Origin of the sequence: Jannaschia seosinensis (genome assembly GCF_001408515.1) — a bacterium.
In the GTDB taxonomy this organism is placed as follows: domain Bacteria; phylum Pseudomonadota; class Alphaproteobacteria; order Rhodobacterales; family Rhodobacteraceae; genus Jannaschia; species Jannaschia seosinensis.
The window spans coordinates 1-51014 of sequence record NZ_CYPR01000106.1 but is presented as its reverse complement, the minus strand read 5'-3'; the positions used below and the strand labels follow the sequence as shown (position 1 = coordinate 51014).

The window sequence follows — 51014 nt, the reverse complement described above, 5'->3', positions numbered from 1 at the left end:
TGATGCTGCATGGCTGCGCCTACTGGGTCTGGTGGAAGCTTCGCGCGGCTTGCCCAAAACGTTCACCATGGCGCCGCGCCCAGTTCGACACGCTGCGGCTGCATCTCGTCAANCTGGCCGCCACCATCGTCGAAAAGAAGACCCGGATCATCGTGACCCTGCCGGCTTCGTGTCCCCGAAAGGGACTTCTCCTCCTTCTCTTCGACGCCCTCGCCCCACCGAAAACAGCCTGACGCATGCGCCCCGACAAACCCAGAAACATCAACCCGTATCGCCCAAGACCCAAGTCACCGGCCGGCCTGCCAACCGGACGCAAACACCGGGTGCGCGCAAGAAAACCGAGACCGGGGAAACCATCCCACGGAGCACAAGTCCGCAGCTTTATGAATTATGCGGGTTAACGCCCCGGTCGCACCAGAACTGCATGATCTGCGCCGGCTCCTCCTGCATACCGGGACAGTGCAGGTTGAGCGGTGGCTGCGCGGCGGTGAAGTTATGAAGATAATCATGCTGGCGCTTGTGGTTCTAGGTCGAGGCCGTGTCATCAGGCTTCGGATCGGCGCAGACGTAGTAATCGTCGCAATCGGGATGACCGGCGACGGACAACTTGAGCCAGAGCGCCTCGACCGAGATGTGGTTGAAGATCTGGTTGATCATCACGAGCAGGTCCAGATCCTGCGCTTTTTCCACCACCGCATCGAGATTCGTCAGCGTGCCGCAGCGGGAATTGACGTCCATACAGTCGCCGATGTCGTACCCGCCATGGGCGAAAGGTGACGGAAAGAAGGACGGTAGCGACACCGCATCGACCGTCATGCGGGCGACGTGTTCGAACTTTCCGTGCACGCCCGGCAGGTCGCCGATGCCGTTGTCTGCAGAAAAAGCAGCCCGGCCAGTAACCGGACTGCCCAAAACCCTCATAGGCATGACTTCGAGGTGCAAAGCACCTGAAGATCAAGCCCCGACGATCATTCCGCCGTTCGGGTGCAGCGTCTGGCCGGTAAAGTAACTGCCGTCCGACGAGGCGAGGAACAAAAAGGCCGTGGCCACTTCCCATGGCTGACCCGCGCGGTTCATCGGAACGGCCTTCCCGAAATCCTCGACCATCTCGGGTGGCATGGAACCGGGAATGAAGGGCGTCCAGATCGGGCCCGGCGCGACGGCGTTGACGCGGATGCCCTTGTCGGCCAGCAGTGAGGCCATGGACCGCGAAAAGGCTAGGCTCGCGCCGCGCGTCGTGGAATAGGTGATCAAAGAGTTGTTGCCCTTGAAGGCATTGACCGAGGTGGTGTTGACGATCGCCGCGCCTTCCTTGAGGTGGGGCAGGGCGGCTTGGGTCATGAACATGTAGGCCATGACGTTCGAGTCGATCATCCGCCGCATCATCTCTTCGCTCAGATTGGCGAAATCCTCGTCAATCCATTGCTGGGCGGCGTTGTTGATCAGCACGTCGATCTGACCGAACTGCTCCCTGGTCCTGCCGACGGCGGCTTCGCAGTTCTCCTTGGAGCCGAGATCGCCTTCGATGAGCAGACATTCGGAGCCTTCGGCCTCGATCAGCTTCCGGGTTTCCTCGGCATCCCTGCTCTCCTCGAGATAGGCGATGGCGATCTTGGCCCCTTCGCGCGCGAACAGGACCGAGGTCGCGCGACCGATGCCGCTGTCGCCACCGGTGATCAAGGCGACCTTGCCCTTGAGCTTGCCCGAGCCTGGATGGCGCGGCGTATAATCCGGCGCCGGCTCCATCTTGTATTCGTCGGCGGGCATTGAGTCTTGGGACTGGGGGGGAATCTTCGGCGCGTCGCCCATGGGTTCGGCTCCTTGCGTGTTTGCAGGTTCGCGCTGTCAACAAGAGCCGGATAGAGGCGGTTCCCGCCGACTCTCCTGAACTGCCCGGAAGCCACAAGGCGGGCGCAACTTCGGCAACCGGCAGATATTCGGGCCGCCCCCATGTTTCGAAGGGGCCAAGCCAGCCGCCGGGGGGCAACGGGAAATCCGCGATTGGTCAGGTCGATTGGTCGTAGGGGCGCGGATCGGCCTTTTGTGTGCCCCCGGGCGCCATCAAGCAGGTCGAACTCACAGCGGCTAAGCCTTCCGACCACACCGACGCCGGCCGCGTCAGCCGAATACCGCTTGAACCCGTGGCCGGCCGCCGCGCAACGGAGCCATGGGAAGTTGTTTAGACCGCCCGCGTGGACCCCCGCACCACCAGCCGCGACGGCAGAATCTGCCGTCCGGCGGGCGGTGGCTCTCCGCTCTCCAGCGCCGCGATCAGTTGTTCGGCCGCTCGCCGTCCCAAAGCGGCGCGCGGCTGGTGAACCGTCGTCAGCGGCGGAATGAACCGCTCGGAGAAGTCGATATCGTCGAACCCCGCCACGCTTACATCGCGCGGACAGGCCAGTCCCATCCGGTCACATTCCGAGATGAAGCCGAGCGCGCTCTCATCCGAGGCGCAGGCGATGGCGGTGGCCCGCTCGGGCGTGGCCGCCCAGAGATGCGCCGCGCATGCACCGCTCGCCATGGTGAAGTCACCCGTCAATCGGTCTCGGTCGCGCAAGGGCAGGCCACGCCGTGTCATCGCGGCGGTGAAGCCCTCGGCACGCGCGGCACTCAGCACATTGCCCGGCGGCCCGCCGATCCAGGCGATCCGCCGGTGCCCCAGATCTGCCAGATGATCGACCGCAAGACCCATGGCCGCCACGTTGTCCGTTCCCACGCAAGGCAGGCCCAGCGCGTCCATCCACTCGCAGACCATCACCACCGGCACCGTCCATCCCCGCACGATCTCCGGGTCGAGACCCCCGTCGAGCAGGAGGATTCCGTCGGTTCGCCCGTCGCTGCCCACCGGGCCGAGCCGGTCGCTCTCCACCTGCGAATCGAGGAGCTGCACGCGCAGGCCGGCCGCGCCCGCCACCTCCTGCACGGCGGCGACGATGCGGCTGAAATAGGTGTTGGCGAGGTTCGGCGCGAGGAGCGTGATCGCCCGGGCCCGCCGCTGCCGCAGGTCGCGCGCGGCGGCGTTGAGGCGATATCCCGTCGCGGCGACCGCCTGCATCACGCGGGCGCGCGTTGCGGCGCCCACCTTTTCAGGACGGCTCAGCGTCCGGCTGACCGTGGCCGTCGAGACCCCGGCCAGTCGGGCCACGTCGGAAATGCGCGTCTTGGCAGTGATGGTGGAGCCCTCCGGTCGCGGCGTCCCAGAAACCGTTTGCCGACCGAAGGCAACTATGTAAACGATTGCACATCGCGGCGCTCTGGGAGGATTCAGCCGCGGCAAGGGAGGACGACATGAAGACGATCAAGGGCCCTGCCCTGTTTCTGGCGCAGTTCGCCGGCGATGCGGCGCCGTTCGACACGTGGGACGGCATCACGAAATGGGCGGCCGATTGCGGTTATGCCGGGGTGCAGGTCCCGTCATGGGATGCGCGGCTCTTTGATCTTGGGAAGGCCGCCGAATCGCGCGATTACTGCGATGCGTGGAAGGGGCAGGCCGCGGCCAACGGGATCGAGGTGACCGAGCTCTCCACCCACCTCCAGGGTCAGCTCGTCGCCGTGCATCCGGCCTATGACACCGCGTTCGACGGCTTCGCCGATCCGTCCGTCCACAGCGACCCCAAGGCGCGGCAGGAATGGGCCGTCGATCAGGTTTGCAAAGCCATCACCGCCTCGCGCAATCTCGGGATCGACAAGCTCTGTACCTTTTCGGGGGCACTTGCCTGGCCGTATGTCTATCCGTGGCCGCAACGGCCCGCCGGATTGATCGACGCGGCCTTCGACGAACTGGCCGCCCGTTGGCGCCCGATCCTCGATCATGCCGAGGAGATGGGCGTCGACATCTGCTACGAGATCCATCCCGGCGAAGACCTGCATGACGGCGTGACCTTCGAGATGTTCCTCGACCGCGTCGGCGGCCATCCGCGCGCGAACATGCTCTACGACCCGAGCCACTACGTCCTGCAATGCCTCGATTATCTCGACAACATCGACATCTACCGCGACCGCATAAAAATGTTTCACGTGAAGGATGCGGAGTTCAATCCGTCCGGCAGGCAGGGTGTCTATGGCGGCTACCAGTCCTGGGTCGACCGGGCCGGGCGGTTCCGCAGCCTCGGCGATGGGCAAGTCGATTTCGGCGCGATCTTCTCAAAGATGGCGGCCAACGATTTCGACGGCTGGGCCGTGGTCGAATGGGAATGCGCGCTCAAACACCCCGAGGACGGCGCGCGCGAGGGCGCGGCTTTTGTCAAGGACCACATCATCCGCGTGACGCCGCAGGCCTTCGACGACTTCGCCGCCGGCGGGGCCGACGATGCGGCCAATCGCGCGATGCTGGGGCTCGACCGATGAGCCGCATTCGTCTCGGCATGGTCGGCGGCGGCTCCGGCGCCTTCATCGGCGGGATCCACCGCATCGCCGCGCGCATCGACGACCGCTATGAGCTGGTGGCGGGGGCATTCAGTTCGACGCCCGAGAAGTCTCTGTCGTCCGGGGCGGAACTCGGGATCGATCCGAAACGCTGCTACGGCGATTTTGCCGAAATGGCCAAGCGCGAGGCGCGGCTGAAGGACGGGATCGAGGCGGTCTCCATCGTCACGCCCAACCACGTCCATTTCGCCGCCGCGCGGGAGTTCCTCAAGCGCGGCATCCACGTGATCTGCGACAAGCCACTGACCTCCACGTTGGCGGATGCCCGCAAGTTCGTGAAAGCGGTGGAATCGTCGGACGCGCTCTTCGTGCTGACCCACAATTACACGGGCTATCCGATGGTGCGGCAGGCCCGCCGGATGGTCGCCGAGGGTGCGATTGGAACGCTCCGCGTCGTGCAGATGGAGTATCCGCAGGATTGGCTGACCGAGGCCGTCGAGGAGGCCGGCTCGAAGCAGGCCGAGTGGCGCACCGACCCCGAACGGTCCGGTGCGGGGGGCTGCGTGGGCGATATCGGCACCCATGCCTTCAACCTTGCGGGATTCGTCACGGGAGAGCAGCCCGAGAGCCTCGCCGCCGATCTGCACACCTTCGTGGCGGGCCGCAGGCTCGACGACAACGTTCACGTGATGCTGCGTTATGCCAGCGGCGCGCGCGGGATGCTGTGGTCCAGTCAGGTTGCGCCGGGCCACGAGAACGGCCTGCGCCTGCGTGTATTCGGGGCGCGCGGTGGCCTTGAGTGGGCGCAGGAGGATCCCAACAACCTCTGGTTCACGCCGTTCGGCGAGCCAAAGCGCCTGATCACCCGCGGCGGCGCCGGGTTCACAGAGACGATCGGTCACCGAACGCCGCCGGGCCATCCCGAAGGCTACCTCGAGGGGTTCGCCAACATCTACGCCCAGGCCGCCGACCTGATCGAGGCGCATCGCCGGGGGCAGGTCCCCGACCACCTGCTGCCAGATGTGCAGGATGGATTGCGGGGCGTTCGGTTCGTGGAGGCCTGCGTCCGGTCCTCCGGGCGCAACGCGGCATGGGTCGATCTATGAAGCTGTCGCTGCGGAATATCGACCGCAGCTTCGGCGCCGTGCAGGTGCTCCATGACGTCACGCTCGACCTGCATCCCGGCGAGGTCCACGCCCTGATCGGTGAGAACGGCGCGGGGAAGTCCACGACGATGAAGATCATGTCGGGCTATCTCGCGCCGACATCCGGCGAGGTCCTGCTGGATGACAGGCCCGTCGCCTTCGCCTCGTCCGAGGCGGCCGAGGCGCATGGTGTCGTCCTGATCCATCAGGAGTTCAATCTCGCCGAGCTTCTGACCGTGGAGCAGAACATCTTCCTCGGGCACGAACTCAAACGCGGTCCGTTCCTCGATATCCGGGCGATGCGGGAGAGGACACGGCACCTGCTCGACCGGCTCGACTGCCATGTCGCGCCCGACGCCGTGGTGCGCGACATCTCCAATCCCGACAAGCAGATGGTCGAGATCGCCAAGGCGCTGAGCCGGGATGCGCGCGTGCTGATCATGGACGAGCCGACCGCCGTCCTGACCGAGCGGGAGGCCGAGGTCCTGTTTTCGCAGATAAGCCGGCTGCGGGCGGAGGGTGTGGCGATCCTGTTCACCTCGCACAAGCTTGACGAGGTCAAGCGCATCTCCGACCGCGTGACGGTGCTGCGCGATGGCCATGTGGTCGCGCAGGCGATGACGCAGGCGATGACCGAGGACGAGATGGCCACCGCGATGGTCGGCCGCGACGTCTCCAGCCTCTATCCGGAACGTGCCGCGCCCGTGGGCGGCGAAATCGTGTTGACGGTCGAGGGCCTGACCGTTCCCGGCCATGCGCGCGACGTGTCCTTCGATCTGCACCGGGGCGAGATTCTCGGGATCGCGGGACTCATCGGGTCGGGCCGGACGGAGACGATGGAGGGTCTCGTCGGGCTGCGGGCCGCGACCGGCACCGTGCGCGTCGAGGGCCGGGCGATCCGCCGCGACCGCCCGCGCGCCGCGCTCGATGCCGGAATCGCCTACCTGACCGAGGATCGGAAGGAGCGCGGCCTGCTGCTCGACAAGAGCATGCGCGAGAACCTGACGCTGCAATCCCTGCGCGATTTCACGCGCGTGCTGATAGACGAGGCGGCTGAGGATCGGGCGCTCGACCAGGCCATTGCGGATTTCGACATCCGTGCGCCGCATCGCGCCGTCGAGGTGGGCAACCTGTCCGGCGGCAACCAGCAGAAGTTGCTCCTCGCCAAGACCATGCTTGCCGACCCCCAGATCGTCATCATCGACGAGCCGACCCGCGGCATCGATATCGGCACCAAGAAGCAGATCTATGAATTCATCCACGGCCTCGTCGCGCGCGGCAAGTCGGTCATCGTCATCTCCTCGGAGATGCAGGAGGTGATCGGCCTCGCCGACCGCGTTCTCGTCATGCGGCAGGGCCGGCTCGCGGGAGAGCTTTCGCGCCCGGACATCAACGAAGACAGGATCGTCCGTCTGGCCATGGGCCTCGACGGCGTAAGGGGGGCGGCATGACGGCCACGGATGCGAAGGGGGCGGGGGCGCAGGGCCGGGCCCGGCACCTCGATCTCAAGGTGCTGGGCCCGATCCTGGCGCTGCTGGCGCTGATCCTGGTCGGCGCGCTTCTGAACGCGAACTTCCTGAGCATGGGCAACATCACCAATGTGCTCAGCCGGTCGGCGTTCATCGGCATCATCGCGGTCGGCATGACCTTCGTGATCACCGCCGGCGGGCTCGACCTGTCGGTGGGGTCGATGGCAGCCTTCATTGCGGGGTTGATGATCCTCGTGATGAACGGATTGCTGCCGACGATGGGGCCGGGCTGGCCGCTCGTCTTCGTGGGCATGACGACGGCGCTGGTCGCGGGCGTGGCGGCGGGGTTTATCAACGGCTTTCTCGTCACGACGATGCGGATCGAGGCCTTCATCGTCACGCTGGGCACGATGGGAATCTACCGCTCGCTCGTGACGTGGCTGGCCGATGGCGGAACGTTGTCGCTGGATTTCGGAATGCGCAGCGTGATCCGGCCGATCTATTACGACGGCATCCTCGGCATCTCGTGGCCGATCATCGTCTTCGCGTTGGTCGCCATCGCGGGCGAGGTGGTGATGCGCCGCGCCGCGTTCGGGCGCCACGCCGCCGCGATCGGCTCCAACGATCAGGTCGCGCGCTATTCATCGGTGAACGTGAACCGCGTGCGGTTGCTGACCTTCGTGTTTCTGGGCCTGCTCGTGGGGGTGGCCACGATCATGTACGTCCCGCGCCTCGGATCCGCCTCCAGCAGCACCGGCCTTTTATGGGAACTTGAGGCCATCGCCGCCGTGATCATCGGCGGCACGATGCTCAAGGGCGGGTTCGGCCGGGTCTGGGGCACGGTGATCGGCGTGCTGATCCTGTCGTTGATCGACAACATCCTGAACCTGACCGACGGCGTGTCGCCCTATCTCAACGGCGCGATCCAGGGCGTCATCATCATCCTCGCTGTCATCTTGCAGCGGGATCGAAAGGCCGGGGCCTGACCCCGGAAAACCAGGGAGGAAAGACATGAGACATCTCGCATATGCGGCCCTCGCCGCGACACTGGCCATGCCGGCCGCCGCGCAGGAGACGCAGGTCATCGGCATCTCGATCCCCGCGGCCACGCATGGCTGGGCCGGGGGCATGAACTATCATGCGCAGGAGGCGGTGGACCGGCTGGAGGGCGTCTACCCGCAGCTCGACTTCGTGCTCGCCACCGCGTCGGATCCCGCCAAGCAGGTCAACGATATCGAGGACATGCTCGCCACCCGCGACATCGACGCGCTGGTCGTGCTGCCCTTCGAGTCCGAGCCGCTGACCGGTCCGGTCGCCGCCGTCGCCGATGCGGGCAAGTGGGTCACGGTGGTCGATCGCGGCCTCGCGCAGGAGGGAATCGAGGATCTCTACGTGGCCGGAGACAATCCCGGCTTCGGCCGCGTTGCGGGTGAATACATGGTTTCGGCCATGCCCGACGGTGGCCAGATCGTCGCGCTGCGCGGCATTCCCACCACCATCGACAACGAGCGGGTCGAAGGGTTCCAGCAGGCCATCGAGGGGTCCGGCATCGAGATCCTCGGGATGGAGCATGGCAACTGGAACCGTGACGACAGCTTCACCGTGATGCAGGATTTCCTGTCGAAATACCCGCAGATCGATGCGGTCTGGGCCTCCGACGACGACATGGCGATCGGCGTTCTGGCCGCCATCGAGGCGGCGGGGCGCGACGATGTCCAGTTCGTGCTTGGTGGCGCCGGGATGAAGGAAATGATCCAGCGCACGGCCGAGAACGATCCGATGGTGCCTGCCAACGTCACCTACCCCCCGTCGATGATCGCCACCGCGATCGAGCTGACGGCCGTGGGACTGACCTCGAACGCACCGGTTTCGGGCGAATTCGTCATTGGATCGGTCCTCGTGACGCCTGAGAACGCGGCGGATTACTACTTCCCCGACTCGCCGTTCTGAACCTCGACCGGGTCGCGCTCCGGCGCGGCCCCCTCCGGGCGGGGCAGTTCGGTCAGAAGCTCGTGGAACACGCCCCGCGCCGCCGCGCCCGGCCACGCGGCGGCAAAGGCCCGGTCGGGCAAATCCGGCAGGCGCAGGATCGCTCGCCGCCATTCATGAACCAGCACAATGCGCAGCGCGACCGGATCCGGCGTGCATGCGGGATCGACCGCCCGCATCCGTTGGAGGAGGTCGGCCATTGCCGCAACCTGCTCCGGCGGGCAGATCTTGGCGCGGATCCAGTTCGGCACGTGGTCGAGGGGAATCCGCTCCGTCCCGCCCCGACAGGCCAGCCCGATCTGCGCCGTGACCGGCGTCACATCGTTGTGCAGCGCCGTCCCTGGCTCGGCCAGGACGAGGAACAGACTTTTCGACGCCTCGGCCGCGTAGATCCGTCGTGCCGCCATACGACTTTCGGCCAAGGCACGCGGTGTCAGGGCGTGCGACGTCTCACGGCCCTGCCGTTCCGCCTCCAGCCAGCCATCGCCGCGCAGCCGGTGCAGCGCGACGCGCAACGCCTCGGGGCGTATTCCCATGGGCGCGACCAGCGCGCGCAGCTCCGCCCCCGACAGACGCCTGCCGGGGGCGGTCGCGAGATCGCCGAAGATCGTGACCAGCACGGACCAGACGCGCGGCACCTGTCCGCCGGTGAGAAGTTGGATCGGATCGTCCATCCGCTCCCGTCTAGCCGCGCGCCACCATGGTCAGCAAATCGTATTCCGCGACGGCTTCGCCATTGTCCTTCGTTACGCGAACATCCCAACGGATTTCCCCGTATTCGTCGGTGCGCGGCGTCTTGTGCTTGACCGTCAGCCGCACCGTGATCGCCTCGCCGGGGCTCAGCGGCGCGAGGAAGCGCAGGTTGTCGAGGCCGGTATTGGCCAGGACGGGCCCTTCCTCGGGCGACACGAACAGTCCCGCCGCGAAGCTCAGGATCAGGTAGCCATGCGCCACCCGGCCGGGGAAGAACGGATTCCGGGCCGCCGCGTCCTCGTCCATGTGGGCATAGAACGTGTCGCCGGTGAAACCGGCGAAGGTCTCGATATCCTCCAGCGTCACGACGCGGGGCTCGGTGGTCAGGCTCTCGCCGATTTCCAGCGCGTCGAAGGTCCGGCGGAACGGATGCCCGGGCCCGTCATGCACGGTCGCGCCGGGCACGTATTTGCCGGTGATTGCCGTCAGAAGATCCGGGCTGCCCTGAATCGCGGTCCGCTGCATGTAGTGGAGAACGCCGCGCACGCCGCCCAACTCCTCGCCTCCGCCCGCACGGCCGGGCCCGCCATGCACCATGTGCGGCAGGGGGCTCCCATGGCCCGTCGCCTCGGCGGCGCTGTCGCGGTTGTTGAAATAGATGCGCCCGTGGAACGCCGCGGAGGTCAGCACCATCTCCCGCGCCACGCCCGGATCATGCGTGAAGACGGAGGCCACGAGGCTGCCTTCGCCACGATTTGCCAGTTCGGCGGCATGGGCCGTGTCGCGGTAGGGCATGAGCGTCGCGACCGGGCCGAACGCTTCGGTATCGTGCGGCCGTGCCGCCCCGTCGGGATCGTCGCAGCGCAGGAGCATCGGCGTCAGGAACGCCCCCGGTCCCTTGAGCGCCTCCGGATCGCCATGCAGGCGGACAGCCTCTCCCTCCAGCAAGGCGAGCTTTTCAAGGACATCCCGCTTCTGTGCGTTCGAGACCAGCGCGCCCATCCGCGTCGCCTCGTCCCGAGGGTCGCCGATGACGACCTTCGCCAGCCGCGCCGACAGCGCCTTCGCCACAGGATCGATCAGCGCCTCGGGCACGATCAGGCGCCGCGTGGCGGTGCATTTCTGTCCGGCCTTCGCCGTGATCTCCCGCTGTGCCTCCTTCACGAACAGATCGAATTCCGGGCTGTCGGGGGCGGCGTCGATGCCGAGGACCGACGCGTTCAGGCTGTCCTGCTCGGCGGTGAACCGGACCGAATTGCGCTGGATGTTGTCGTTGCCGCGCAGTTTCAGCGCCGTCGCCGCCGAGCCGGTGAAGGCCACCGCGTCCTGAGGGCCCAGCCGGTCGAGCATGTCGCCGAGACCGCCGCTCACGAGCTGAACCGCGCCTTCGGGCAGGATCCCGCTTTCGAGCATGATCCGCATGCAGGCTTCGGCGATGTAGGAGGTCGCCGTCGCGGGCTTCACGATTGCCGGCACCCCGGCCAGCAGGGTCGGGGCGAGCTTTTCCAGCATGCCCCAGACGGGGAAGTTAAACGCGTTGATATGGACCGCCACACCTTGCAGCGGCACGCAGACATGCTTTCCCAGGAATTGTCCCTCGCGGCCCAGCATCTCGGGCGCGCCGTCGATATAGACCTTGCCGTCGGGCATCTCGCGCCGGCCCTTGGACGCGATCACCAGCATCGTGCCGATGCCGCCATCCACGTCGATCTTGTGATCGGCCAGCGTGCCGCCCGAGTGATAGCTGAGGTCGTAGAGGGCGGGGCGGTGATTGCGCAGGTGCAGCGCCAGCGCCTTCAGCATCCGGGCGCGGTCGTGGAACGTCATTGCGCGCAGGGCCGGGCCGCCCCTTGTCGTGGCGTGGGCAATCAGCTCCGCAGGGTCGAGCGGTCCGCCCGCGCGGGCGAAATCGGCCCCCGTGACGGCATCTTCGATCATACGGGCATCGGCATCGGGGCCGACCCAGCGGCCGGCGATGTAGCTTTGAACGTCGAGCATGTTGGGGCCTCCTTTGCGACTATTGTTGACCGACCGGTCGGGTTTGTGCAACCGTCTCGTCGGGGAGGAGACGCAATGAGCAATACGATCCTGACGGCGGATCACGGGCCTTGGGTCGAGATCACGCTGAATCGGCCCGAGCGGATGAACGCCTTCAATGCAGAGATGCACGGGGAATTGCGCACGGCGCTCGACGCCGCGGCGGACAAGGGGGCGGTCCTTCTGACCGGGGCGGGGCGCGGCTTCTGCGCGGGTCAGGATTTGGGCGATCGCGATCCGGCCAAGATGGACGGCCCTCCCGATCTGGGCATGACACTCGCGACCTTCTACAACCCTCTGATCCGCACGATCCGCGACTTGCCGGCGCCGGTCGTCTGCGCGGTCAACGGCGTCGCCGCGGGGGCGGGGGCGAACCTCGCGCTGGCCTGCGACATCGTTCTGGCGGCCGAGGGCGCGCGGTTCATCCAGTCGTTTTCCAAGGTCGGTCTGATCCCCGATGCGGGCGGGTCGTGGACCCTGACGCGGCGTCTGGGCGAGGCGCGGGCCAAGGCTCTGGCGCTGACGGCGGAGCCGCTTTCGGCCGCGAAGGCCGCCGAATGGGGGCTGATCTGGCGCATGCTGCCTGACGAGGCGCTGATGGAGGAAGCGCGCGGCCTGACGGCGCGGCTGGCCCACGGCGCGCGCTTCGGAATGGCCCAGACCAAGCGGGCGATCCATGCGGCGGGCGAACACGGGCTCGACGAGCATCTCGATCTCGAGGCGGATCTGCAACGCGAGTGCGGCCGCCATCCCGATTATGCCGAAGGCGTTGCGGCCTTTCTCGCCAAGCGTGCCCCGAGATTCGCGCAATGACGCCCGAAGCGCGTGCCGCCCGCGCGGCGGAAACGATGTGGGCCGACGACGCAGCCTCGAAATGGTTCGGCTTTGAGTTGATCGAGGTGACGGAGGGCCGGGCAATCGTCGCGCTGACGATCGCGCCGCATCATTGTAACGGTCACGGCACCTGCCATGGCGGCGTCACCTTCGCGCTGGCCGATACCGCCTTCGCCTTCGCCTGCAACAGCCGCAATCAGTCGACCGTGGCGCAGCATTGCGTCGTGTCGTTCACCGCCCCGGGCCGGCCCGGCGATCGTCTTCTGGCAGAGGCGCACGAGGTCTCTCTCACGGGGCGCAGCGGCATCTACGACGTCACCGTCACGCGCGACGGCACGCCCATAGCGCAATTCCGCGGCATGTCCCGCGCCATTTCCGGCCAATTGTTCGATGAGGAAGAGGACGAATGAAGGATCTCACCCCCGCCCGTGACAGCCTCGATCCGATTGAGACCGCTTCGCGCGACGAGATCGCGGCGCTGCAACTTGATCGCCTGCGCTGGTCGCTGCGGCATGCCTACGATAACGTTCCGCTCTACCGTGAGAAATTCGACGCCGCCGGCGTTTCGCCGGACGATCTGACGACGCTGGCCGATCTGGCGAAGTTTCCCTTCACCGTGAAGGACGATTTGCGCCGCTCCTACCCGTTCAACATGTTCGCCGTCCCGCGCGAGAAGATCGCCCGCATCCACGCCTCGTCCGGCACGACCGGCAAGCCGACGGTGGTGGGATATACCGCGCGCGACCTCGACACTTGGGCCGACATGGTGGCGCGGTCCCTGCGGGCATCGGGGGTGCGGCCGGGCGACATGGTGCACGTGGCCTACGGCTACGGCCTCTTCACCGGCGGTCTCGGCGCGCATTACGGGGTGGAGCGGCTGGGGGCGACGGTCGTTCCCATGTCGGGCGGCCAGACCGCGCGGCAGGTCCAGCTCCTCGAGGATTTCCGGCCCAAGGCGATCTGCGTCACGCCCTCCTACATGCTCAACCTGCTCGAGGAATATCACCGCCAGGGCCTCGACCCGCGCAACTCGTCGCTGGAGGTCGGCATCTTCGGAGCCGAGCCCTGGACCCCGTCGATGCGTGCCGAGATCGAAGCGGCTTTCGACATGCATGCCGTCGACATCTACGGCCTGTCGGAGGTGATGGGCCCCGGCGTCGCCAACGAATGCGTCGAGACCAAGGACGGGCTGCATATCTGGGAAGACCATTTCCTGCCCGAGGTCATCGACCCCGAGACCGGCGAGGTCCTGCCCGATGGCGAGGAGGGGGAGCTTGTCTTCACCACCCTCACCAAGGAGGGGATGCCCGTCATCCGCTACCGCACGCGCGACCTGACCCGGTTGATGCCCGGAACGGCCCGCAGCATGCGGCGCATGGCCAAGGTCACCGGCCGGTCGGACGACATGATCATCCTGCGCGGCGTCAACGTCTTCCCCACGCAGGTGGAGGAGCGGGTTCTGGCGACAAAGGGCCTCGCGCCGTATTTCCAGATCGAACTCGTGCGCAAGGGGCAGATGGACGCGATGCGGATCCATGTCGAATGCCTGCCCGGCGGCGACGGAGAGGCTTGCCGCAAAGTGCTCGCCAAGGGGATCAAGGACATGATCGGCATCACCGCCGAGATCGTGCTTGCCGCCGCGGGCGGGGTGGAGCGGTCCCAGGGCAAGGCCCGGAGGGTTGTCGACAACCGTGAGGTCCAGAATGGGGCGTAGCGTCGCCCGCGATCACGAAGCCAAACGCGCGGCCATCCTCAAGAGCGCGGCGCAGGTCTTCGCGCGCGACGGGATCGCGGGCGCGTCCATGGCCGCGGTCGCCGCCGAGGCGGGCATGTCCAAGGGCGTGCTCTACCATTACTGGGACGGGAAAGAGGCGCTTCTCTTCGAAATCCTCGACACCTATCTCGCCGCGTTGCGTGACGTTGTCTGCGCGGATCACGAAAGCCTCGGCGCACTCTGCGAAGAGGTGCTGTTTGCCTATCACGGCATGGATGCCGAACACCGGATCCAGGCCGAGGGCATGGGCATCCTGCCGCCCGAGCGCGCCGAGGTTCTGCGCGGCCATCAGCGCGCGATGGTCGCCGCGCTGGCCGACCGGCTGCGCGCCATCGCTCCCGACCTCAAGGGCCGGTCCCTTCGCGCGGCAACGATGAGCGTCTTCGGGATGCTCAACTGGTTCTACATGTGGAATCCCGGCGCCGACCGCGACGCGCGGCGCGATTACGCCGCCACGGTCGCACAGATTACCACCGGGGGCGTGGGAGCGCTGCGCGCCCCCCCCACCATGCCGGGGGACGCCAACCCGGCCGTGTGACTTTGGCCGCGCTCAATGCGCGCTGTCATATTCCACGACGACCTTGTCGGTCAGGGGGTAGGACTGGCACGACAGGACGTAGCCCCGTTCCACCTCGTAATCCTCGAGCGCATGGTTCTGGACCATCTCCACCTCGCCCTCGACCACGCGGCACATGCAGGTCGAGCAGACACCGGCCTTGCAGGCGTAAGGCGCGTCGATTCCGTCGGCCAACGCGGCCTCAAGAAGGCTCTGGTCGCGATCCATCGTCAGAACATGGCTCGCCCCGTCCAGACGCAGCGTCGCCTCCGTGGGCTTGGCCTCGGCCACCGGGCGTTGCGATTGCGGCAGGCGCCCGGCCTGCGCACTCGCGAACAACTCGAAATGGATCCGCTCCTTCGCCATGCCATGTTCGCGAAGCGATCCCGACACCGTCTCCATCAGCCCCTCGGGACCGCAGATGAACGCCTCGTCGATGCCGTCCACCGGCACCCAGTCGCGGAACAGGGCGGCGCATTTTCCGGCGTCGATGCGGCCTTGGAACAGGTCGATGTCCTGCGCGTCCTGCTTGAGGATGTGGACGATCTGCAACCGGGTCAGGTGCTCGGATTTGAGATCGTCGAGCTCGGTCTGGAACATGATCGAGTTGACCGCGCGGTTGGCATAGATCAGCGTCGCGCGCGACTTCGGCTCCCGGGTCAGGACGGTCTTGAGTAGCGACAGGATCGGCGTGATGCCCGATCCGGCGGCGACGAACAGGAAGTTGCGTTCCGCTTCCGGATCCATCTCCGTGTGGAAGCGCCCCATCGGCGGCATCGCTTCCAGCGTGTCGCCCACGCGCAGATCCGCGTTCGCCCAGGTCGAGAAGGCGCCGCCCTCGACCTTTTTGATCCCCACGCGCAGCGGCTCGCCGGGGGCGGAGCAGATGGAATAGCTGCGCCGAATTTCGGTCCCGCCGAAATCCCGCCGGAAGGTCAGGTACTGGCCCGCGAGCCAGTCGAACGGCGCATCGAACGTGACCACGACGGCATTGCGCGTCGTGTGCTGCAGATCGGTGACGGTGAGAGGCTGGAACTTCATCAGTGACACTTGAAATAATTGAAGGGTTCTTGGCAGGCGTCGCAGCGCCACTGCGCCTTGCAGGGGGTGGAGCCATGATTGCTGATCCGCGTGAGGTCGGACGCGCCGCATTGCGGACAGGCTTCGGGGCCTCCCGCCGGCGAAGGCGGCGCGATCCCGTAGGCCAGAAGCTTGGCGCGGCCGGTTTCCGTGAGCCAGTCGGTCGTCCAAGGCGGGTCGATCCGCGTCTCGATCACCGGCTCCAGCCCCGCATCGCGCAGCGCCGCCTCGATCGCAAAGGATATGACCGAGGTCGCGGGGCAGCCGGAATAGGTGGGTGTGATTGCGACGCGGCAGGTTCCGTCGCGCAGCGCCACATCGCGCACGATGCCGAGGTCAGTGACGGAGATGACGGGAATTTCCGGATCCGGCACGCCCGACAGGATCGCGCGAACCTCCTCTTCGGTCGCGGGGGGCGGGCCGTCATGGCGCGGGCGGCCGCTCAGGTCGGACATGCTGCCCGGAACGGGGGCGGGGGCGGGCCTCACCATGTCGCGTCCGGATAGGCGCGCTGCAGCCACTGCATCTGGGTGAGAAGGTGGCCCAGATGCTCCGAATGGCGCGCGCCGCTCCGTCCGCCCCGATGCGCGAAATCACTGTCGGGAACAGACAGCGTCGCGTCGGCGAGAAAAGTGCGAACCGCCTCTTCCCATCCGTCGCGCAGGCTCTCGGGCGCGGGCGCGATGCCTTCGCTCGCCAGCTCCGCATCGATGTCGTCGCCGATGAACATCTCGCCGGTATAGGGCCAGAGCGCGTCGAGCGCGGCCTGCATCCGGTCATGACTCTCCGCGGTTCCGTCGCCCAAGGCCACGACCAACTCCGCGCTGCGCTCCGCATGATAGGTCGCTTCCTTCACGGCCTTGGCGGCGATGGCGGCGACGCGAGGCTCGGACGACCGGCTCAAGGCGTCGAGCATGGGCAGGTGCCAGCGATCGAACAGGAATTGCCGCGTCGTCGTATATGCGAAATCCACGTTCGGCCGTTCGACCAGCAGCAGGTTGCGGAAGTCCCAGACGTCGCGACGCATGGCAAGGTCGTCCGCGGTCTTGCCCTCACCCGCAATCTCGGCGGCGAGGCCCAGCCACATCTGCGTCTGCCCGATCAGGTCCAGCGCCGTATTGGCCAGCGCGATATCCTCCTCCAGCGCGGGCGCCTGCCCGCACCATTCCGACAGACGATGGCCGAGGATCAGGGTATTGTCGCCCATGCGGGTCGCGAGGGGGCCGAGCGCGCTCACATCGCCCCCACATCGTCCGGGATGTCGAAGAAGGTGGGGTGGCGATAGGGTTTCGAATCGGCGGGCTCATACATCGGACCCTTGGCCGAAGGACTGGATGCCGTGACCGCCGATGACGGGACGACCCAGATCGACGTGCCCTCGTGGCGGCGGGTATAGACGTCGCGCGCGTTCTTCATCGCCATTGTCGCGTCGGCGGCATGGAGCGAGCCGACATGCCGGTGGCTCAGCCCATGCTGGCCGCGGATGAACACCTCCCACAGGGGCCATTCGCGCCGGGGCGCGCCCTCGGGGGTCTTGGTGCCGGGATAGGGGTGAGAGGCATGGTTGCTCATTGTGCCGCCACCCGCGCCGCACGCCGCTTCTCCGCATGCGCCATCAACCCCTCGCGGACCCAGGCGCCGTCGTCCCACGCCTTTTTCCGCGCCTCGATCCGGTCGGCATTGCAGGGGCCGTTTCCCTTGATGACGTCCATGAACTCCGACCAATCCGGCTCGGTGAAATCGTAATGCCCTGTCTCCTCGTTCCAGCGCAGGTCCGGGTCGGGAACGGTCAGGCCCAGATATTCGGCCTGCGGCACGGTCTGGTCGACGAATTTCTGACGCAACTCGTCGTTTGTGTTCATCTTGATCTTCCACGCCATCGATTGCGCGGAATGCACCGAATCCTTGTCGCTGGGCCCAAACATCATGAGAGACGGAAACCAGAAGCGGTCGAGCGCATCCTGCGCCATCTTCTTCTGCGCGGTCGTGCCCTGCGCCATCTTCATCATGATGTCGAAGCCCTGCCGCTGGTGGAAAGATTCCTCCTTGCAGATCCGCACCATAGCGCGGGCATAGGGGCCGTAGGACGTCCGCTGCAACGGCACCTGGTTCATGATCGCGGCACCGTCGACCAGCCATCCGACCGCGCCCATATCGGCCCAGGTCAGCGTCGGGTAATTGAAGATCGACGAATACTTCATGCGGCCATCCAGCAGCATCTCCGTCATTTCGTCCCGGCTGATGCCCAGCGTTTCGGCCGCGCAGTAGAGATAGAGCCCGTGGCCCGCTTCGTCCTGCACCTTGGCGAGCAGGATGGCCTTGCGCTCCAGCGTGGGCGCGCGGGTGATCCAGTTGCCCTCGGGCAGCTGGCCCACAATCTCGGAATGGGCGTGCTGGCCGATCTGACGGATCAGGGTCTTGCGGTACCCTTCCGGCATCCAGTCCTTGGGCTCGATCTTCTCCTTGCGATCGATCCGCTCCTGAAAGGCACGATCCTGTTCCGTCTCTTCTGCGGCTTCGGATTTCACGAGTTGGGCATACATCGTTCAGCTCCTTTCCAGGATCATGGCGGCGCCCTGTCCGACGCCGACGCACATGGTGACGAGGGCATAACGCCCCCCGGTCCGCGCCAGTTGCCGCGCGGCGGTGAGACATAGCCGCGCGCCCGAGGCGCCCAGCGGGTGCCCCATGGCGATGGCGCCGCCATTCGGGTTCACATGGGCCGCGTCGTCGGAGAGCCCGAGCGCACGCATCACGGCGAGACCCTGCGCGGCGAAAGCCTCGTTGAGTTCGATTACGTCCATCTGCTCGATCGTGAGCCCCGCCCGCGCGAGCGCTTTCTGCGTCGCCGGCACCGGACCGATCCCCATGACGCGCGGCGCGACACCGGCCGATGCGGTGGCAATCACGCGGGCGAGCGGGGTCAGGCCGTGGCGTTCCGCCGCTTCGGAGGAGGCGACGAGCAGCGCAACCGACCCGTCATTGACCCCCGACGCATTCCCGGCGGTAACGGACAGGTCGGGTCCGTTCACGCCCTTGAGCTTCGCAAGCTTCGCGGCATCGGTGCCGGGGCGGGGATGTTCGTCGGTGTCGAAGGTAACCGGCTCGCCGCGACGCTGCGGGATGGTGACCGGTGCGATCTCGTCCGCGAAGAACCCGGCTTCCTGCGCGGCCTGCCAGCGGGTTTGGCTGCGTGCGGCAAAGGCATCCTGATCGGCGCGCGCGATGTCATGCTCCGCGGCGACGTTGTCGGCGGTCTCGGGCATCGAGTGGGTGCCGTGTTCCTTGTCTATTCGCGGATTGACGAACCGCCAGCCGATCGTGGTGTCGTAGGTGTCGACCCTGCGCGAAAAGGGTGTTTCCGCCTTGGCCGTGACGAATGGCGCGCGTGTCATGCTCTCGGAACCGCCGGCGATGCAGAGATCGTAATCGCCCGCCCGGATCCCGCGTGCGGCAAATCCCACGGCGTCGAGACCGGAGGCGCAGAGCCGGTTGAGCGTGATGCCCGGCACCGTTTCCGGAAGCCCGGCCAGCAGAGCGGCCATACGCGCCACGTTACGATTGTCCTCGCCGGCCTGATTGGCGGCCCCGAGAATCACCTCGTCGATAGCTGCGGGATCAAGGTCCGGGTGGCGGTCGAGCAGGGCCCGGATCGGATGGGCGGCAAGATCGTCGGCACGTAACGCGGCGAGAGAACCGCCGAAGCGGCCGATCGGCGTACGAATGCCATCGATGATATGCGCGTCCATTGAGTTCCTCCCTATCACCCTAACTTAGCAGGCTTTCCTGCTTCCGGCAAGAAAGCGTTACAGTATCTGAGCAAATTCGGCAATCGGTAACGTGTGCGCATCTGACATGGCACAAGGGATCACCCACGCCAGACGGGCCGTGTGACTTGAGGGTAGTCGACCCAAGATTGGGTGTTCCTCAACGAGCGCACTCTGAAGTGGATGCAAGGCTGCGCCGGAAGATCTTTGCACGATCGAAAGCCGTTCCAATTCATGCTGGACCAACAGCGGTTCGTGCGCGGAACGATTTAATGTGCAGGCCCCGGGGCAATTGGCGCTCATGACTTCGCTGAGCCCGGCCTACGCGCACCGAAATCGGGTCAAGAGTCTGATTGCCGCGCACCGGCACCTGCGGAACCCATTCCGGATCGCAGCACCGTCTCTCTTCGCGTCCGGAACATCCCGCCGGCCCGCCACGCCACATTCGTGACGATGCGCGATGCGAGGATCAGTCGAGGCGGACGGATCCGGGCGCCGCGTAGCGCTCCGAGGAGGAGAACCCGATAGTGTCGAGCCCCGCATCGGCGATCACGGCAATCGCGAGGGCGGCGGCAAAGGCGGCAAACATGGTCTTCATAGCGTCACTCCGCCGGGGTCGCGTGGGGCGAGCCGGTCTGCTCGCGGCTGGGATCGTCGCGCTCCCTGATCGCTTCCTTGGCCCAGATGGAATGGTGCTCTCGGGCCCATTGCTCCTCCACCTCGCCCTTGCCCATGGCGTCATAGGCGCCCTCCATCCCGACCGAGCCGAGATAGATATGGGCGAAGATGATCGCCGTCAGCACGAACGCGACGATGGAATGCCAAAGCTGCGCGTATTGCATCTCTTCCTGCGGCGCGAGGTCGGCGTCGAAGGGGGCGAGGCCCAGCGCCTGCGGCAGGCCCCAGCCGTTCAGCGCCTCGAACGTGCCCGCGAACATCGGCAACTCGAACGGGAAGAGTAGCGACAGGCCCGAAGCCGACAGGGAGACGCCGCCCACAATGACCGCCCAGAAGATCATCTTCTGTCCCGCGTTGAACTTGCGGGCCGGGACGTGACCGCCGCCGAGGAGGCCGCCGCCCTTGGCGAGCCATTTCAGGTCGTCCTTGTTCGGAATGTTCTGAACCACCCAAATCACGAAGATCATCGCCAGCGCGAGCATGAAGGCCCAAGAAATGTTGTTGTGCACCCATTTCGACGCGATTGCCATCGGCGCCCACGCCTCGTGCCCGAAGACCGGGATGACCGCGACCCGCCCGAACAGGAGCAGAAGGCCCGTCAGGCCCAACGCGATGAAACTCCCGGCCAGCAGCCAGTGCCCGAACCGCTCATAGGTCTTGAACCGCAGGAGCGTACGCCCCGTGCGCGGTCCGTGAAGGCGGATGCGCCCACGAAAGGCATAGAACACGGCGAGCAGCGCAAGCACCGCCAGAAGGAAGAATCCGCCCCATATCCGCAGCGGCCCGGCGCGGAATTCCTGCCACCACATGCCGCCATCCTGAATAAGGGTGGCCGCCGCGGGACCGCGCTGCTGCGTCCGGATGTCGGCGGTGTCGTAGCGCACGCCGCGCCACAGATCGGCATCGGACGCGCCGCCCAGAGCGCCCAGCGGCTCGGTGATGGGCCCGCCCGGCGCACCGGTCGTGGCCTGCCGGTCCGAGGTGTCGATATTGGGCTCCGTGGCACCGGCGCGCAGCGCGTCCTGCCGGGCCATGATCTCCTCGAGGGTGGTCGCCCCGCCCGTCGCACTCCCGTCGACGATGAGCGGATCGCCCCTGCCCCCGGACGGGGCGGCGGATTCCTGCGCCATTGCGGGCAGAGCCAGCATGAGCGTCAGTATGAACGCGATCGCGCGGATCATCGCGGTTTCCCCCTCGTGAAACGAAATACGGCTCGCCTCCTCGGGCGGGCCGCTTTTATGGTTCAGCCGTCGCGGGCTTCGGGGCCGTAGGCCGTCGACCAGCCCCAGGCGCCCGAGCCGAAGCCACGCGCCACGACCCGCTCGCGGTAGATCGAAGACACCTCGTCGGCGTCGCCCGCCAGAAGCGCCTTGGTCGCGCACATCTCCGCGCAGATCGGCAATTTGCCTTCCGCGATGCGGTTGCGCCCGTATTTGGTGAACTCAACCTCGGACATGTCCTCTTCGGGGCCGCCGGCGCAGAAGGTGCACTTGTCCATCTTGCCGCGCGACCCGAAATTGCCGGCCGCGGGATATTGCGGCGCGCCGAACGGGCAGGCGTAGAAGCAATAGCCGCAGCCGATGCACAGATCCTTGGAATGCAGTACGATGCCGTCCGCCGTCTGATAGAAGCAGTCGGTCGGGCAGACGGCCATGCACGGCGCGTCCGAGCAATGCATGCAGGCCACCGAGATCGATCGCTCGCCCGGCTGGCCGTCCTGGATCGTCACCACCTTGCGGCGGTTGATGCCCCACGGGACCTCATGCTCGTTCTTGCAGGCGGTGACGCAGGCGTTGCACTCGATGCAGCGCTCGGCGTCGACGAGGAACTTTGCTCTTGCCATGATCTCTCTCCCTTACGCCGCGTAGATCTTGCACAGGGTGGTCTTGGTCTCCTGCATCTGGGTCACGCTGTCGTAGCCATAGGTCTGTGCGGTGTTGGTGGATTCGCCGAGAACGATCGGGTCGGCCCCCTCGGGGTAATTCTCCCGCAGGTCACGTCCCTCGAAGATGCCGCCGAAGTGGAAGGGCATGAACGCCACGCCCTCGCCCACGCGCGGCGTCACCATCGCCTTGACCAGAACCTTGCCGCCCTCGGGGCCCTCGACCCAGACGTCGCCCCCGTCACGCACGCCGAGATTGTTGGCGTCGCGCTGGTTGATCTCGACGAACATCTCCTGCTGCAACTCGGCCAGCCACGGGTTCGAACGCGTCTCGTCGCCGCCGCCCTCATACTCGACCAGACGACCGGAGGTGAGGATGATCGGGAAATCCTGGCTGAAATCCTGCTCCTGGATCGAGGCGTACCGGGTGGGCACGCGCCAGAACTTCTTGTCCTCGTAGGTGCCGTATTCCGCCACCAGATCGCGGCGCGGCGTGTAGAGCGGCTCGCGGTGCTTCGGGACCGGATCTGGGAAGGTCCAGACCACGGCACGGGCCTTGGCGTTGCCGAACGGTGCACAGCCATGGGCGATGGCGACCCGCTGGATGCCGCCCGACAGGTCGGTCTTCCAGTTCACGCCGCCCACCTTCGCCTTGTAGTCCGAGGAGCGGGGACCGGTCTGCGACTGCTCGCCCACCTCGGCCGTGCCGGGACGAATATCGCGGAAGCCCGCGACCCATTCGATCATCGCGCGCTCGAAGCTCGTGAGATCCTCATCCCATCCGAGATCCTGCAGCATCTGCATGGTAAATTCCGGATAGCCATCCTGAATCTCCGACCCGGCAGACGCGACGCCCTCGGCGAGCAGGTTGTCGCCGTCCCGCTCCACGCCGAAGCGGGCGCGGAAGGTCAGGCCGCCGTCGGCCACCGGCAGGCTCATGTCGTAGAGGTTCGCCGTACCGGGATGATTTATTTCGGGCGTGCCCCAGGCCGGCCAGGGCATGCCGTAGTAATCCCCGTCGGCGGGCCCGCCATTGGCGCGCAGCGTTGTCTTGTCGAACGTATGCTGGTTGGCCATGTGCATCTTGAGACGCTCAGGACTCTGGGCGGTATAGCCCACGGTCCACATGCCGCGATTGAACTCGCGGGTGAGGTCCTCGAGGTTCGGCTCGTCCGGGCCGTCCATACCGATGTTGCGGAACAGGCGATCCTCGAAGCCGAACTTGCGCGCGAACTTCGCCATGATGACATGGTCGGGCAGGCTCTCGAACAGCGGCTCGATCACCTTGTCGCGCCATTGCAGCGACCGGTTCGATGCCGTGACCGAACCGCGGGTCTCGAACTGCGTCGTCGCCGGCAGCAGGTAGACGCCGTCCTCACGGTCCTGCATCGCGGCCACCAGCGTCGGGAAGGGGTCGATCACCACGAGGAGGTCGAGCGCCTCCATCGCCGTCTTCATCTCCTTCATGCGCGTCTGGCTGTTGGCGGCATGGCCCCAGAAGACCATCGCGCGGGTGTTGTCGGGCTGGTCGATGTTCTCGGCATCCTCCAGCACACCGTCGATCCAGCGCGAGACGGGGATGCCCGTCTCGTTGATCATCATCCGGTCCGCGCCTTCGGGGCCCGCGCCTTTCATCACGGCAAAATTGCTCTTGAGCCAGTCCACATCCTCGTCCCAGACGCGCGCCCAGTGGCCCCACGCGCCGTCGGACAGGCCGTAATAGCCCGGAAGCGTGTCGGCGAGGACGCCGAGATCGGTCGCGCCCTGCACGTTGTCGTGGCCACGGAAGATGTTGGTCCCGCCGCCGGCCGTGCCCATGTTCCCGAGCGCCAGCTGCAGGATGCAATAGGCGCGGGTGTTGTTGTTGCCGTTGGTATGCTGCGTGCCGCCCATGCACCAGATGACGGTGCCGGGCCGGTTCTCGGCGAGCGTGCGGGCCACGCGCTCAAGCTGCGCGCCCGGCGCGCCGGTGACGCGCTCGACCTCCTCGGGGGTCCAGCGGGCGACCTCCTCGCGGATCTGGTCCATCCCCCAGACGCGGGTTCGGATGAACTCGCGGTCCTCCCACCCGTTCTCGAAGATGTGCCACAGGAGACCCCAGACCAGCGCCACGTCGGTACCGGGCCGGAAGCGGACATATTCGTCGGCATGGGCCGCGGTGCGCGTATAGCGCGGATCGCACACGATCAGCGGCGCGGAGTTCTCCTCCTTCGCCTTGAGGATGTGCAGCAGCGAAACGGGATGCGCCTCGGCCGGATTGCCGCCGATCAGGAAGATCGCCTTCGACTTGTGGATGTCGTTGTAGCTGTTGGTCATGGCGCCGTAGCCCCATGTGTTCGCCACGCCGGCCACCGTCGTCGAGTGGCAGATCCGCGCCTGGTGATCGACGTTGTTGGTGCCCCAATAGGCCGCGAACTTGCGGAACAGATAGGCCTGCTCGTTGGAATGCTTGGCCGAGCCCAGCCAGTAGACGGAGTCGGGGCCCGATTCCGCCTTGATGGCCAGCATCCGGTCGCCGACCTCCTCGATCGCCTGCTCCCAGGAGATACGCTCCCACTGGCCCGCGACTTTCTTCATCGGATATTTCAGGCGGCGCTCGCCATGGGCATGCTCGCGGACCGACGCGCCTTTGGCGCAATGCGCGCCGAGGTTGAACGGGCTGTCATAGGCCGGCTCCTGTCCGACCCAGACACCGTTCTGCACTTCGGCCACGACGGTGCACCCGACGGAGCAATGCGTGCAGACCGACTTCACCTTGTCGATTCCGTCGGCGACCGGATAATCGGCCAGCTGCGCCTGCGCGACGGTGCCGCCCGTGGCGCCGATCGCGGCAAGGCCGCCGATGGCGAGGCCGGAGCCGCGAAGGAAGGCACGGCGGTCGACGCCTGTGGCGGCCGTCCGGTCGAGAAGGCCGATGCCGCCGGTGGCGGGGGCCTGGCTGGTCTTTCTGCGAAGCATGTCGGTCCCTCCCTCAGAAACGCGCGCTGGAATAATAGGCCCGGGTCTGCTCCGTATCGGCCAGCCCCTTTTGCGGGCCGGTGGCGGCCTGCGCCTCCTCGGTTCCGGCAATCGTGACGGCGGCCGCGGCGGCGGGCGCGGTTGCGGCGAGCTTGAGGAAGTTGCGACGCCCCTCGCGCGGGGACTTGGTCTCGGTCGTGTCGGTCATTCTCGGATCCTCCCGGTTGCGGCGGCGCTTTTCAGGCGGCCGCGAGCCTGAACGCCTCGCGCTCGATCTGCATGAATTCGCGTCCGACATGGCCCACATGGGCGTAGAGACGCGCGGTTTTCGCCTTCGACAGGTCGTCGAAGAAATGTCCGGCCCAAGGGGCCACGTGGCGTGCCCAGAATTCCCGCTGGCGCGACAGGGCGAGCGGCGCGCCGAAGCGGCCGACGATGATCGCGCCCATGACCTCCATCAGCGACGCGATGCCATCCTCCGGCTCGAACACACCCTCGGCACGGGCCAGCCCCAGCGCACGGAAGTCGCGGCGCAGCGTCGCGAGCGGCTTCTCGTTGAGAAAACCGGTCAGGTAGAAGCTGGCATAGGGAAGCAACTCACCGCGCCCCAGGCCGATGAAGAGGTCGGTATATTCGCGGGCGGTGGTCTTCGGATCGGCATTCCGGGCGGCGGCGGCAAGCCCATCGATGGCGCGGCCCAACGGCGTGGCATCGCCCGACAACGCGGCGCTCTGGTCCAAGATCATGCGATCCATCGGCCGGGCGAGAACGAGACCCAAGAAGTTGTAGAGGTCCGCCCGCAGGCGATCCTCCTGAGACGGCTGGCCCGACGCTGTCGCGGCGCTTGCGTTCATTCGTTTTCATCCCCCTCGAAGGTGAAGCGCATCCGGATCGGCCGATCCTCTCGCATCACCGGCGGTGCCGCCTCCTCCTCCGGGACGGCATCGTCTTTGGAGGTTTCCACGACGGACGCTTCCGGATCAAGCGGTTTCTCTTCAAGGGTTTGCGGCGAATTTACCTGACTGATTTCATCGGAATCCAGCTCCGCCCGCGCCTCCGCAGCCATCCGCTCCACGTGCCGCGCCAACCCGCGGCCAACCTCGTAGCTCGTTTTCAGCACGCCGCCGCCGAGGTCATTGCCCGTGAAATCCGTATCGTAGTCATTCAGCCCGTCTAGATTGGCCAGGACCGGATTCGACCGCCAAAGACTGCGCAATGCCCGGTTTCGCAGCGCCAGGGGCACCGCCCGCGCCATGAAAGCGGCCACATCGTCGCCCGAACGGATCCGGTCCGGATCGGGAAGGCCGAGACGCGCGAGCTGTTCGGCCTCGGGCAGGTCCGCGATCTCGGCTGCCTCCAGTTCCGCCGACGAGTCTTCGGCCGCGCGGGCGGCTTCGGCCTCGGCCGCCGCCTCCGCTTCGGCGACGGCGCGGCGGCGGCGGGACCAGAAGTCGCTCATTTCCGCGTCCGCAGCGATTTCGGCGTGCGCCAGACATCCGCGCCCTGACGGATCCGCGCATCGCCGATCCCGTTCTGTGCATCGCCCTCCTCGCGACGGTCGCGGCGGCGCTTGACGAAGGGCACATCCTCGTGGTGCGCGACGACGAAGGCCTTGACCCATTCCTGCATCGCCGGCGGCATGGCGACCTTCTCGACCCGGTCCTCGCCGTCGATCTCGTTGAAGCTCGCCTCGAAGGGGGAGGCGGTGACACGATGCGGTTCCGGCCGGCCCGCCCCGCGCAGCGCGACCCAAACCGACGGCACGTCCGAGGCGGCGAGGTTCTGCACGAGGCTGTCCGTGTCGCTGCGATGCAGCTCCAGCGCCAGGGTCGCCGCATGCCATTCCGCGACGTCACCGGCCTCGCGCAGAACCCGCCACGCGGCGGGCGGCGCGAAGGGGATCACCCCGGCCAGCGACCAGACCTCCGCCTGCCAGCGGGTCACGCCGGGTGTGACCCGCAGGATCACGCCCACGGGCATGGAAACGGTGCGCGGCACGTCGATCTTCGGTTGGTCGTCCATACCGGTCATCGTGACGCAGCCGCGCGGTCTGGGGAAGGGGGTTCTTGCGTCTGGCGGCCGGCCGTGGCTTTGTGCCGCCCCATCAAGGGGGATCACCATGTCCGGACATGTCGTCCTGTGCAACTGCGCGGGCACGCAGGCCATAGACGCCGAGACGTTGTCGCAGGCGACCGGCCGGGCGTGCGGCCGCGTGCATGATGCGCTCTGCCTCGCTGCGCCGGAAGTGGTGGCACGCGCCTTCCGCTACCCCGACACCATCATGGCCTGCGGACAGGAGGCGGAGCGCCTGACCGCCCTGGCCATCGAGGGCGGGGCCCCGGTGCCGCGCTTCGTCGATATCCGCGACCGCGCGGGATGGGGCGGCGGCGATCCGACGCCGAAGCAGGCCGCACTTCTGGCCGAGGCGGCGCTGCCGGCCGCCGTGACGCCGGTGGTTGATGTCACGTCGCAGGGGCTGTGCCTGATCGCGGGACCGCCCGACGCCGCGCTCGCCGCGGCGGAGCGGCTGCACAATGCGCTGGCGGTCACCGTCCTGCTGCCCGAGGGCGCCGAGGCCCCGCAGGAGCGCCGCTTCGACATCGTCTCGGGCCGCATCCGGCGCGCATCCGGCGCGTTCGGCGGCTTCGAGGTGATGCTGGATTCCTTGCGGATGGTGGATCCGGCGGGCCGCGACATTACCTTCGGCGCCCCCCGCGACGGGGCCAAGACCCGCTGCGACGTGATACTCGACCTGACCGGGGGCACGCCGCTCTTTCCCGCCCACCACAAGCGCGAAGGCTACCTGCGCCCCGATCCGAAATCGCCGCTCGCCGTGGCCGATGCCGTTCTGGAGGCGAGCCAGATGGTCGGCACCTTCGAAAAGGTGCTGCATGTCCGCGTGGAGCCCGCGCTCTGCGCCCATTCGCGGGCCGAGCAGACGGGCTGCACCCGGTGCCTCGACCTCTGCCCCACTTCGGCCATAACGCCCGTGGGCGATCATGTCAGCGTCGATCCGATGATCTGCGCGGGCTGCGGGGCCTGTTCGGCGGCCTGTCCCTCGGGCGCCATTTCCTACGACGCGCCGCCGGTGGAGGACGTGTTCCGCCGGATCGAGGTGCTCGCCCGTGTGTACCGAAGCTTCGGCCGCGCGCCGTCGCTCGTCGTCCATGACGATCACGGGCGCGAGATGATCGCGCTGTCGGCCCGTCACGGGCGGGGCCTGCCCGACCATGCAATCCCGCTGCACCTGCCCGCGCTCGCCGCCTTCGGTCATGCCGAAATGCTCGCGGCGCTCGGCGCGGGCTTCGCGCGGGTGGACGTAATCCCCGGCCCCCGCACGGAACGCGCGCCGCTGGAATACCAAGCCGCGCTCGCCGATGCGCTGGCCGGGCGCGCGGCGGTGCGGCTTCTGGATGTGGCGGATCCAGATGCCATGGAATCAAGGCTTTGCGAGGAATTACCCACGGGTAATTCCGATCCGATCCTGCCGCTGGGTACCCGGCGGCAGGTCACCCGCGTCGCCGCCGCGGCGCTGCATGACGGCGCGCCCACGATCGCATTGCCCGAGGGGGCCCCCTACGGCGCGGTCCTCGTGGACAAGGAGGCCTGCACGCTGTGCCTGTCCTGCGTCTCGCTCTGCCCGTCCGGCGCGCTTCTCGACAATCCCGACCGGCCCGAGTTGCGGTTCCAGGAGGATGCCTGCCTGCAATGCGGCCTCTGCGCCAATATCTGCCCCGAGGACGCGATCGCGCTGGAGCCCCGGATGGATCTGTCGCCCGCCGCCCTGAGCCCGCGCATCCTCAACGCCGAGGAGCCGGCGGAATGCGTGGAATGCGGCAAGCCTTTCGGCGTCGCCTCCACCATCGAGCGGATCGCCGGCATGCTGGCCGACAAGCATCCGATGTTCGGCGCGGAGAAGGCGCGGATGATCCGCATGTGCGATACCTGCCGGGTGAACGCGATGGCACATTCGCGCGACAACCCCTTCGCGGGCGCGCCGCGTCCGGTGACACGCTCCACCGACGATTACCTCAACTGAACGGAGGTCCCCATGACCGACAAGAAGTCCGACGAGTTCAACATGTCGATGCGCAAGTTCCTCAAGCAGGTCGGCGTGACCTCGCAGCAGGAGATCGAGAAGGCCGCCCGCGAAAGCGGGCATGAGGGCCCGTTCCACGCCAAGGTCGTTCTGACCATCGACGGGCTGGATCTCGAGCACGTCGTGACCGGAACAATCAACGGCCGCCCGGAATGAGCGGACCCGCGCGCGAGGACGTCCTCGCCACCCTGAAGGAAATCTCCGCGCCGGGCGGGGGCGACATCGTGTCGGCCGGGCTGGTGCGCGCGCTGTCGGTCGAGGGCGGACAGGTCCGCTTCGTCATGGAGATCGCGCCGAGCCAAGCCGAGGCGATGGCCCCCGTTCGCGACGCGGCCGAGGCGGCGCTGCGCGCGATGCCGGGCGTGGAGAACGCGACGGTCCTGCTGACCGCCCATTCCGACAAGGCGCCCCCCGATCTCAAGGCGTCGCGCCCGAAGGAACCGACCGGGCCGCAGCCCGTGCCGGGCGTGGCGCGGATCATCGCCGTCGCATCCGGCAAGGGCGGCGTGGGCAAGTCGACGCTCTCGGCCAATCTCGCCGTCGCGCTCGCCGCCGAGGGGCGGCGCGTGGGCCTGCTCGATGCCGACGTCTACGGCCCCTCGCAGCCGCGGATGCTGGGCGTGACGGGGCGGCCGCAATCGCCCGACGGCAAGACCATCCTGCCGCTGCGCAATCACGGCGTCACGATGATGTCGATGGGCCTGATGACCAACGAGGATCAGGCCGTCGTCTGGCGCGGACCGATGCTGATGGGCGCGCTGCAGCAGATGATGAACCAGGTGCAATGGGGCACGCTCGACGTGCTTCTGGTGGACCTGCCGCCGGGCACGGGCGACGTGCAGATGACGCTGAGCCAGAAGTTCGCTCTCGACGGCGCGATCGTGGTCTCGACGCCGCAGGACGTGGCGCTTCTGGACGCGCGCAAGGGGATCGACATGTTCCGGCAGATGGGGGTTCCGATCCTCGGGCTGGTCGAGAACATGAGCACGCATGTCTGCTCCAATTGCGGGCACGAGGAGCATATCTTCGGCCATGGTGGCGTGGCGGCCGAGGCGGAGAAGCTCGGGGTGCCGCTTCTGGCGGAAATTCCGCTGCACCTGTCGATCCGGGTGGCCGCCGACGGGGGCGCGCCGGTCGTGGCCTCGAAATCCGGCTCGCCGCAGGCGGAGGCGTTCCGCACGCTTGCCCGGCGGCTGGTCGAAATGGGCCATGGCTGACGGGTCCGGCGCGGCGCCGGCGGCGCCGTCCTTTCCGCCGATGCTGCGCGGCCAAAGCGCGCGCGACCCGTGGGCCGAGGCCATGACGGCGGCGCGTGCGGGCTGCGACGGCGGCACGATCTTCTGGCGGGCCGGCGATGCGCTGGAGGCGGCCGTCGTGCTGGCACCCGATGTGCCCCGCGACCGCGCCGCCCAGATGATCCCCCTCGCGGCGGTGGCGTTGCGCGACGCGCTGGGGGCGATCGGGCCGCCGGAAATGCCGGTGCATCTGGGCTGGGACGGCTCGATCCTCCTGAACGGGGCCGAGGCAGGGCAGGTCCGCGGGATGGCCCCTCCGGGTGCGGGCGTGCCGGATTGGCTGATCGTCCACCTGCACATGCGGTTCTTGCCCGAAGACAGCCTCGACCGCACCGCGCTGTGGCAGGAGGGAGCCGGCGAGGTGATGCCCGTGCCGCTGCTGGAAAGCTGGTCGCGTCATCTGCTGCATCGTCTGTCGGAATGGGAGGACGGGCCGCGCCCGCTCCATGCCGAATGGCTGGCCGCGATGTGGGACCGGGCGCATGACAAGACCTTCCTCGGGCTCGACGAGGCGTTCGGCCGCTTGCGCCGCGACGGCGCGGCGACCACACTGGACCCCCTCGACACCCTGCTGGAGACGCCATGAACCTCGCCCGCGCGATCCATTTCGACGATAGCGATACCCGCGTCTATCACGTACCGGCGCGGACGGGTGAATGGTGCATTCCCGGCGGGTTCGAGTTCTCGGACTGGACGGAGGCGGATCTGGTCGGCCGGGCGCGGCAGGCCTTCACCAACGGCTGGCTGGGCCTCGACACGTTCGGGCGCGCGACCTTCGTCGCCGTCACGCGGATCGAACCGGCGGAGCGGGATGCGCTGATCTCCGCGCTGGCCGACCATTTCGTCGCCCTCTACGGCGCGCCCTCGTCGGAGGCGGCATGGTCCGTCGCGGCGCAGGAGATCGACGCGATGATCGACCTGTGCGACGGGGTGGAGCCGAACCGCGTGATGACCGTCGCGCGCGCGCTGGGCGAAGCGGGCGTGACCGAGACCTTCCGCATCTTGGAGCCGCGGGACGCGGAGCTCGTGCAGGTGGCGGTGCACGGAGATTGAAGGAGCCAATCTGGCTCGTATCGCGCCACGGGTTTTTCATCCAAGGTAGAATGACCTCGGAGCGGTTCGTGACGGAGCGGGCTGCGCTCGACGCTATGGCGGCGGGATCATCGCCTTGAGGGCTGCGACGTGGCTGGCCGGCCCCGGTGCCAGCGCGCGCGCGGCGGCCAGCGGATCCGCGTCGATCCGGTCGATCAGTCCGAAGGCCAGCGCCTCGGCCGCGTCGAGGCGCGCGCCGCCCGCAAGGATCAGCTTCGCGCGCGCCGGCCCGACCAGCGCGACGAGGCGGGGCGGATCCGAGGGCGGCGGCAGGAAGCCCAGCTTCGCCACCGGATAGAAGAACGTCGCATGCGGCGCGGCGATGCGGATGTCGCAGGCCAGCGCCATGCCATGCGCCCCGCCCACCAGAGACCCGTTCAGCGCGGCCACGGTCAGGCAGCGCCGCGCTGCGACCGCGCCCGACAGGCGCTCCCAGAGCGGGGAGGTCGCGAGCCCCGCCCGCGCCGCCTCCAGATCGGCGCCGGCGCTGAAGATCCGCCCCGCGCCGGTCAGGACCATCAGGCGGAGATCGTCACCCGCGCCCTCCACCTCCGCGATGAGCGCCTCCAGCATCGCCGCGGTCAGGGCGTTCGCCTTTTGCGGCCGGTCGAGCGTGAGGGTCAGGACGTCGCCGTCCCGCTCCGCCCGGATCACGCCAGGCCGATCCGTTGGCGCAGATCCGCGTCGCGCAACGACAGCTCGGTGCCCAGAAGATCATCCGCCTGGGACCCGCACATCCAGACCAGCGCACGCGCCACCCAGTCGGGCGGGATATGATCCTCCCAGTCGAGCTGCGCGATGGGGCCGACCCCGCTGGCCTTGATCTCGCGCTGCATCTGGGTGGCGACCGTGCCCGGCGACAGGCCCATGATCCGCAGCGTGTCGCCGTTCTCGACATGCAGCGCCTCGGTCAGCATCTTCGCGCCGGCCTTGGAGACGCAGTAATGCGACCAGCCGGCCAGCGCCCGGTGCGCCGCGCCCGAAGAGATGGTGATCATCGTCCCGGACCCCTGTCCCAGCATCACCGGAAGCGCGGCGCGGGCCACGTGGTAGACCCCCTTGAGGTTCACGTCGATCACCCCGTCCCAGGCGTTCGGATCGCTCTCGGCAAGGGTGTCGATCGGTTCGATCACGCCGGCATTGTTGACGATGACGTCGAGCGTTCCGAACGCGGTGACCGTGGCGCGGACCGCACGTTCCACCTCCATCCAGCGCGACACGTCGCAGGGAATGGCCAGCGCGCTCGGCCCGATTTCGCCGGCGAGGTCGGCGATGGCGTCGGTGCCGCGCGCCAGAAGCGCCACGTTCGCGCCGGCACGCGCGAAGCTGCGCGCGGCGGCGGCGCCGATGCCGCGCGAGGCGCCGGTGATCAGGACGGTCTTGGCGTTCAACTCTGTCATGTCTGTCTGCCTCCGGTTGACCCCGCGCACGGGGGGCTAGATGCTGTCGTCAGCATCATAGAGGAACGCTCGCCATGCCGAAACATGCCATCTCCGGGGCCGCGGCCCTGATGCTCGCCACCGCGCCCGCATTCGCGGAGGTGGATGCCCGGACGATCTGGTCCGACTGGCGGGACATGTCGGCACGGTTCGGCGGCGCGTTGACCGCCGGGGACGAGACCTATTCCGGCGGGGTGCTGACGCTGGACGGCGTGACCCTGACGACCGACATGGCCGGGACCGAAGGTGCGGCCGAATACGGCACCATCCGCCTGATCGAGCGGGATGACGGGACCGTGCGCGTCGAACTGCCCTCCGAGATCGTGCAGATCACGACCTCGGAGGTGGAGGGCGAGGCGATCACGCAGACCTTGCGTATCACCTACGACGATCTCGACGTGGTCGTGTCCGAGGAGGACGGCCCGCGGGAATACGACATCGCGGCCAACAGCGTCGACATCGCCATGACCTTCGAGGCGCCCGATGGCGAGGGCGGGACGGTCACGATCACGATGCAGGAGGTCGATGGGCTCTACCGCTCCGGCATCGATGGCGATGCCAGCGCCTTCGCACAGGATCTGGCCGCCGCGGCCATGGTCCTGCGGGCCCGTTCGGCGGCGGATGAATTCGCCATGATCTACACGCTCGACGATCTCACGGCCGAGATCGCGGGCAACCTTCTGGCCGGTGGCGATGAGATCGAGACGCTGGCCGACTTTCCGATCCGCTATGCGGGCACGATTGCCCATTCCGGCAGCACGTTGGGCATCATCGGCGACGAGGATATGGGCGGCGGAGAGATCTCCGGCGCGTCCGAGGCCGGGACGCTGGGCGTCACCTTCACCGACGAGATGCTGGGCTACGTCGTCACCTCCACGTCGCCGAGCCTCATCGCACAATGGCCGGATTTTCCCGTTCCGGTGGAACTGGCCGCCGAATCCGCGACCACCGAGATCGCCGTCCCCTTCGGCGTGACGGGTGAGGCCGCACCGTTCCGGTTCCTGGCCGCCTATCGCGACGTCGTGCTCAACGAGGCGGTCTGGGGCATGTTCGACCCGACGGGCCAGTTGCCGCGCGAGCCGGCGACCGTGGTGCTCGACCTCGATGGGGAGATCGTGCCCAACGTGGACATCTTCGGCGACCCGGAGGCCATGGCGGAGCTTCAGGGCCCGCCGGGCGATCTTCGCACCCTGTCGATCAACGAGATCCTGATCGCCTTCGCCGGGGCCGAACTGCGCGGGGAGGGCGAGCTCGAATTTCCCGGCAGCGGCGCCATGCCCGAGCCGCTCGGCACGATCGAACTGGCGCTGGACGGGGGCTTCGCGCTGCTCGACCGGATCGTGGCTTTGGGTCTCATCCCGGCCGAGCAGGCCGCCTTCATCAGGGGCATGGCCGGCGCGGTGGCGGCGCCGACCGGCCCGGACCAGCTTGAAAGCACGATCGAATTCACCGAGGGTGGCGGCGTCACGGCCAACGGCATGCCGCTGCGCTGAGCGGTCCGGTCCGGCGGGGATCTGCGCCGGGCCGAAACGGGTGGCGGCCTTGTGGTACGGAGGGTGCGGGGCTACGTGCCTTGCGACGACCGCAAGGGGCACCGCATGACCGATCTCGCGCATCTGACCGAACGCCTTCTCCACGCCGCGACCCGAGCGGGGGCGGAGGCGGCCGATGCCTTGGCGGTCAGCGACACCTCGATCTCGGTCGATGTGCTGAAGGGCCGTCTGGAACATGCTGAACGATCGGAGGGCGTGGAGGTCGGGCTGCGCGTGCTGGTCGGCCGCAGACAGGCCTGCGTCAGCGCCTCCGACATCTCCGATGCCACGATCGCGCGAATGGCCGAGCGTGCCGTCGCGATGGCCCGGGCCGCGCCCGAGGACATATATGCCGGGCTTGCCGATCCCGACCGGCTGGCCCGCGATTTCGATGCGGCGCGGCTCGATCTGGTGGACGATGCGGCGGCGCCGTCACCCGAGACATTGCAGGACATGGCCGCCCGCGCCGAAGCGGCGGCGCTGGCCGTGGACGGCATCTCGCAGGTCTCCGCCGCGGGGGCGGGGCGGGGCGCGCGGCGGCTCCATCTTGCGGCGACGAACGGCTTTTCGGGCGGCTACGGCCGGACCGGGACGTCGCTTTCCTGCGTGGCGATCACCGGGGCGGGCACGGGGATGGAGCGCGACTACTACGGCGACAGCCGGATCCATGCCGCCGACCTCGACACGCCCGAAACCGTCGGCCGCATCGCGGGGGAGCGGACGGCGGCCCGTGCCGGCGCGACGAAGCCGCCGACCGGTGCTTGGCCCGTGATCTACGACGAGCGTGTGGCGAGCCAGTTGATCGGACATCTCCTGTCGGCTGTCTCCGGCACCTCGATCGCGCGCGGGTCGAGCTTCCTGCGCGATGCGCTGGGGGCGGCGGTTTTACCAGACGGCATCGACCTGATCGAGGATCCGACACTGCCGCGCCTGTCGGCCTCGCGCCCGTTCGACGCCGAGGGCCTGCCGGTGGCGCGGCGGTCGATCGTGTCGGGTGGCGTGCTGCAGGGCTGGACGCTCGACCTCGCCACCGCGCGCAAGCTTGGCATGGAGAGCACGGGCAATGCGGGGCGCGGCACCGGAGGGCCACCCTTGCCTTCGGTCACGAACGTGATCCTGAGCCAGAGCGACCGGTCGCGGGCGGATCTGATGCGCGAGATGGGGACAGGGCTGCTGATCACCTCGATGATCGGCTCGTCGGTCAATCCCACGACGGGCGATTATTCACGCGGCGCGTCGGGCTTCTGGGTCGAGAACGGCGAGATCGCGCGGCCCGTGAACGAATGCACCGTGGCGGGCAACCTGCGCGACATGCTGCGCACCATCCGGCCCGCGAACGACGCGCGCCGCCACGTGTCGCGGCAGGTGCCGTCGCTTCTGGTCGAGGGGCTGACGATTGCCGGCGCCTGAGGCGGCGGACCTGTCGCTTCTGGCCGACGCGGCGCGTGCGGCGGGGGATATCGCGCGCCGTCATTTCGGCCAAGGCCCCGAGAGCTGGGACAAGGGGCACGGTCAGGGCCCGGTGAGCGAGGCGGATCTCGAGATCGACGCGATGCTGCACGCGGATCTGACCGCGGCCCGACGCGATTACGGCTGGCTTTCGGAGGAGACGGCGGACCATCCGCAGCGTTTGTCGCGCGACCGCGTGTTCATCGTCGATCCCATCGACGGCACGCGCGCGTTCCTCGCCGGTGAGCCGACATTCACCCATTCGCTCGCCATCGTCGAGGGCGGCCAACCCGTGGCCGCGGCGATCTACCTGCCGATGAAGGATCGCTTGTTCCTTGCCGCGCGCGGGCAGGGGGCGACGCGGGACGGCGCCCCGATCCGGCCGTCGGACATGGCCGCCTTCGACGGGGCGACGGTGCTGGGCTCGCGGGCGAATTTCGCCAACGTGAACTGGCGCGGGGGCTGCCCGCCCGTGACCCGGCGCTTCGTGCCGTCGCTGGCATACCGCCTGGCGCTGGTGGCGGAGGGCCGCTTCGATGCGATGGTGATGCTGCGGCCGGCCTGGGAATGGGACATCGCCGCGGGCGCGCTGATCGTGTCCGAGGCCGGCGGATCCATCACCAATCGCCATGGCGGGGCGCTGCGCTTCAACAATTCCAAGCCGATGCTCGACGGCGTGATCGCAGGCGGCGGGCCGCTGGCGGAGGCGTTGCTCGACCGGCTGGTCTGAGGGGGCCATTCACCCCGCCACGCCGACGCGCTATGGGGCGGGGAGATACCCAAGGAGGTTCCGATGGTCCAACGCCTGCATCTCGTCTTCGGCGGCGAGCTGGTCAGCCCCAGCTCCAACAAGTTCGCCGATGTCGACAAGATCGACATCGTCGGCATGTATCCCGATTACGCCAGCGCCTTCGACGCGTGGAAGGGTGCTGCGCAGCGCACGGTGGACGACGCCCACATGCGTTATTTCATCGCCCATATTCACCGGCTGCGCGACGAGGAGCGCGAGGCGTCGCCGACCGAGGAACTGGGCTGACATCATGCCCCGTTCGCCCCTGCTGGGCGCCTATCTGGCCTTTGCCGAACACGGCGCCCGCTGGGGCGACCGGGTTCTTCGGCGCAGGCTGGCGGCGGGCAAGGAAGATGCCGCGCGGCTCGAGGAGCGTCGCGGCATCGCGTCCCTCCCGCGTCCCGAGGGGCCGCTGATCTGGCTCCATGCCGCCAGCGTCGGGGAGAGCGTGTCGCTCCTCGAGATGATCCGCCGCATCGGGGAGGAGCGCCCGGAGCTGTCGTTTCTGCTGACGACGGGCACGGTCACCTCGGCGCAGGCCCTGTCGGATCGGCTGCCGGAGGGGGTGGTGCATCAATACGTGCCGCTCGACCTGCGGCCGTGGATGCGGCGGTTCCTCGATCACTGGCGTCCCGATCTCTGCGTTCTGGCCGAAGGAGAGATCTGGCCCGGCCTGATCCACGAGACGTCTGCGCGCGGCGTGCCGATCGCCATGATCAATGCGCGCATGACCGATGGTGCGCATCGCCGCTGGCGCGTTGCGCGGCGGGCGGCGGCGGCGCTTCTGTCGCGGATCGACGCGGTGCAGGCGCAGGAGGCGGAGACGGCGGAGCGGCTGCTCTCGCTCGGTCTGCCGCGCCGGCGTCTGGAGGTGACGGGAACGCTCAAGGAAGGCTCGGCCGCGCTGCCCCATGACGAGGCGGAGCGGCAGCGGCTTGCCGCGCTCTTGAACGGGCGTCCCGTCTGGCTCGCCGCGTCGACGCATGAGAGCGAGGAGGCCATTGCCGCCGCGGCCCATTCCGCCGCCCGCCGGTCTTGGCACAAGCTGCTTCTGATCATCGCGCCGCGCCACCCGCACCGGGCCGATGCCATCGCGGCGGAACTGCGCGGCGCAGGTTGGAAGCTGGCGCGGCGCAGTGCCGGTGAGGAGATCACCGACGAGACGCAGATCTACCTCGCCGACACGATCGGGGAGATGGGCCTGTGGTACCGGCTTTGCCCCGTCAGCCTGATCGGCGGATCGCTGATGGAGATCGGGGGGCACAATCCGTTCGAACCCGCGGCCCTCGGATCGGCGATCCTGCACGGCCGCCATGTCCACAATTTCGCCGACATCTATGCCCGCCTGCGCGCGGCCGATGCGGCGCTCGAGGTGGACGAGAAATCCCTTGCGCCGGCCGTCGTCCGCACGCTGGAATCCGACGAGGCCGCGCGGCTGGCGCATGCCGCATGGTCCGTCTGCTCCGAGGGGGCGGATGTGACGGAAAAGGCGGTGGATCTGCTGCTTGCCATGCTGGACGGGGTGGCCTGACATGCCGCGGGCCCCGCGCTTCTGGTCCCGGCCTCCGGGCGCGCTCAGCACGGTTCTGGCGCCGCTCGGGGCGCTTTATGCGGCCGGGACGGCGCGGCGTGTGGCGCGGGCGGGTGCGCGCGTGGACGTGCCGGTGATCTGTGTGGGAAACCTGACGGCCGGGGGCGCGGGCAAGACGCCGACGGTCATCGCGCTGGCCGAGCGGCTGGCGGCGCGGGATGTTGCGGCGCACGTCGTCTCGCGCGGGCATGGCGGGCGGCTGGAGGGGCCGGTCCGTGTGGATCCGAGAGTGCATGAAGCCGACGAGGTGGGCGATGAGCCGCTCCTGCTCGCCGCCTTCGCGCCGACATGGGTGGCGCGCGACCGGGCCGCGGGGGCGCGCGCCGCGATAGCCGCCGGAGCGGAGGCGATCCTGCTCGATGACGGATTCCAGAACCCCGCGCTGGTCAAGGATCTGTCGATCGTGGTGGTCGATGCCGGGGCGGGTTTCGGCAACGGGCGCGTCATTCCCGCAGGTCCCTTGCGCGAACCGGTGGCGGCGGGGCTGGCACGGGCGGACATGCTCCTGAGCATCGGTGCGGCGCGTGCGGCGGTCGAGACGGATCTGCCGCACATGCTGGGCCGTCTGGTGCCGCTGGCCACCGGGATGGATTGGGCGGGCCTGCCGGTCTTCGCCTTCGCGGGGATCGGGCGGCCGGAGAAATTCTTCGAGACGCTGCGGAGCGTCGGGGCGGAGGTGAAGGGGACCGAGGCGCTGGCCGATCATCAACCGCTCACGCCCGCATTGCTGAAGCGGCTCGGGGAGCGGGCCGCGCATCTGTCGGCGCAGCCGGTGACGACGGAGAAGGACGCCGTTCGTCTGCCGCCCGCCCTGCGGGGCCGGGTCATGACCCTGCCCGTGCGGTTGCAGATCGTCGATCCGACCCCGCTCGACGCGGCGCTGGATGCGTTGTTCGCAACGAAAGAGGCCGTGTGACGGTATCGCCAAACGGCCCCTAAGGGTCACGTCTTCGGATAATCCCGCGGATCAGCCGGCGGCTTCGTCCACCAAGGCACCGATCTGCGCGAGGCTCATGTTGCCCGAATGCAGGTTCCCGTCGATCACGAAGGAGGGGGTCGACCGGACGCCGTCCTCGGCGGTCTTCGCCTCGTACCAAGCCACGAGGGCCTGCGCCTTTTCGGCATCCTCCAGGCAGGCATCGGCCTCTTCCGGCGACAGGCCGGCCTGGGCGCCGATGCGCTTGAGGCTCTGGGCGACCGCGGCGGGATCACCCTGCCGGGCCCATTCGCTCTGGGTCTGGTAGAGCATGTCGGCCACGCCGAAATACCGCTCCGGGCCCACGCAGCGGGCGATCATCGCGGCCCAGAGACCGTAGCGGTCGAAAAACACCTCGCGGTAGGTGAAGTGCACCTTGCCGGTGTCGATGTACTCCCGCTTGAAATCCTTGAAGGTATCGTTGTGGAAGCTTGCGCAATGCGGGCAGGTATAGCTGGCATATTCCACGACCTTGACCGGCGCATCTTCGCGGCCGAGCGTGATTTCCGCGATATCGGCCGTGCCCTGCGCCCGGGCCGCGCCCAGATCCACGAGGCCGGACGTGGTGGAATTGCCGTTCCACAAGCCGTACGCGCCCGTTCCGAGAATGGCGGCGCCGCCGAGGATCAGGGCTTTGCGTCTGTCGATCATGTCTTTCCTCCTTGGCGCGCGGTGTCGGCGCGTCGCCTCGATATGATGTTGGCGGCAAGCCGTTCAAGGCTGTCGCGCAGGGCGGGGTCTCCGACGCCGGCGGCGGTCTTGCGGGCTTCGGTGCGGACGATTTCGGGCGTCTCGGGCGGTTGTGCCGCGCGGTTCGGATTGGTCTCGAACGACACCTGCCCCTCGGCAAAGCCGGTGGGCGCGGTCTGGGTCAGGGTGATGCGGCTGATCGCGCGGTAGCCGTAGCAGGCGTTTACCTTCTCGATGATCCGGGGAAGCTGCATCTCCAGCATCGGAGCCTGTGCCCCCGTCGTCAGCACCTTGAGCACCGCCCCGAAGCCGCTGCGCGGAAAGCTGACCTGAACAGGCCGGCAGATTGCGGCGATGTCGGGGCCGACGATCTCCGCCCAATGCGTGAGCAGCCGCGATTCGGCGAAGCCGCGGGATTCGCCCAGACGGCGGACATCGCGTTCCACGAGGGTCGAGACGCGGCGCGCGGATTTGCGGAAGCTGGCCATGGTCGCGGGGTTCCTCCGAATGACGGCTCATCCTACATCACGGGTGGGCCGGGGAAACAGGGGGAGCTTCACCGATGCGTGATCCGAGGGCGGTGGCGTTGCGCGACTGGTACGACCGGCATGCCCGCGATCTGCCGTGGCGCGTGCCGCCGGGATCGGCGGATCGGCCCGACCCCTATCGCATCTGGCTCAGCGAGGTGATGCTGCAGCAGACCACGGTTGCGGCGGTCAAGGGGTACTTCGCCCGGTTCACCGCGGCCTGGCCGGATGTGGGCGCGTTGGCGGCGGCGGCGGATGCGAATGTCATGGCGGCCTGGGCGGGGCTCGGATATTATGCGCGGGCGCGGAACCTGCTGGCCTGCGCACGGGTCGTGGCGGGCGAGATGGACGGGCACTTTCCGCAGACGGAGGCGGAGTTGCGGGCGTTGCCCGGAATCGGCCCCTATACCTCGGCCGCCATCGCCGCGATCGCCTTCGATCAGCCCGCCGTGGTCGTCGACGGAAATGTGGAGCGCGTGATCTCGCGTCTCGCCGCCATCGAGACGCCGCTGCCTGCCTCGAAACCCGAGATCCGCGCGGAGGCGGCGGCAATGACGCCCGAGGAGCGGCCGGGCGACCATGCGCAGGCGATGATGGACCTGGGTGCCACGATCTGCACCCCGCGCAATCCGGCCTGCGTTATCTGCCCGCTCGCGGTGCATTGCGCGGCGCGTGCCAAGGGCACCGCCACGAGCTTGCCGCGCAAGGCGCCTAAAGCCGCGCGGCCGGAACGGCGCGGCTATGTCTATCTTGCGCGGCGTGGCGACGAATGGCTGACGGAGATGCGGCCGGAACGGGGGCTTCTGGGCGGCATGCGGGCCTTCCCGACATCGGACTGGTCCGAGACGCCCGCGCCCGCGCCGCCATTCGCGGCGGAGTGGAAACCCGTCGGCGAGGTGCGGCACGGCTTCACCCATTTCCGCCTGACGCTGCAGGTGCTGACCACGGGGGCGGCGGGAAATCCGGACCGGGGAACGTTCGGTCCGCTGGATCCTGCGTCCTTGCCGACGCTGTTCGCCAAGGCCCATGCCCTGCTAACGTGATGTCGAACCTGCCGCGCCCGAGAAAGGTGCGGGCAATAGGCGAAGGAGAGGGTGTTGGATCCGGATAGACGTGCATGACGATTGTCACGCTGGAGGAGGACCGGGTCCGCGGACCCGCCGCGGCGCTGCCGTTCTGGATCTCGCTGACCATGGTGCCGGTCATCTGGTTCAGCGCGGTGCAGGGCGGATGGTGGGTTCTGTCGGTGCCGGTTTATGCTTGGGGCCTGTACTCTGTCCTCGACCTTGTGGCCGGAACGGAGGAGCGCAATGCCGACCCCCTGACGGATCGATCGCAGCTGGGCTGGTACCGCGCGATCACGCTGCTCTGGGGGCCGGTGCAGATTGCGACGCTTTTCGCGCTGATCGACTACGCGACCCGCGCGCCGCATCTGGGCGTGTGGGAACTCGTGGGCCTGTTCTTCGGGATGGGTGTCGTGTCGGGCACGATCGGCATCAACTATGCCCATGAGTTGCTGCACCAGAAGCCGAAATGGGACCGGTGGACGGCGGATCTGCTGCTGGCGTCGGTGCTCTATTCGCATTTCCGGTCGGAGCATCTTCTGGTCCATCATCGCCATGTCGCCACCCCGCGCGACCCGGCCACGGCCCGTTACAACGAGGGATTCCACCGCTTCTATCCACGCGTCCTGCGCCAGAGCCTCGTGTCGGCCTGGCGGGCGGAGGCGGCGATGCTGGCGCGCCGGGGGTTGCCGTTCTGGCACATTGGCAACCCGTTCTGTCGCTATGGTGCGTTGCAGGCGGCGATGCTGTCGATGGCGCTGCTCCTGGGGGGATGGACGGGGCTGGGGCTGTTTCTGGTGCAGGCGGGAACCGCGATCTGGCAGCTCGAGCTCGTCAATTATGTCGAGCATTATGGCCTGACGCGGCGCCATCTGGGCGGCGGCAGATACGAACCCGTGCGCCCGCATCACTCGTGGAACTCGGCGCGGAAGGTGTCGAACTGGATGCTGATCAACCTGCAGCGTCATTCCGACCATCACTATAAGCCCGACCGGCCTTTTCCCTTGCTGCAGACCTACGACGAAGAGGAGGCGCCGCAACTGCCTGCGGGCTACCTGGCGATGACCGCGGCGGCGATGGTCCCGCCGCTCTGGCGGCGCATGATGAACCCGCGGGTGCGCGCATGGCGGCGGCGGCATTACCCCGACATCGGGGATTGGTCCGCTTGCCGCGCCGCCTCGACCCCCTTGAGACGCTAGGGCCGGTCAGCGGCCCTTTCGCAGGTCGTCGAAGGCGCGCAATTCGGCGATCAGGTCGGCCATCCGGTCGATGGGGATCATGTTCGGCCCATCGGACGGGGCGTTGTCGGGATCCTGATGCGTTTCGATGAAGAGGGCGGAGATACCGACCGCGCAGGCGGCCCGCGCGAGGACCGGCGCGAATTCCCGCTGCCCGCCGGAACGGCCGCCTTGGCCGCCGGGCTGCTGCACGGAATGGGTGGCGTCGAAGACCACCGGGTAGCCGGTCGCCTCCATCACCGGCAGGCCGCGAAAATCGCTGACCAGCGTGTTGTAGCCGAAGCTCGTCCCCCGTTCGCAGAGCAGGATGTTCTCATTGCCGGTGGACGCGACCTTGGCGGCCACGTTGGCCATGTCCCACGGGGCGAGGAACTGGCCCTTCTTGATGTTGACGACCCGCCCCGTCTGGCCGGCGGCCAGAAGCAAATCCGTCTGGCGCGACAGGAAGGCGGGGATTTGCAGGATATCGCAGACGTCGCCCGCGGGTGCGCAATGGCCCGGCTCATGGACATCGGTCAGGACGGGGCAGCCGAACTCGGTTCGGATCGTGTCGAGGATGCGCAGGCCCTCCTCCATCCCGAGACCCCGCTCGGTGCCCAGAGAGGAACGGTTCGCCTTGTCGTAGCTGGCCTTGAAGACGAAGCGTGTGTTCGTCGGCGCGCAAGCTGCGGCGATCCGCTCCGCCATCATGCGCGCATGATCGAGCGATTCGAGCTGGCACGGCCCGGTGATGAGCATGAACGGATGGTCCCCGCCGCAGGGGATGTCGGCGACGTCGACGACCTTTGCGGAAATCGGGTTCATCTCATTCTCCTTTCAGAACGGCTTCTATGCGGGGCACGTCCTCGGGGTTGTTGAGTTCCCAGAATACGCGGCCGCGCGATTCGACCTCGACGCAGGCGACGGTCGCGCCGTTTTCGATGAAGCGGAGTTGCTCCAGCCCCTCGTTGCGTTCCAGGACGCCCTCGGGCCACCCGACATAGGCCCGTAGCGCGTCGGGACGATAGGCATAGACGCCGACATGGTGGAAGACCGGGATGTTCTCGGCCGGCACCTTGTCGGGGTGGATGTAGGGCACGACCTCCTTGGTGAAGTAGAGCCCGTGGCCGCGCGCGTCGAAAACGGCGGTGGTGCCGCCCACGCGGCCGGCGCGGCGATCCTCGACGAACATGTCGTAGGTCCGCCGGTCGCAGCGCAGAACCGGCGTGGCGACGGCCGCCTTCGTGTCCTCGGCCATGCGCGCGATCAGCGCTTCGATGAACCAGGGCGGGGTCAGCGGCGCGTCACCCTGAAGGTTGACGATCAGATCCGCCTCCAGCCGGTCGAGCGTATCGGCACACCGCTCGGTTCCGTTGGCCGCGTCTCGGGAGGTCATCAGCACCGAGGCGCCGAAGTCCTCGCAAGCGGCGCGGATCCGGTCGTCGTCGGTGGCGACATGCACGGCATCGACGCCGCGCACCTGCTGTGCGGCCTCCCACGTCATGCGGATGAGGCTTTTGAAGCTCCCGTCGCCTTGACGCAACTCCACCAGCGGTTTGCCGGGATAACGGCTGGACGCGTAGCGTGCCGGGATCAGGATCGTGGTCTTCATGCGACACCCGCTCTGAGAAGATCATGGACATGCAGGATCCCGACGGGGCGGCCATCCTCGCAGACGACGAGGACGTTGATCTTGCGCTCGTTCAGAAGCGCGAGCGCCCCAGCAGCCAGCATGCCGGGCGTCACCGTCAGCGGATCGCGCGTTGCGACGTCGCCGGCATTGCGCGACATCAGATCGGCCATGTTGCGGCGCAAATCGCCGTCGGTGATCACTCCCAGAAGCGCATCGCCGTCAGTGACGGCGGCGATCCCGAGCCCCTTGCTCGTCATCTCGATCAGCGTCTCGCCCATGGGCGTGTCGGCGGCCACGAGCGGCATGCGTTCGCCCGTCTGCATCAGTTGCGAGACCCGCGCCATCTGCGCGCCCAGCTTGCCGCCGGGGTGGAACACCGAGAAATCTTCGGCCCGGAAATTGCGTCGCCGCAGAAGCGCCACTGCCAGCGCATCGCCCAGCCCCAGCGTCAGCGTCGTGGAGGTCGTGGGGACCATGCCGATCCCGCAGGCCTCCGGAAGGGCGGGCAGGGTGAGGCGGAAATCCGCGGCCTGCATCAGAGTGGAATTCGGGCGCGAGGACAGCCCGATCAGCGGCACCGAAAAGCGCGCGGCATGGGCCACGATATCGCGCAGCTCCGCCGTCTCGCCGGAATTGGACATCGCGAGGATCGCATCGCCGTCGCCGATCATGCCGAGATCGCCATGGCTGGCTTCGGCCGGATGGACGAAGAGCGCGCGTGTCCCCGTCGAGGCGAGTGTCGCAGCGATCTTGCGCGCGATATGACCGGACTTGCCGATGCCGGTGACGATGACGCGGCCGGGAAGTGTCGCGATCAGGTCGACCGTGGCGGCGAAGTCGGGCGGCATTGCATCGGCCAGCGCGGCGAGCGCGGCCGCCTCGGTACGCAATACCTCGCGCGCCGTTTCGGTCGGGTCGGAACAGGTCTCGGGGGTGGCATTGGTCATGGCCTCGGCAGATAGGCGCATGGGCCGGGTCGCGCAACTAGACCGCAAGCCGCCGATCGGCGGGAAGAAGCGCGTTCTTCTAAGCCGCGCTTGGGCAGAGCGTTGCGCCGGAGGTAAGCTCTCTGGGTTCGGAGCTGACTGGGGCGCGCCCCCTTACGTGATGACAGCCGAAGAAGCCGCCTATCGGGTGTCGGGCGGGACCTAGTCGGGAAGCGACGGTTCGCTGTCCCCGGCGCTGCTCGGGATCGGATCGGCAGTGAAACACCCGTTGCGCAGATGCGGGCGGAGGAGACTCGCCGCGCCTCCGCTGAAGGTTGCAAATCTGCCTTTTGCCGGCGGCCAGTCCAGGAGATTCCGGGACTGGCCGCGCATGTTACGGTGGGCGAAGTGGCGCCGCCGGTTATCGGCCGACCGCCTCGTAGGCTTCGAAACCAGCCTCTTTGGCGACCGCTTGGGAATAGACGTTGCGCAGGTCGGCCATGCGGGCACGGGCCATGGATTCGGACATGCGCGTCAGGTCGAGGGCGCGGAACTCATTCCACTCCGTCAGCAGGACCAGCAGGTCCGCCCCCTCGGTGGCGGCATAGGGATCGTCGAGCCACTCCACGCCGGGCAGCATGTTCTCGCCCTCGCGCGCGCCTTCCGGATCGACGACGCGCACCTTGGCGCCGCCGCCCACGAGGGCCGGAACGATCGTGAGCGAGGGGGCGTCACGCATGTCATCGGTATTGGGCTTGAAGGTCACGCCCAGCACCGCAATCGTGCGCCCGTTGAACGACCCGTCGCAGAGATCGCGCAGCTTGCCGACCATGCGGTTCTTGACGCCTTCGTTCACGCGAATGACCGTCTCGACGATCTGCATGGGCGATGCGTGTTCCTGTCCGATCCGGGCCAGCGCGGCGGTGTCCTTCGGGAAGCACGACCCGCCATAGCCCGGTCCGGCATGGAGAAACTTGTTGCCGATCCGGCCGTCGAGGCCCATGCCCTTCGAAACCTTCTTGACGTCGGCGCCGACCTTTTCGCACAGCGCCGCGATCTCGTTGATGAAAGTGATCTTTGTCGCGAGGAAGGCGTTGGCGGCGTATTTGATCATTTCGGCCGATTCGAGATCGGTCACCATGATCGGGAAGTCCCGCAGGTAAAGCGGGCGGTAGATGTTCGACATGACCTCGGCCGCGCGATCCGTCTCGACTCCGACCACGACGCGATCGGGCCGCATGAAGTCGTCGATCGCCGCGCCTTCGCGCAGGAATTCGGGATTGGAGGCCACGTCGAATTCGGCCTGCGGATTGGTTGCGCGGAGCGTGTCGGCAACCTTGCGGTTCGTGCCGACGGGGACCGTCGATTTGGTGACGACGACCGCGTAGCCGGTCAAGGCGCGCGCGATTTCCTCGGTGGCGGCCATCACGTAGCTCAGGTCGGCATGGCCGTCGCCACGGCGCGTCGGCGTGCCCACGGCGATGAAGACCGCATCGGCACCGGCCACGGCGGCGGCGAGGTCGCTGGTGAAGCTCAGCCGGCCGGCGGCGACATTGCGCGCCAGCAAATCGTCGAGGCCCGGCTCGAAGATCGGCACCTTTCCGCGGTTGAGCATTTCGATCTTGCGGGGGTCGCGATCGACGCAGACCACTTCGTGCCCGAAATCGGAAAAGCAGACCCCGGAGACGAGGCCGACATATCCGGTTCCAATCATGGCGATGCGCATGGGTGCTTCCTTTGTTGCGTCTTTTGAGTAGCGGCCGGGCTTTCGCGGGCCGGATAATATGCTTAGCGCCCCGGAGGGGGCGCGGGCGTGGAAATTTTATGTCGTGTCGTCCGGTGCGTATTCCGACAGATACCAAGCCACGAACGCGCGCACGCCCTCCTCGATCGGGGTGCGCGGCAGAGCATGCCCCAGAAGATCGGTCAGCAGAATCGTGTCGGCCCACGTCGCGGGCACATCGCCGGGCTGCATGTCCATCAGGTTGCGTGTCGCCGTCCGGCCGGTGGCGGCCTCGATCGCCGCGATGAAACGGTCAAGTTCCACCGCTTCGCCATTGCCGATGTTGACGATGCGATGGGGGGCGACGGGGCTGAGGCTGTCCGCGGCGGAAACCGGCACGTCTCCCGGGATCACGTCGATCAGCCCGGTGATCCCGGTCACCAGATCGTCCACGTAGGTGAAATCCCGGCGCATGCGCCCGTGGTTGTAGACGTCGATCGTCTCGTCCGCGAGGATCGCGCGCACGAACTTGAAGGGCGCCATGTCCGGGCGTCCCCAGGGACCATAGACGGTGAAGAAACGGAACAGCGTGGTCGGCAGGCGGTAGAGGCTCGCGTAGCTGTGCGCCATCGCCTCGCCGGCCTTTTTCGTGGCGGCATAGAACGAGATCGGATGATCGGCGCGGTCGATCTCGCGGTAGGGCATGTCGGGGCTTGCGCCGTAGACGGAGGATGTCGACGCCATCAGAAGATGGGCGGGCGGATAGGCCCGCGCGGCCTCAAGGAGTTCGAACGTGCCGGCGAGATTGGCGTGAAGATAGGTGCGCGGCGCGTCGATGGAGTGGCGCACGCCCGCCTGTGCGGCCAAGTGGATCACGGCCTCCGGGCGATGGGTCTCCATCAATCCGGCGACGAGGCCCGGTTTGGCGATGTCGCCGGTCACATGTTCGATGTCGCCCGAAAGCTGCGCATTCCGGCGGTGTTTGAGGGTCGGGTCGTAATAATCCGAAAGGTTGTCGAGCCCGATGACCCGCCAGCCCGCATCGAGCAGCCGGGCGGCGACGTGATGGCCGATGAAGCCCGCGGATCCAGTGACGAGTGCCGTTTTCATGTTCGAGCCAGTGCCGCAGTGTGCGTGCGCTGTCAAACGGCGCGGCGCATCTCAGACGCGTTGCGCGGGGGCGGCCTGCGGCGTGTCCGTCGCGGCCGGCGTCTTGATCAGGCGCGACACCACGGCGAAGGCGGCAGCGGAATTGCCTGCCGCCAAGGCTTCGCGGCTGCGGCGGATGATGTCGGCCATCTCGAATTCCGACAGCCCGGCCTCGCGCGTGCGGAAGATCTTGCTGTGGGCGGTTGGCCGCTCCGAACCATTGAAGAACAGCTCTTCGTGGAGTTTTTCGCCGTCGCGCAGCCCGATGAACTCGATGGCGATGTCGCCTTGGGGATTGGCCTCCGACTGGACGGTGTATCCGGCCGTTTCGATGGTCTGACGCGCGAGGTCGACGATGCGGACGGGGTCGCCCATGTCGAGGACGAAGACCTCGCCGCCCTTCGCCATGGCACCCGCCCGCAGCACGAGCCGCGCGGCTTCCTGGATGGTCATGAAGTAGCGGGTGACATGCGGATGCGTGACGGTCACGGGGCCGCCGCGGCGGACCTGCTCCTGAAAGATCGGGACGACGGATCCCGATGACCCGAGCACGTTGCCGAAACGCACCATTGAGAGGGTCGTGCCGCCCTCTTCCACGCGGCTGGCGATGTCTTGAACGATAAGCTCGGCCAGGCGCTTGGTCGCGCCCATGACACCGCAGGGGCGTACGGCCTTGTCCGAGGAGATCAGGATGAACCGCTCCGCACCCGCCTCGACGACGGCCGTGGCAAGGATATGGGTGCCGAGCACGTTGTTGGCCAGACCGGCGAGCGGGTTGCGCTGAACGAGATCGACATGCTTGTAGGCCGCCGCGTGCAGGACGACCTCGACCTGATGTTCGGCGAGCACGAGCCGGACCTGCCGCCCGTCGGTAACCGAGCCGAGGACCGGCACGAGCTCGACCCCTTGCTCGCGTGCCGTGCCTGCCAGTTCCTGCTGCACGGTGAAGAGCGCGATCTCGCTCAACTCGAACAGGACCATCTTGCGCGGTCGGCATTCGAGAAGCTGGCGGCACAGTTCCGACCCGATGGAGCCGCCCGCCCCGCTGACCATCACGGATTTGCCCGTGTAAATGGCGGCGCTTTCCAGCGGGGCCTTCACCTCATCACGGTTGAGGAACATCTTCGGACGCAGCGTCTCGAGCCGGTCGACCAGACCGTCGCTGCCGATGATCTGCGAGAATGACGGCAGCGCCTCGACCTCCAGGCCCAGCCGCTGCAGCCGCCGGGCGATGCGCGCCTGCTTGGGCGGGCTCAGCGAGGGAACGGCGAGGAGGACGCGATCGATATGCTTGCGCTTCGCGATCTCGGCGATGTGGAGCGGCGTGTACACGGGCAGGCCCGCTATGGTCACGCCCTGAAGAGCGGGATTGTCGTCGACGAAGGCGACGGCATCGATCTCGTGATGGCTGCGGAACGCTTGGGCGAGTTGGGAACCGGTCACGCCCGCGCCGTAGATCAGCACGCGCTGGACGACCGCCCCACGGCGGTAGATCGCGAGGACGATCTGCAGCGCCACCACGCGGGCTACCGAAATGCCCAGCCAGACCGTCATGGCGAAGATGAGGAAGCCCGCGGGGGGGAGCGCCACGTCGAACAACGCGGTCAGGAGTGCGCCGCCCAAGGCCACGGCGCAGGCGATCGCACCGGCCCGCAGAATGGCGGCGCCGTCGAATTCCGCCAGCCTCAGGGCCGGAAGACCCGACAGCGCGAGCAGGGCCATGGAAAACGCCGCCAGAACCGGCGCCGCGACCAACATGATGTCCGCGATGCCCGGCGCCGTTTCCGGCAGCGGGATGAGCAGGAGCGACAGGACCAGCGAGAGGACCACGATCACCGCGTCGACGATCAGAAAGAACTGATATTTGCGGCGCCGGCGGAGGGACTGGATGAAGCGGTCGGGTTCGAAATTGGGAATCATTCGCTCTGGCTTTCCTGCGGGTCCCCGGCGGATCGGTCGCCGTTGTGTCATCTCCGTCGGGAACGCGTCCCTTGGCCCGGACTAGGCGAGGTTGACGCAAGTGGCAAATGCTGCGTCTCCCCCTGCCTGTTCGGGCGTCGTCCTGCCGAGCGGTTCGGGTCGGGGGGCGATAGGTTCCAGACGTTAAGATGCGGTTAACCCGCATAATTCATGAAGCTGCGGACTTGTGCTCCGTGGGATGGTTTCCCCGGTCTCGGTTTTCTTGCGCGCACCCGGTGTTTGCGTCCGGTTGGCATGCCGGCCGGTGACTTGGGTCTTGGGCGATACGGGTTGATGTTTCGGGGTTTGTCGGGGCGCATGCGTCAGGCTGTTTTCGGTGGGGCGAGGGCGTCGAAGAGAAGGAGGAGAAGTCCCTTTCGGGGACACGATGCCGGCAGGGTCACGATGATCCGGGTCTTCTTTTCGACGATGGTGGCGGCCAGTTTGACGANATGCAGCCGCAGCGTGTCGAACTGGGCGCGGCGCCATGGTGAACGTTTTGGGCAAGCCGCGCGGAGCTTCCACCAAATCCAGTAGGCGCAGCCGTGCAGCATCAGACGCATCTGATTGGCGTTCGCCTTCGAGCACGACGTCCGGTCTGCTGCGAGGTGGGCCTTCCACGCCTTGATGTGGTTC

The 51014-nt window shown here is 67.6% G+C and carries 53 protein-coding genes; 23 read left to right on the top strand and 30 right to left on the bottom strand.

All coding sequences use genetic code 11. The features are described 5' to 3' along the window. Positions 1–233: transposase (locus JSE7799_RS08730; RefSeq protein WP_055663265.1), on the top strand; the 233-nt coding region annotated here is incomplete at its 5' end. A 292-nt stretch (positions 234–525) separates the two neighbouring features. Here the strand turns inward: JSE7799_RS08730 and JSE7799_RS08725 are convergent. From JSE7799_RS08725 to JSE7799_RS08715, 3 genes are all read right to left on the bottom strand, one after another. After that, the gene (locus JSE7799_RS08725) at positions 526–942 is read right to left on the bottom strand and encodes an alpha-amylase family glycosyl hydrolase (protein WP_083480392.1); all 417 of its coding nucleotides are present in this window, start codon (positions 940–942) and stop codon (positions 526–528) included. A 12-nt stretch (positions 943–954) separates the two neighbouring features. After that, positions 955–1767: an SDR family oxidoreductase gene (locus JSE7799_RS08720; protein WP_245624841.1), complete on the bottom strand. Its 813-nt coding sequence runs from the start codon at positions 1765–1767 to the stop codon at positions 955–957. Positions 1768–2179: 412 nt separating this feature from the next. Further along, positions 2180–3145, bottom strand: coding sequence for a LacI family DNA-binding transcriptional regulator (locus tag JSE7799_RS08715; RefSeq protein WP_055663262.1), 966 nt, complete (start codon positions 3143–3145; stop codon positions 2180–2182). Positions 3146–3288: 143 nt separating this feature from the next. Here JSE7799_RS08715 and JSE7799_RS08710 point away from each other — a divergent pair, with 143 nt between their 5' ends. The 5 genes from JSE7799_RS08710 to JSE7799_RS08690 are packed head-to-tail and all read left to right on the top strand — an operon-like array spanning position 3289 to position 8929. Continuing rightward, positions 3289–4347, top strand: a complete 1059-nt coding sequence (locus tag JSE7799_RS08710) for a sugar phosphate isomerase/epimerase family protein (RefSeq protein WP_055663261.1) — start codon at positions 3289–3291, stop codon at positions 4345–4347. Beyond that, positions 4344–5471, top strand: coding sequence for a Gfo/Idh/MocA family protein (locus tag JSE7799_RS08705; RefSeq protein WP_055663260.1), 1128 nt, complete (start codon positions 4344–4346; stop codon positions 5469–5471). The genes JSE7799_RS08710 and JSE7799_RS08705 overlap by 4 nt, the downstream gene beginning before the upstream one ends. Continuing rightward, positions 5456–6961: a sugar ABC transporter ATP-binding protein gene (locus JSE7799_RS08700; RefSeq protein ID WP_083480390.1), complete on the top strand. Its 1506-nt coding sequence runs from the start codon at positions 5456–5458 to the stop codon at positions 6959–6961. Before JSE7799_RS08705 ends, JSE7799_RS08700 begins: the two co-directional genes overlap by 16 nt. Further along, complete coding sequence (locus tag JSE7799_RS08695; protein ID WP_055663258.1) at positions 6958–7965, top strand: ABC transporter permease; 1008 nt, start codon at positions 6958–6960, stop codon at positions 7963–7965. The genes JSE7799_RS08700 and JSE7799_RS08695 overlap by 4 nt, the downstream gene beginning before the upstream one ends. Before the next feature lie 25 nt (positions 7966–7990). Further along, positions 7991–8929: an ABC transporter substrate-binding protein gene (locus JSE7799_RS08690; RefSeq protein WP_055663257.1), complete on the top strand. Its 939-nt coding sequence runs from the start codon at positions 7991–7993 to the stop codon at positions 8927–8929. Here the strand turns inward: JSE7799_RS08690 and JSE7799_RS08685 are convergent. Together JSE7799_RS08685 and paaZ are read right to left on the bottom strand one after the other, a co-directional pair. Continuing rightward, positions 8905–9642: a PaaX family transcriptional regulator C-terminal domain-containing protein gene (locus JSE7799_RS08685; protein ID WP_055663256.1), complete on the bottom strand. Its 738-nt coding sequence runs from the start codon at positions 9640–9642 to the stop codon at positions 8905–8907. The genes JSE7799_RS08690 and JSE7799_RS08685 overlap by 25 nt on opposite strands. 10 nt (positions 9643–9652) lie before the next feature. Continuing rightward, positions 9653–11659: a phenylacetic acid degradation bifunctional protein PaaZ gene (gene paaZ / locus JSE7799_RS08680; RefSeq protein WP_055663255.1), complete on the bottom strand. Its 2007-nt coding sequence runs from the start codon at positions 11657–11659 to the stop codon at positions 9653–9655. A 75-nt stretch (positions 11660–11734) separates the two neighbouring features. Between paaZ and paaG the strand changes: the two genes are divergently transcribed. Genes paaG through JSE7799_RS08660 form a run of 4 tightly spaced genes read left to right on the top strand, consistent with a single transcriptional unit; the run spans position 11735 to position 14844 of the window. Beyond that, on the top strand, positions 11735–12511 hold the full coding sequence (paaG, locus tag JSE7799_RS08675; protein WP_055663254.1) for a 2-(1,2-epoxy-1,2-dihydrophenyl)acetyl-CoA isomerase PaaG: 777 nt from the start codon (positions 11735–11737) through the stop codon (positions 12509–12511). Beyond that, positions 12508–12942, top strand: coding sequence for a hydroxyphenylacetyl-CoA thioesterase PaaI (gene paaI / locus JSE7799_RS08670; RefSeq protein WP_055663253.1), 435 nt, complete (start codon positions 12508–12510; stop codon positions 12940–12942). Before paaG ends, paaI begins: the two co-directional genes overlap by 4 nt. Continuing rightward, positions 12939–14246 (top strand): phenylacetate--CoA ligase PaaK, encoded by a 1308-nt coding sequence (gene paaK / locus JSE7799_RS08665; RefSeq protein ID WP_055663252.1) that lies wholly within the window; start codon positions 12939–12941, stop codon positions 14244–14246. The genes paaI and paaK overlap by 4 nt, the downstream gene beginning before the upstream one ends. Continuing rightward, positions 14236–14844, top strand: coding sequence for a TetR/AcrR family transcriptional regulator (locus JSE7799_RS08660; protein WP_055663251.1), 609 nt, complete (start codon positions 14236–14238; stop codon positions 14842–14844). The genes paaK and JSE7799_RS08660 overlap by 11 nt, the downstream gene beginning before the upstream one ends. 12 nt (positions 14845–14856) lie before the next feature. Here the strand turns inward: JSE7799_RS08660 and JSE7799_RS08655 are convergent, their stop codons facing one another. From JSE7799_RS08655 to JSE7799_RS08595, 14 genes are all read right to left on the bottom strand, one after another. Continuing rightward, the gene (locus tag JSE7799_RS08655) at positions 14857–15906 is read right to left on the bottom strand and encodes a 2Fe-2S iron-sulfur cluster-binding protein (RefSeq protein WP_055663271.1); all 1050 of its coding nucleotides are present in this window, start codon (positions 15904–15906) and stop codon (positions 14857–14859) included. Then, positions 15903–16397 carry a 1,2-phenylacetyl-CoA epoxidase subunit PaaD gene (gene paaD, locus JSE7799_RS08650; RefSeq protein ID WP_083480394.1) on the bottom strand — a complete coding sequence of 165 codons (495 nt, stop codon included), beginning with the start codon at positions 16395–16397 and terminating at the stop codon, positions 15903–15905. Before paaD ends, JSE7799_RS08655 begins: the two co-directional genes overlap by 4 nt. A gap of 29 nt (positions 16398–16426) precedes the next feature. Continuing rightward, positions 16427–17149, bottom strand: a complete 723-nt coding sequence (gene paaC, locus JSE7799_RS08645; protein ID WP_055663269.1) for a 1,2-phenylacetyl-CoA epoxidase subunit PaaC — start codon at positions 17147–17149, stop codon at positions 16427–16429. A 26-nt stretch (positions 17150–17175) separates the two neighbouring features. Further along, entirely contained in the window at positions 17176–17514 is a 339-nt protein-coding gene (gene paaB / locus JSE7799_RS08640; protein WP_055663250.1) for a 1,2-phenylacetyl-CoA epoxidase subunit PaaB, read from the bottom strand. Then, on the bottom strand, positions 17511–18485 hold the full coding sequence (paaA, locus tag JSE7799_RS08635) for a 1,2-phenylacetyl-CoA epoxidase subunit PaaA (protein ID WP_055663249.1): 975 nt from the start codon (positions 18483–18485) through the stop codon (positions 17511–17513). The genes paaB and paaA overlap by 4 nt, the downstream gene beginning before the upstream one ends. A gap of 3 nt (positions 18486–18488) precedes the next feature. Further along, complete coding sequence (gene pcaF, locus JSE7799_RS08630; RefSeq protein WP_055663248.1) at positions 18489–19691, bottom strand: 3-oxoadipyl-CoA thiolase; 1203 nt, start codon at positions 19689–19691, stop codon at positions 18489–18491. Between the two features lie 487 nt (positions 19692–20178). Next, positions 20179–20307 carry a hypothetical protein gene (locus tag JSE7799_RS22015; protein ID WP_275934893.1) on the bottom strand — a complete coding sequence of 43 codons (129 nt, stop codon included), beginning with the start codon at positions 20305–20307 and terminating at the stop codon, positions 20179–20181. A gap of 4 nt (positions 20308–20311) precedes the next feature. After that, positions 20312–21568: a formate dehydrogenase subunit gamma gene (locus JSE7799_RS08625; RefSeq protein WP_055663247.1), complete on the bottom strand. Its 1257-nt coding sequence runs from the start codon at positions 21566–21568 to the stop codon at positions 20312–20314. A 62-nt stretch (positions 21569–21630) separates the two neighbouring features. Continuing rightward, positions 21631–22230, bottom strand: a complete 600-nt coding sequence (gene fdh3B, locus JSE7799_RS08620; RefSeq protein ID WP_055663246.1) for a formate dehydrogenase FDH3 subunit beta — start codon at positions 22228–22230, stop codon at positions 21631–21633. 12 nt (positions 22231–22242) lie between these two features. Further along, a complete protein-coding gene (locus tag JSE7799_RS08615) occupies positions 22243–25227 on the bottom strand; it encodes a formate dehydrogenase subunit alpha (protein ID WP_055663245.1) in 2985 nt (994 codons plus the stop codon). A 13-nt stretch (positions 25228–25240) separates the two neighbouring features. Further along, positions 25241–25435 (bottom strand): twin-arginine translocation signal domain-containing protein, encoded by a 195-nt coding sequence (locus JSE7799_RS08610; RefSeq protein ID WP_055663244.1) that lies wholly within the window; start codon positions 25433–25435, stop codon positions 25241–25243. 31 nt (positions 25436–25466) lie between these two features. Beyond that, on the bottom strand, positions 25467–26081 hold the full coding sequence (locus tag JSE7799_RS08605; RefSeq protein ID WP_055663243.1) for a TorD/DmsD family molecular chaperone: 615 nt from the start codon (positions 26079–26081) through the stop codon (positions 25467–25469). Next, positions 26078–26686, bottom strand: coding sequence for a DUF3306 domain-containing protein (locus tag JSE7799_RS08600; protein ID WP_055663242.1), 609 nt, complete (start codon positions 26684–26686; stop codon positions 26078–26080). Before JSE7799_RS08600 ends, JSE7799_RS08605 begins: the two co-directional genes overlap by 4 nt. After that, complete coding sequence (locus JSE7799_RS08595; protein WP_245624840.1) at positions 26683–27249, bottom strand: DUF3305 domain-containing protein; 567 nt, start codon at positions 27247–27249, stop codon at positions 26683–26685. The genes JSE7799_RS08600 and JSE7799_RS08595 overlap by 4 nt, the downstream gene beginning before the upstream one ends. Positions 27250–27346: 97 nt before the next feature. Between JSE7799_RS08595 and JSE7799_RS08590 the strand changes: the two genes are divergently transcribed. From JSE7799_RS08590 to JSE7799_RS08570, 5 genes are read left to right on the top strand one after another with little or no spacing between them, the layout of a single operon-like run. Next, positions 27347–29266: a 4Fe-4S binding protein gene (locus JSE7799_RS08590; RefSeq protein ID WP_055663241.1), complete on the top strand. Its 1920-nt coding sequence runs from the start codon at positions 27347–27349 to the stop codon at positions 29264–29266. A 12-nt stretch (positions 29267–29278) separates the two neighbouring features. Next, the gene (locus JSE7799_RS08585; protein WP_055663240.1) at positions 29279–29482 is read left to right on the top strand and encodes a DUF6494 family protein; all 204 of its coding nucleotides are present in this window, start codon (positions 29279–29281) and stop codon (positions 29480–29482) included. Next, the gene (locus tag JSE7799_RS08580; protein WP_055663239.1) at positions 29479–30543 is read left to right on the top strand and encodes an Mrp/NBP35 family ATP-binding protein; all 1065 of its coding nucleotides are present in this window, start codon (positions 29479–29481) and stop codon (positions 30541–30543) included. Before JSE7799_RS08585 ends, JSE7799_RS08580 begins: the two co-directional genes overlap by 4 nt. Further along, positions 30536–31207 carry a biotin/lipoate--protein ligase family protein gene (locus tag JSE7799_RS08575; RefSeq protein ID WP_055663238.1) on the top strand — a complete coding sequence of 224 codons (672 nt, stop codon included), beginning with the start codon at positions 30536–30538 and terminating at the stop codon, positions 31205–31207. Before JSE7799_RS08580 ends, JSE7799_RS08575 begins: the two co-directional genes overlap by 8 nt. Beyond that, entirely contained in the window at positions 31204–31674 is a 471-nt protein-coding gene (locus JSE7799_RS08570) for a DUF6505 family protein (protein WP_055663237.1), read from the top strand. Before JSE7799_RS08575 ends, JSE7799_RS08570 begins: the two co-directional genes overlap by 4 nt. 93 nt (positions 31675–31767) lie before the next feature. On the opposite strand, the gene JSE7799_RS08565 is transcribed toward JSE7799_RS08570, so the two are convergent. Together JSE7799_RS08565 and JSE7799_RS08560 are read right to left on the bottom strand one after the other, a co-directional pair. Next, on the bottom strand, positions 31768–32367 hold the full coding sequence (locus JSE7799_RS08565; RefSeq protein WP_055663236.1) for an enoyl-CoA hydratase/isomerase family protein: 600 nt from the start codon (positions 32365–32367) through the stop codon (positions 31768–31770). Then, the gene (locus JSE7799_RS08560) at positions 32364–33113 is read right to left on the bottom strand and encodes an SDR family oxidoreductase (protein WP_055663235.1); all 750 of its coding nucleotides are present in this window, start codon (positions 33111–33113) and stop codon (positions 32364–32366) included. Before JSE7799_RS08560 ends, JSE7799_RS08565 begins: the two co-directional genes overlap by 4 nt. 74 nt (positions 33114–33187) lie before the next feature. Here JSE7799_RS08560 and JSE7799_RS08555 point away from each other — a divergent pair, with 74 nt between their 5' ends. From JSE7799_RS08555 to lpxK, 6 genes are all read left to right on the top strand, one after another. After that, the gene (locus tag JSE7799_RS08555; protein WP_055663234.1) at positions 33188–34645 is read left to right on the top strand and encodes a hypothetical protein; all 1458 of its coding nucleotides are present in this window, start codon (positions 33188–33190) and stop codon (positions 34643–34645) included. 105 nt (positions 34646–34750) lie between these two features. Next, complete coding sequence (locus JSE7799_RS08550) at positions 34751–36094, top strand: TldD/PmbA family protein (RefSeq protein ID WP_055663267.1); 1344 nt, start codon at positions 34751–34753, stop codon at positions 36092–36094. Continuing rightward, on the top strand, positions 36081–36863 hold the full coding sequence (locus tag JSE7799_RS08545) for a 3'(2'),5'-bisphosphate nucleotidase CysQ (RefSeq protein WP_055663233.1): 783 nt from the start codon (positions 36081–36083) through the stop codon (positions 36861–36863). Before JSE7799_RS08550 ends, JSE7799_RS08545 begins: the two co-directional genes overlap by 14 nt. A 63-nt stretch (positions 36864–36926) precedes the next feature. Next, positions 36927–37169 carry a DUF4170 domain-containing protein gene (locus JSE7799_RS08540; protein WP_055663232.1) on the top strand — a complete coding sequence of 81 codons (243 nt, stop codon included), beginning with the start codon at positions 36927–36929 and terminating at the stop codon, positions 37167–37169. A 4-nt stretch (positions 37170–37173) separates the two neighbouring features. Beyond that, complete coding sequence (locus JSE7799_RS08535; RefSeq protein ID WP_055663231.1) at positions 37174–38454, top strand: 3-deoxy-D-manno-octulosonic acid transferase; 1281 nt, start codon at positions 37174–37176, stop codon at positions 38452–38454. Position 38455: 1 nt separating this feature from the next. Then, positions 38456–39430 (top strand): tetraacyldisaccharide 4'-kinase, encoded by a 975-nt coding sequence (gene lpxK, locus JSE7799_RS08530; protein ID WP_055663230.1) that lies wholly within the window; start codon positions 38456–38458, stop codon positions 39428–39430. 51 nt (positions 39431–39481) lie between these two features. Here lpxK and JSE7799_RS08525 read toward each other — a convergent pair whose 3' ends face one another. Both JSE7799_RS08525 and JSE7799_RS08520 read right to left on the bottom strand, forming a co-directional pair. Further along, a complete protein-coding gene (locus JSE7799_RS08525; protein ID WP_055663229.1) occupies positions 39482–40141 on the bottom strand; it encodes a DsbA family protein in 660 nt (219 codons plus the stop codon). Further along, entirely contained in the window at positions 40138–40668 is a 531-nt protein-coding gene (locus JSE7799_RS08520) for a DUF721 domain-containing protein (protein ID WP_055663228.1), read from the bottom strand. Before JSE7799_RS08520 ends, JSE7799_RS08525 begins: the two co-directional genes overlap by 4 nt. A 74-nt stretch (positions 40669–40742) precedes the next feature. Between JSE7799_RS08520 and JSE7799_RS08515 the strand changes: the two genes are divergently transcribed. Then, complete coding sequence (locus tag JSE7799_RS08515; protein WP_055663227.1) at positions 40743–41750, top strand: A/G-specific adenine glycosylase; 1008 nt, start codon at positions 40743–40745, stop codon at positions 41748–41750. 74 nt (positions 41751–41824) lie between these two features. Next, on the top strand, positions 41825–42970 hold the full coding sequence (locus JSE7799_RS08510; protein WP_055663226.1) for an alkane 1-monooxygenase: 1146 nt from the start codon (positions 41825–41827) through the stop codon (positions 42968–42970). A 6-nt stretch (positions 42971–42976) separates the two neighbouring features. On the opposite strand, the gene kdsA is transcribed toward JSE7799_RS08510, so the two are convergent. From kdsA to JSE7799_RS08475, 7 genes are all read right to left on the bottom strand, one after another. Next, positions 42977–43813, bottom strand: coding sequence for a 3-deoxy-8-phosphooctulonate synthase (kdsA, locus tag JSE7799_RS08505; RefSeq protein WP_055663225.1), 837 nt, complete (start codon positions 43811–43813; stop codon positions 42977–42979). A gap of 1 nt (position 43814) precedes the next feature. Beyond that, positions 43815–44600 (bottom strand): 3-deoxy-manno-octulosonate cytidylyltransferase, encoded by a 786-nt coding sequence (locus JSE7799_RS08500; RefSeq protein WP_055663224.1) that lies wholly within the window; start codon positions 44598–44600, stop codon positions 43815–43817. Continuing rightward, on the bottom strand, positions 44597–45568 hold the full coding sequence (locus tag JSE7799_RS08495; RefSeq protein ID WP_055663266.1) for a KpsF/GutQ family sugar-phosphate isomerase: 972 nt from the start codon (positions 45566–45568) through the stop codon (positions 44597–44599). The genes JSE7799_RS08500 and JSE7799_RS08495 overlap by 4 nt, the downstream gene beginning before the upstream one ends. A 400-nt stretch (positions 45569–45968) precedes the next feature. Next, positions 45969–47273, bottom strand: coding sequence for a UDP-glucose dehydrogenase family protein (locus JSE7799_RS08490; RefSeq protein ID WP_055663223.1), 1305 nt, complete (start codon positions 47271–47273; stop codon positions 45969–45971). A 96-nt stretch (positions 47274–47369) separates the two neighbouring features. Then, positions 47370–48380 carry an SDR family NAD(P)-dependent oxidoreductase gene (locus JSE7799_RS08485; protein WP_055663222.1) on the bottom strand — a complete coding sequence of 337 codons (1011 nt, stop codon included), beginning with the start codon at positions 48378–48380 and terminating at the stop codon, positions 47370–47372. Between the two features lie 51 nt (positions 48381–48431). Next, positions 48432–50339 (bottom strand): polysaccharide biosynthesis protein, encoded by a 1908-nt coding sequence (locus JSE7799_RS08480; protein WP_055663221.1) that lies wholly within the window; start codon positions 50337–50339, stop codon positions 48432–48434. Positions 50340–50701: 362 nt separating this feature from the next. Further along, a partial coding sequence (locus JSE7799_RS08475) for a transposase (RefSeq protein WP_186201883.1) occupies positions 50702–51014 on the bottom strand: 313 nt, incomplete at its 5' end.

Excerpts from the sequence above, each read along its gene's own strand:
- lpxK (WP_055663230.1), top strand. The coding sequence starts at position 38,456 with ATGCCGCGGGCCCCGCGCTTCTGGTCCCGGCCTCCGGGCGCGCTCAGC.
- JSE7799_RS08570 (WP_055663237.1), top strand. The coding sequence starts at position 31,204 with ATGAACCTCGCCCGCGCGATCCATTTCGACGATAGCGATACCCGCGTC.
- paaC (WP_055663269.1), bottom strand. The coding sequence starts at position 17,149 with ATGGGCGACAATACCCTGATCCTCGGCCATCGTCTGTCGGAATGGTGC.
- paaK (WP_055663252.1), top strand. The coding sequence starts at position 12,939 with ATGAAGGATCTCACCCCCGCCCGTGACAGCCTCGATCCGATTGAGACC.
- JSE7799_RS22015 (WP_275934893.1), bottom strand. The coding sequence starts at position 20,307 with ATGAAGACCATGTTTGCCGCCTTTGCCGCCGCCCTCGCGATTGCCGTG.
- paaD (WP_083480394.1), bottom strand. The coding sequence starts at position 16,397 with ATGTCCGACCTGAGCGGCCGCCCGCGCCATGACGGCCCGCCCCCCGCG.
- JSE7799_RS08525 (WP_055663229.1), bottom strand. The coding sequence starts at position 40,141 with ATGATCGACAGACGCAAAGCCCTGATCCTCGGCGGCGCCGCCATTCTC.
- JSE7799_RS08705 (WP_055663260.1), top strand. The coding sequence starts at position 4,344 with ATGAGCCGCATTCGTCTCGGCATGGTCGGCGGCGGCTCCGGCGCCTTC.
- JSE7799_RS08575 (WP_055663238.1), top strand. The coding sequence starts at position 30,536 with ATGGCTGACGGGTCCGGCGCGGCGCCGGCGGCGCCGTCCTTTCCGCCG.
- JSE7799_RS08615 (WP_055663245.1), bottom strand. The coding sequence starts at position 25,227 with ATGCTTCGCAGAAAGACCAGCCAGGCCCCCGCCACCGGCGGCATCGGC.
- paaB (WP_055663250.1), bottom strand. The coding sequence starts at position 17,514 with ATGAGCAACCATGCCTCTCACCCCTATCCCGGCACCAAGACCCCCGAG.
- JSE7799_RS08585 (WP_055663240.1), top strand. The coding sequence starts at position 29,279 with ATGACCGACAAGAAGTCCGACGAGTTCAACATGTCGATGCGCAAGTTC.
- JSE7799_RS08540 (WP_055663232.1), top strand. The coding sequence starts at position 36,927 with ATGGTCCAACGCCTGCATCTCGTCTTCGGCGGCGAGCTGGTCAGCCCC.
- JSE7799_RS08685 (WP_055663256.1), bottom strand. The coding sequence starts at position 9,642 with ATGGACGATCCGATCCAACTTCTCACCGGCGGACAGGTGCCGCGCGTC.
- JSE7799_RS08590 (WP_055663241.1), top strand. The coding sequence starts at position 27,347 with ATGTCCGGACATGTCGTCCTGTGCAACTGCGCGGGCACGCAGGCCATA.
- paaA (WP_055663249.1), bottom strand. The coding sequence starts at position 18,485 with ATGTATGCCCAACTCGTGAAATCCGAAGCCGCAGAAGAGACGGAACAG.
- fdh3B (WP_055663246.1), bottom strand. The coding sequence starts at position 22,230 with ATGGCAAGAGCAAAGTTCCTCGTCGACGCCGAGCGCTGCATCGAGTGC.
- JSE7799_RS08595 (WP_245624840.1), bottom strand. The coding sequence starts at position 27,249 with ATGGACGACCAACCGAAGATCGACGTGCCGCGCACCGTTTCCATGCCC.
- JSE7799_RS08700 (WP_083480390.1), top strand. The coding sequence starts at position 5,456 with ATGGGTCGATCTATGAAGCTGTCGCTGCGGAATATCGACCGCAGCTTC.
- JSE7799_RS08625 (WP_055663247.1), bottom strand. The coding sequence starts at position 21,568 with ATGATCCGCGCGATCGCGTTCATACTGACGCTCATGCTGGCTCTGCCC.
- pcaF (WP_055663248.1), bottom strand. The coding sequence starts at position 19,691 with ATGGACGCGCATATCATCGATGGCATTCGTACGCCGATCGGCCGCTTC.
- JSE7799_RS08580 (WP_055663239.1), top strand. The coding sequence starts at position 29,479 with ATGAGCGGACCCGCGCGCGAGGACGTCCTCGCCACCCTGAAGGAAATC.
- JSE7799_RS08560 (WP_055663235.1), bottom strand. The coding sequence starts at position 33,113 with ATGACAGAGTTGAACGCCAAGACCGTCCTGATCACCGGCGCCTCGCGC.
- paaZ (WP_055663255.1), bottom strand. The coding sequence starts at position 11,659 with ATGCTCGACGTTCAAAGCTACATCGCCGGCCGCTGGGTCGGCCCCGAT.
- JSE7799_RS08660 (WP_055663251.1), top strand. The coding sequence starts at position 14,236 with ATGGGGCGTAGCGTCGCCCGCGATCACGAAGCCAAACGCGCGGCCATC.
- JSE7799_RS08515 (WP_055663227.1), top strand. The coding sequence starts at position 40,743 with ATGCGTGATCCGAGGGCGGTGGCGTTGCGCGACTGGTACGACCGGCAT.
- JSE7799_RS08535 (WP_055663231.1), top strand. The coding sequence starts at position 37,174 with ATGCCCCGTTCGCCCCTGCTGGGCGCCTATCTGGCCTTTGCCGAACAC.
- JSE7799_RS08550 (WP_055663267.1), top strand. The coding sequence starts at position 34,751 with ATGACCGATCTCGCGCATCTGACCGAACGCCTTCTCCACGCCGCGACC.
- JSE7799_RS08600 (WP_055663242.1), bottom strand. The coding sequence starts at position 26,686 with ATGAGCGACTTCTGGTCCCGCCGCCGCCGCGCCGTCGCCGAAGCGGAG.
- JSE7799_RS08520 (WP_055663228.1), bottom strand. The coding sequence starts at position 40,668 with ATGGCCAGCTTCCGCAAATCCGCGCGCCGCGTCTCGACCCTCGTGGAA.
- JSE7799_RS08500 (WP_055663224.1), bottom strand. The coding sequence starts at position 44,600 with ATGAAGACCACGATCCTGATCCCGGCACGCTACGCGTCCAGCCGTTAT.
- paaI (WP_055663253.1), top strand. The coding sequence starts at position 12,508 with ATGACGCCCGAAGCGCGTGCCGCCCGCGCGGCGGAAACGATGTGGGCC.
- paaG (WP_055663254.1), top strand. The coding sequence starts at position 11,735 with ATGAGCAATACGATCCTGACGGCGGATCACGGGCCTTGGGTCGAGATC.
- JSE7799_RS08485 (WP_055663222.1), bottom strand. The coding sequence starts at position 48,380 with ATGAAAACGGCACTCGTCACTGGATCCGCGGGCTTCATCGGCCATCAC.
- JSE7799_RS08605 (WP_055663243.1), bottom strand. The coding sequence starts at position 26,081 with ATGAACGCAAGCGCCGCGACAGCGTCGGGCCAGCCGTCTCAGGAGGAT.
- JSE7799_RS08690 (WP_055663257.1), top strand. The coding sequence starts at position 7,991 with ATGAGACATCTCGCATATGCGGCCCTCGCCGCGACACTGGCCATGCCG.
- JSE7799_RS08720 (WP_245624841.1), bottom strand. The coding sequence starts at position 1,767 with ATGCCCGCCGACGAATACAAGATGGAGCCGGCGCCGGATTATACGCCG.
- JSE7799_RS08710 (WP_055663261.1), top strand. The coding sequence starts at position 3,289 with ATGAAGACGATCAAGGGCCCTGCCCTGTTTCTGGCGCAGTTCGCCGGC.
- JSE7799_RS08695 (WP_055663258.1), top strand. The coding sequence starts at position 6,958 with ATGACGGCCACGGATGCGAAGGGGGCGGGGGCGCAGGGCCGGGCCCGG.
- JSE7799_RS08555 (WP_055663234.1), top strand. The coding sequence starts at position 33,188 with ATGCCGAAACATGCCATCTCCGGGGCCGCGGCCCTGATGCTCGCCACC.
- JSE7799_RS08610 (WP_055663244.1), bottom strand. The coding sequence starts at position 25,435 with ATGACCGACACGACCGAGACCAAGTCCCCGCGCGAGGGGCGTCGCAAC.
- JSE7799_RS08510 (WP_055663226.1), top strand. The coding sequence starts at position 41,825 with ATGACGATTGTCACGCTGGAGGAGGACCGGGTCCGCGGACCCGCCGCG.
- JSE7799_RS08490 (WP_055663223.1), bottom strand. The coding sequence starts at position 47,273 with ATGCGCATCGCCATGATTGGAACCGGATATGTCGGCCTCGTCTCCGGG.
- kdsA (WP_055663225.1), bottom strand. The coding sequence starts at position 43,813 with ATGAACCCGATTTCCGCAAAGGTCGTCGACGTCGCCGACATCCCCTGC.
- JSE7799_RS08480 (WP_055663221.1), bottom strand. The coding sequence starts at position 50,339 with ATGATTCCCAATTTCGAACCCGACCGCTTCATCCAGTCCCTCCGCCGG.
- JSE7799_RS08495 (WP_055663266.1), bottom strand. The coding sequence starts at position 45,568 with ATGACCAATGCCACCCCCGAGACCTGTTCCGACCCGACCGAAACGGCG.